Source organism: Pelotomaculum isophthalicicum JI, from assembly GCF_029478095.1.
Classification (GTDB): domain Bacteria; phylum Bacillota; class Desulfotomaculia; order Desulfotomaculales; family Pelotomaculaceae; genus Pelotomaculum_D; species Pelotomaculum_D isophthalicicum.
Map to the genome: position 1 here is coordinate 1 of NZ_JAKOAV010000017.1, position 57,671 is coordinate 57,671.

The 57,671-nt window shown below is 46.3% G+C and carries 54 protein-coding genes, 1 tRNA gene, 2 pseudogenes, 3 riboswitches and 1 other annotated feature; of the genes and pseudogenes, 7 read left to right on the top strand and 50 right to left on the bottom strand.

The window, feature by feature from the left end; translation table 11 throughout:
• Window positions 1-332 precede the first annotated feature (332 nt).
• The 10 genes and pseudogenes from L7E55_RS09820 to L7E55_RS09865 form a co-directional block, all read right to left on the bottom strand.
• Entirely contained in the window at window positions 333-878 is a 546-nt protein-coding gene (locus L7E55_RS09820) for an NADH peroxidase (RefSeq protein WP_277443989.1), read from the bottom strand.
• Window positions 879-951: 73 nt separating this feature from the next.
• Window positions 952-1,371: a Fur family transcriptional regulator gene (locus L7E55_RS09825; protein WP_277443990.1), complete on the bottom strand. Its 420-nt coding sequence runs from the start codon at window positions 1,369-1,371 to the stop codon at window positions 952-954.
• A 79-nt stretch (window positions 1,372-1,450) separates the two neighbouring features.
• On the bottom strand, window positions 1,451-2,371 hold the full coding sequence (locus L7E55_RS09830; RefSeq protein ID WP_277443992.1) for a radical SAM protein: 921 nt from the start codon (window positions 2,369-2,371) through the stop codon (window positions 1,451-1,453).
• A gap of 412 nt (window positions 2,372-2,783) precedes the next feature.
• A complete protein-coding gene (locus L7E55_RS09835; protein WP_277443993.1) occupies window positions 2,784-3,131 on the bottom strand; it encodes a GerW family sporulation protein in 348 nt (115 codons plus the stop codon).
• Complete coding sequence (locus L7E55_RS09840) at window positions 3,124-3,798, bottom strand: DUF2953 domain-containing protein (RefSeq protein WP_277443994.1); 675 nt, start codon at window positions 3,796-3,798, stop codon at window positions 3,124-3,126. Before L7E55_RS09840 ends, L7E55_RS09835 begins: the two co-directional genes overlap by 8 nt.
• Window positions 3,795-4,223, bottom strand: a complete 429-nt coding sequence (locus L7E55_RS09845; RefSeq protein ID WP_277444093.1) for a zf-HC2 domain-containing protein — start codon at window positions 4,221-4,223, stop codon at window positions 3,795-3,797. Before L7E55_RS09845 ends, L7E55_RS09840 begins: the two co-directional genes overlap by 4 nt.
• A gap of 8 nt (window positions 4,224-4,231) precedes the next feature.
• Window positions 4,232-4,807: an RNA polymerase sigma factor gene (locus tag L7E55_RS09850; protein ID WP_277443995.1), complete on the bottom strand. Its 576-nt coding sequence runs from the start codon at window positions 4,805-4,807 to the stop codon at window positions 4,232-4,234.
• 94 nt (window positions 4,808-4,901) lie between these two features.
• Window positions 4,902-6,035, bottom strand: a pseudogene (locus tag L7E55_RS09855) (2-isopropylmalate synthase); the annotation flags it as partial.
• A gap of 117 nt (window positions 6,036-6,152) precedes the next feature.
• Window positions 6,153-6,412 (bottom strand) — a binding site (T-box leader).
• A gap of 167 nt (window positions 6,413-6,579) precedes the next feature.
• A complete protein-coding gene (locus tag L7E55_RS09860; RefSeq protein WP_277443996.1) occupies window positions 6,580-7,155 on the bottom strand; it encodes a DUF2238 domain-containing protein in 576 nt (191 codons plus the stop codon).
• A gap of 241 nt (window positions 7,156-7,396) precedes the next feature.
• The gene (locus L7E55_RS09865; protein ID WP_277443997.1) at window positions 7,397-7,594 is read right to left on the bottom strand and encodes an aspartyl-phosphate phosphatase Spo0E family protein; all 198 of its coding nucleotides are present in this window, start codon (window positions 7,592-7,594) and stop codon (window positions 7,397-7,399) included.
• Between the two features lie 151 nt (window positions 7,595-7,745).
• Here L7E55_RS09865 and L7E55_RS09870 point away from each other — a divergent pair, with 151 nt between their 5' ends.
• Window positions 7,746-8,123 carry a helix-turn-helix domain-containing protein gene (locus L7E55_RS09870; RefSeq protein WP_338091206.1) on the top strand — a complete coding sequence of 126 codons (378 nt, stop codon included), beginning with the start codon at window positions 7,746-7,748 and terminating at the stop codon, window positions 8,121-8,123.
• 22 nt (window positions 8,124-8,145) lie between these two features.
• Here L7E55_RS09870 and L7E55_RS09875 read toward each other — a convergent pair whose 3' ends face one another.
• On the bottom strand, window positions 8,146-8,844 hold the full coding sequence (locus L7E55_RS09875; protein WP_277443998.1) for a MerR family transcriptional regulator: 699 nt from the start codon (window positions 8,842-8,844) through the stop codon (window positions 8,146-8,148).
• Window positions 8,845-8,985: 141 nt separating this feature from the next.
• Here L7E55_RS09875 and L7E55_RS09880 point away from each other — a divergent pair, with 141 nt between their 5' ends.
• Window positions 8,986-10,164 carry an efflux RND transporter periplasmic adaptor subunit gene (locus tag L7E55_RS09880; RefSeq protein ID WP_277444000.1) on the top strand — a complete coding sequence of 393 codons (1,179 nt, stop codon included), beginning with the start codon at window positions 8,986-8,988 and terminating at the stop codon, window positions 10,162-10,164.
• Between the two features lie 18 nt (window positions 10,165-10,182).
• Window positions 10,183-13,311, top strand: coding sequence for an efflux RND transporter permease subunit (locus tag L7E55_RS09885; protein ID WP_277444002.1), 3,129 nt, complete (start codon window positions 10,183-10,185; stop codon window positions 13,309-13,311).
• On the opposite strand, the gene L7E55_RS09890 is transcribed toward L7E55_RS09885, so the two are convergent.
• From L7E55_RS09890 to L7E55_RS09915, 6 genes are all read right to left on the bottom strand, one after another.
• Window positions 13,282-14,457: a phosphoribosylaminoimidazolecarboxamide formyltransferase gene (locus L7E55_RS09890; protein ID WP_277444004.1), complete on the bottom strand. Its 1,176-nt coding sequence runs from the start codon at window positions 14,455-14,457 to the stop codon at window positions 13,282-13,284. The two genes, L7E55_RS09885 and L7E55_RS09890, sit on opposite strands and share 30 nt — an antisense overlap.
• 38 nt (window positions 14,458-14,495) lie before the next feature.
• Window positions 14,496-14,578: riboswitch (ZMP/ZTP riboswitch) on the bottom strand.
• A gap of 96 nt (window positions 14,579-14,674) precedes the next feature.
• A complete protein-coding gene (locus L7E55_RS09895; RefSeq protein WP_277444006.1) occupies window positions 14,675-14,926 on the bottom strand; it encodes a DUF1540 domain-containing protein in 252 nt (83 codons plus the stop codon).
• A gap of 133 nt (window positions 14,927-15,059) precedes the next feature.
• On the bottom strand, window positions 15,060-16,046 hold the full coding sequence (gene msrB / locus L7E55_RS09900) for a peptide-methionine (R)-S-oxide reductase MsrB (protein WP_277444007.1): 987 nt from the start codon (window positions 16,044-16,046) through the stop codon (window positions 15,060-15,062).
• A 138-nt stretch (window positions 16,047-16,184) separates the two neighbouring features.
• On the bottom strand, window positions 16,185-16,820 hold the full coding sequence (locus L7E55_RS09905) for an MBL fold metallo-hydrolase (protein WP_277444009.1): 636 nt from the start codon (window positions 16,818-16,820) through the stop codon (window positions 16,185-16,187).
• 46 nt (window positions 16,821-16,866) lie between these two features.
• Window positions 16,867-17,532, bottom strand: a complete 666-nt coding sequence (locus tag L7E55_RS09910; RefSeq protein ID WP_277444011.1) for an HAD family hydrolase — start codon at window positions 17,530-17,532, stop codon at window positions 16,867-16,869.
• A 57-nt stretch (window positions 17,533-17,589) separates the two neighbouring features.
• Window positions 17,590-18,165: a flavodoxin family protein gene (locus tag L7E55_RS09915; protein ID WP_277444013.1), complete on the bottom strand. Its 576-nt coding sequence runs from the start codon at window positions 18,163-18,165 to the stop codon at window positions 17,590-17,592.
• Window positions 18,166-18,280: 115 nt separating this feature from the next.
• On the opposite strand from L7E55_RS09915, the gene L7E55_RS09920 reads away from it, so the two are divergent.
• A complete protein-coding gene (locus tag L7E55_RS09920) occupies window positions 18,281-18,457 on the top strand; it encodes a hypothetical protein (protein ID WP_277444015.1) in 177 nt (58 codons plus the stop codon).
• Between the two features lie 15 nt (window positions 18,458-18,472).
• Here the strand turns inward: L7E55_RS09920 and L7E55_RS09925 are convergent, their stop codons facing one another.
• The 15 genes from L7E55_RS09925 to L7E55_RS09995 all read right to left on the bottom strand — a co-directional run bounded on the left by L7E55_RS09925 (window position 18,473) and on the right by L7E55_RS09995 (window position 37,540).
• Window positions 18,473-19,504, bottom strand: coding sequence for an S-layer homology domain-containing protein (locus L7E55_RS09925; RefSeq protein WP_277444016.1), 1,032 nt, complete (start codon window positions 19,502-19,504; stop codon window positions 18,473-18,475).
• Window positions 19,505-19,780: 276 nt separating this feature from the next.
• Window positions 19,781-21,151 (bottom strand): ArsB/NhaD family transporter, encoded by a 1,371-nt coding sequence (locus L7E55_RS09930; RefSeq protein ID WP_277444017.1) that lies wholly within the window; start codon window positions 21,149-21,151, stop codon window positions 19,781-19,783.
• 187 nt (window positions 21,152-21,338) lie between these two features.
• Window positions 21,339-21,428, bottom strand: a riboswitch (cyclic di-GMP riboswitch).
• Between the two features lie 102 nt (window positions 21,429-21,530).
• Window positions 21,531-23,429, bottom strand: coding sequence for an NADH-dependent [FeFe] hydrogenase, group A6 (locus L7E55_RS09935; RefSeq protein ID WP_277444020.1), 1,899 nt, complete (start codon window positions 23,427-23,429; stop codon window positions 21,531-21,533).
• Window positions 23,371-25,323: an NADH-quinone oxidoreductase subunit NuoF gene (locus L7E55_RS09940; protein ID WP_277444021.1), complete on the bottom strand. Its 1,953-nt coding sequence runs from the start codon at window positions 25,321-25,323 to the stop codon at window positions 23,371-23,373. Before L7E55_RS09940 ends, L7E55_RS09935 begins: the two co-directional genes overlap by 59 nt.
• Entirely contained in the window at window positions 25,313-25,873 is a 561-nt protein-coding gene (locus tag L7E55_RS09945; protein WP_277444022.1) for an NADH-quinone oxidoreductase subunit NuoE family protein, read from the bottom strand. The genes L7E55_RS09940 and L7E55_RS09945 overlap by 11 nt, the downstream gene beginning before the upstream one ends.
• Before the next feature lie 168 nt (window positions 25,874-26,041).
• Window positions 26,042-27,157 carry an AAA family ATPase gene (locus L7E55_RS09950; RefSeq protein ID WP_277444023.1) on the bottom strand — a complete coding sequence of 372 codons (1,116 nt, stop codon included), beginning with the start codon at window positions 27,155-27,157 and terminating at the stop codon, window positions 26,042-26,044.
• Window positions 27,158-27,193: 36 nt separating this feature from the next.
• Entirely contained in the window at window positions 27,194-28,300 is a 1,107-nt protein-coding gene (locus L7E55_RS09955; RefSeq protein ID WP_277444024.1) for a DegT/DnrJ/EryC1/StrS family aminotransferase, read from the bottom strand.
• Window positions 28,301-28,334: 34 nt separating this feature from the next.
• Window positions 28,335-29,486 carry a glycosyltransferase family 4 protein gene (locus tag L7E55_RS09960; protein WP_277444026.1) on the bottom strand — a complete coding sequence of 384 codons (1,152 nt, stop codon included), beginning with the start codon at window positions 29,484-29,486 and terminating at the stop codon, window positions 28,335-28,337.
• Window positions 29,487-29,654: 168 nt separating this feature from the next.
• Complete coding sequence (locus tag L7E55_RS09965) at window positions 29,655-30,530, bottom strand: radical SAM protein (protein ID WP_277444028.1); 876 nt, start codon at window positions 30,528-30,530, stop codon at window positions 29,655-29,657.
• A 231-nt stretch (window positions 30,531-30,761) separates the two neighbouring features.
• Window positions 30,762-31,865, bottom strand: coding sequence for a 6-phosphofructokinase (locus L7E55_RS09970; protein ID WP_420852034.1), 1,104 nt, complete (start codon window positions 31,863-31,865; stop codon window positions 30,762-30,764).
• Between the two features lie 44 nt (window positions 31,866-31,909).
• Window positions 31,910-32,677 carry an alpha/beta fold hydrolase gene (locus L7E55_RS09975; RefSeq protein WP_277444031.1) on the bottom strand — a complete coding sequence of 256 codons (768 nt, stop codon included), beginning with the start codon at window positions 32,675-32,677 and terminating at the stop codon, window positions 31,910-31,912.
• Between the two features lie 111 nt (window positions 32,678-32,788).
• On the bottom strand, window positions 32,789-35,533 hold the full coding sequence (locus L7E55_RS09980; protein WP_277444032.1) for a UPF0182 family membrane protein: 2,745 nt from the start codon (window positions 35,531-35,533) through the stop codon (window positions 32,789-32,791).
• Between the two features lie 41 nt (window positions 35,534-35,574).
• Window positions 35,575-35,760 (bottom strand): hypothetical protein, encoded by a 186-nt coding sequence (locus L7E55_RS09985; protein ID WP_277444034.1) that lies wholly within the window; start codon window positions 35,758-35,760, stop codon window positions 35,575-35,577.
• 146 nt (window positions 35,761-35,906) lie between these two features.
• The gene (gene deoC / locus L7E55_RS09990) at window positions 35,907-36,581 is read right to left on the bottom strand and encodes a deoxyribose-phosphate aldolase (RefSeq protein ID WP_277444035.1); all 675 of its coding nucleotides are present in this window, start codon (window positions 36,579-36,581) and stop codon (window positions 35,907-35,909) included.
• Window positions 36,581-37,540, bottom strand: a complete 960-nt coding sequence (locus L7E55_RS09995) for a D-alanine--D-alanine ligase (RefSeq protein ID WP_277444036.1) — start codon at window positions 37,538-37,540, stop codon at window positions 36,581-36,583. The genes deoC and L7E55_RS09995 overlap by 1 nt, the downstream gene beginning before the upstream one ends.
• A 137-nt stretch (window positions 37,541-37,677) precedes the next feature.
• On the opposite strand from L7E55_RS09995, the gene L7E55_RS10000 reads away from it, so the two are divergent.
• A tRNA-Trp gene (locus L7E55_RS10000) sits at window positions 37,678-37,753 on the top strand.
• Window positions 37,754-37,885: 132 nt separating this feature from the next.
• On the opposite strand, the gene L7E55_RS10005 is transcribed toward L7E55_RS10000, so the two are convergent.
• The 11 genes from L7E55_RS10005 to L7E55_RS10055 form a co-directional block, all read right to left on the bottom strand.
• A complete protein-coding gene (locus L7E55_RS10005; protein WP_277444037.1) occupies window positions 37,886-38,206 on the bottom strand; it encodes an MT-A70 family methyltransferase in 321 nt (106 codons plus the stop codon).
• Between the two features lie 412 nt (window positions 38,207-38,618).
• Window positions 38,619-39,515 (bottom strand): protein translocase subunit SecF, encoded by an 897-nt coding sequence (secF, locus tag L7E55_RS10010; RefSeq protein ID WP_277444038.1) that lies wholly within the window; start codon window positions 39,513-39,515, stop codon window positions 38,619-38,621.
• Between the two features lie 15 nt (window positions 39,516-39,530).
• A complete protein-coding gene (gene secD / locus L7E55_RS10015; protein ID WP_277444040.1) occupies window positions 39,531-40,766 on the bottom strand; it encodes a protein translocase subunit SecD in 1,236 nt (411 codons plus the stop codon).
• A gap of 46 nt (window positions 40,767-40,812) precedes the next feature.
• Window positions 40,813-41,472, bottom strand: a complete 660-nt coding sequence (locus L7E55_RS10020; RefSeq protein ID WP_277444041.1) for an HD domain-containing protein — start codon at window positions 41,470-41,472, stop codon at window positions 40,813-40,815.
• Between the two features lie 107 nt (window positions 41,473-41,579).
• Window positions 41,580-41,867 carry a preprotein translocase subunit YajC gene (gene yajC, locus L7E55_RS10025; RefSeq protein ID WP_277444043.1) on the bottom strand — a complete coding sequence of 96 codons (288 nt, stop codon included), beginning with the start codon at window positions 41,865-41,867 and terminating at the stop codon, window positions 41,580-41,582.
• A gap of 88 nt (window positions 41,868-41,955) precedes the next feature.
• A complete protein-coding gene (gene tgt, locus L7E55_RS10030; protein WP_277444045.1) occupies window positions 41,956-43,068 on the bottom strand; it encodes a tRNA guanosine(34) transglycosylase Tgt in 1,113 nt (370 codons plus the stop codon).
• A 15-nt stretch (window positions 43,069-43,083) separates the two neighbouring features.
• Window positions 43,084-44,109, bottom strand: coding sequence for a tRNA preQ1(34) S-adenosylmethionine ribosyltransferase-isomerase QueA (queA, locus tag L7E55_RS10035; RefSeq protein WP_277444046.1), 1,026 nt, complete (start codon window positions 44,107-44,109; stop codon window positions 43,084-43,086).
• A gap of 64 nt (window positions 44,110-44,173) precedes the next feature.
• A complete protein-coding gene (locus L7E55_RS10040; protein ID WP_277444047.1) occupies window positions 44,174-45,547 on the bottom strand; it encodes a SpoIID/LytB domain-containing protein in 1,374 nt (457 codons plus the stop codon).
• A gap of 94 nt (window positions 45,548-45,641) precedes the next feature.
• Window positions 45,642-45,860, bottom strand: a complete 219-nt coding sequence (locus L7E55_RS10045) for a DUF2905 domain-containing protein (protein ID WP_277444049.1) — start codon at window positions 45,858-45,860, stop codon at window positions 45,642-45,644.
• Between the two features lie 58 nt (window positions 45,861-45,918).
• Window positions 45,919-46,488 carry an epoxyqueuosine reductase QueH gene (locus tag L7E55_RS10050; RefSeq protein WP_277444051.1) on the bottom strand — a complete coding sequence of 190 codons (570 nt, stop codon included), beginning with the start codon at window positions 46,486-46,488 and terminating at the stop codon, window positions 45,919-45,921.
• 51 nt (window positions 46,489-46,539) lie between these two features.
• Window positions 46,540-47,286, bottom strand: a complete 747-nt coding sequence (locus tag L7E55_RS10055) for a YebC/PmpR family DNA-binding transcriptional regulator (protein ID WP_277444052.1) — start codon at window positions 47,284-47,286, stop codon at window positions 46,540-46,542.
• A gap of 330 nt (window positions 47,287-47,616) precedes the next feature.
• A riboswitch (molybdenum cofactor riboswitch) is annotated at window positions 47,617-47,732 on the top strand.
• A 237-nt stretch (window positions 47,733-47,969) separates the two neighbouring features.
• Between L7E55_RS10055 and L7E55_RS10060 the strand changes: the two genes are divergently transcribed.
• On the top strand, window positions 47,970-49,796 hold the full coding sequence (locus L7E55_RS10060; RefSeq protein WP_277444054.1) for a heterodisulfide reductase-related iron-sulfur binding cluster: 1,827 nt from the start codon (window positions 47,970-47,972) through the stop codon (window positions 49,794-49,796).
• A 152-nt stretch (window positions 49,797-49,948) separates the two neighbouring features.
• A complete protein-coding gene (locus L7E55_RS10065; RefSeq protein ID WP_277444056.1) occupies window positions 49,949-50,683 on the top strand; it encodes a globin-coupled sensor protein in 735 nt (244 codons plus the stop codon).
• Window positions 50,684-50,730: 47 nt separating this feature from the next.
• Here the strand turns inward: L7E55_RS10065 and L7E55_RS10070 are convergent, their stop codons facing one another.
• The 7 genes and pseudogenes from L7E55_RS10070 to L7E55_RS10095 form a co-directional block, all read right to left on the bottom strand.
• Complete coding sequence (locus L7E55_RS10070) at window positions 50,731-51,270, bottom strand: TM1266 family iron-only hydrogenase system putative regulator (protein ID WP_277444058.1); 540 nt, start codon at window positions 51,268-51,270, stop codon at window positions 50,731-50,733.
• Between the two features lie 34 nt (window positions 51,271-51,304).
• Window positions 51,305-51,439, bottom strand: a pseudogene (locus L7E55_RS17590) (rubredoxin-like domain-containing protein); the annotation flags it as partial.
• A 96-nt stretch (window positions 51,440-51,535) separates the two neighbouring features.
• Window positions 51,536-52,567 (bottom strand): cytochrome d ubiquinol oxidase subunit II, encoded by a 1,032-nt coding sequence (cydB, locus tag L7E55_RS10075; protein WP_277444060.1) that lies wholly within the window; start codon window positions 52,565-52,567, stop codon window positions 51,536-51,538.
• Between the two features lie 12 nt (window positions 52,568-52,579).
• Window positions 52,580-53,932, bottom strand: coding sequence for a cytochrome ubiquinol oxidase subunit I (locus L7E55_RS10080; protein WP_277444061.1), 1,353 nt, complete (start codon window positions 53,930-53,932; stop codon window positions 52,580-52,582).
• 55 nt (window positions 53,933-53,987) lie between these two features.
• On the bottom strand, window positions 53,988-55,094 hold the full coding sequence (locus L7E55_RS10085) for a methyl-accepting chemotaxis protein (RefSeq protein WP_277444062.1): 1,107 nt from the start codon (window positions 55,092-55,094) through the stop codon (window positions 53,988-53,990).
• Window positions 55,095-55,410: 316 nt separating this feature from the next.
• Window positions 55,411-56,979: a PAS domain S-box protein gene (locus tag L7E55_RS10090; RefSeq protein ID WP_277444063.1), complete on the bottom strand. Its 1,569-nt coding sequence runs from the start codon at window positions 56,977-56,979 to the stop codon at window positions 55,411-55,413.
• 16 nt (window positions 56,980-56,995) lie between these two features.
• The gene (locus tag L7E55_RS10095; RefSeq protein WP_277444064.1) at window positions 56,996-57,517 is read right to left on the bottom strand and encodes a V4R domain-containing protein; all 522 of its coding nucleotides are present in this window, start codon (window positions 57,515-57,517) and stop codon (window positions 56,996-56,998) included.
• Window positions 57,518-57,671: the final 154 nt, after the last annotated feature.

A 57,671-nucleotide genomic window follows, 5' to 3' on the forward strand; every position in this document is an offset into this window, starting at 1 on the left:
TCCGACGGTACCTCCCAGGTTTGTCTGCGAAAAATGCGGAGGAGAAATGCGTCCTAAAGAGCCATGGCAAAACAGCTTAGAAGATATCTTCTAGAAAAGGAAGAACCGCCCGATAGGGCGGCTTTTTTATTTAATAAGTATTAATTTCTATTCGAATTAATTAATTCCTTCTTATTACCATAAAAAATTACAAAATATACAACTTATAATCATGGAGTTAAAGTAACATCTGCCTTCATCTCCGCTGCGACCTGCAGTATACATGCTATTTTCCGGTGTGCAACACTAAACCGGGACGTATTTTACGCCCCGGTTAGTTTAGTCTAAACATTCTACGCTTTTGGGAAATACCTTTTTAAGAGGCCGTAGAAGGCCAGGCAATGTCTGGCTTCGTCTTTGCACGCTTCATGAATGGCATCGTGGATTGCGTCCTGTCCTTCCTGCTTGGAACGGGCGGCGATTTCCTTTTTCCCGCGGTTGGCGCCGGCCTCGCCATCCACTAATTTTTTCAGGTTTACTTCCGTGCTTTCACTGATTACTTCCCCCAGGAGTTCGGCAAATCGAGCCGCGTGGTGAGCCTCTTCCCAGGCTATGCGTTTCATAGTCTCGGCTATTTCCGGATAGCCCTCCCGCTCAGCCTGGCGGGCCATGGCGATATACATTCCCACCTCCATGCACTCTCCCCGGAACTGCATGTTCAAGTCATCTTCAAAACCGGAGCCTTTTGCCACGCCAATTTTGTTCCAGTCCACCAGATCCGGACCGGACGTGGTCAATAATTCGAATTTCTCCTTGGGAGCCCCGCAATTAGGACACTTTTCCGGCGGCGTTTCCCCTTCGTGGACATAACCGCAAACTGTGCAGCGCCATTTTTTCATAGCATTAGACCTCCTCAATTAATTTATGTTAGTAATTTTTCCCTCGTTATTCCGAGGGTCAACCCGCAATCGCTTACCGGTTCCCGCCTCTATCCTTTTCCAGGCATCCCGGGCAAACTCCGTGAAAATAAAGTGTAAATCCTTCCACCAGATAGCCGTTAATATTAATTGGAGCTTGTATTTCCAAAAGACCGGCATCCAGATCATGAACTGATTCGCAAATCCTACATAAAAAATGACTATGTGGATTTGGGTTCGGATCAAAATGTCTCTTATCCGCCTTGATCCTGATCTCTTGCAATTCCCCCGCCCTGGCTAACATTTCAAGGGTATTATATACTGTGGCAAGGGACAAAGACGGGTACTGGGGCTTTAATTGTTTGTATATCTCCTCCGCTGACGGGTGTTTTGTATTACCTTCGAGCAGGTTCAATATGGCCAGTCTCTGGGGTGTCAATTTCAACCCCATCTTCTTTAATTTTTTTATTACCATTATTAATTTATAACTCCTACTATTTTATAATAATTATAATTTGGTAATTCATACTTGTCAACCTGTTCAAACAGTTTCGTTAAAAAATTTTATTAAAACCGGTATAAATTCTCCTCAGCCCCGCCCGCCTGGCTGCGTCAACAGCTTCCCGGAACTCCTTACGGGTGATCCGCCTGTCCAGTTCCGGGTAGTTAACAGCATTAAAGGCGGGATAATACTGGTCCATAATGTTTATGAAAGTATCTTTAGAAACCTCATCGGCCAGAAACTCGAAAACTTTTTCCGAACGGGCCAGGTTGTCCGGCAGGACCAGGTGCCGCACCAGCAGGCCGCGGTAGGCGATGCCCCGCCCGTCCACGGCCAGGTCGTCCACCTGTCCGTGCATTTTCTTCACCGCCTTTTTGGCAACAGTGAAGTATTCCACCGCGCCGGAGTATTTACGGCCGGCATCGTCGTCGGCAAATTTGATGTCAGGCATGTAAATGTCCACGATTCCGTCCAGCAAGTCCAAAGTTTCCGGTGCGTCATACCCCCCGGTGTTGTAAACCACCGGCAGGGTAAGCCCTTTTTCCGCCGCCACGTTGAGGGCCTCCAGAAACTGCGGGACGAAGTGGCTCGGAGACACCAGGTTGATGTTGTGGCAACCCCTCTTCTGGAGATCAAGCATCATCCCGGCCAGTTCTCCGGCGGGCACCTCGTCACCTTCACCAAGCTGGCTGATTTCGCAGTTCTGGCAGAACTCACAGCTTAAATTGCAGTATGTAAAGAAGATCGTTCCCGACCCGCCTGTCCCCACCAGCACATCCTCTTCACCGAAATGCGGCCCGTAGCTGTTTACCGCCGCCAGACGCCCGCCCCTGCATATGCCCAACTCCCCCTCCAGGCGGTTGACGCGGCATTCCTGTGCGCAAACGGTACAATCCCCCAGCATGGCCACAGCTTTTTTTGCCCGCTTGGCCAGTTCACCGGGAGGAAGTTTCAGATAACTGCCTTTAACCATAAAACCCACCTTTGCCATAAAATTTTTCTGTCAAGGCGCATTGGCCAATAAATGATCAAATGTGCGGCAATGGCCGACATATTTCCAAGATAGCCTTATTTTTTGACATTTTCAAGAAGGATTATCCCCAATTTCTGTCCTTTGCCACTGCGATAAGCTTAATTGTTCCATCCCTCAAAAAATCGAGTGGAGTAATCTGTATATTACCTTTATTTCCCTGGGACATGACAATCATTTTTGGGTAAAGCTAAAAGATCCCGGTGACATGAGCCTTGAGGAAATTTTCCACAACCAGGTTAGAAACGATAAAAATGATTAAGAAAGATAAAAAATGACCACACCGCCAAAAGGTATGGCCACCTGTCACTCCAATTAATGGAGATTCATTTGATAAAACTCATGCGGGAGATTGCTATTCAACCTTCTCCTGGGGCTTAAACTTGCTTATCACGTCAGGTATCACTTCCGCCAGCTTGGACAGACTGCCTTTCTTTGCCAGGGAATACACCTGAACGTTGTCTCCCTGCAAGATGAGCAGCGCTGAAGGACTGAGTTTCATGCCCGCGCCTCCGCCGGTGCCTTTGCCTCCCTGGTTCTTTTCATCCTGTCCTTCACCGCTGCCTATGCCGAAACCAACGGAAGCCGTCACGATAGGAATAATAGTTGTATTACCGCTGATAATAGGCTCGCCGACGATAGTCTTGGTCGAAATCAGATTTTCCAGACGGGACACTAAGGACTCAATGTCTTCTTTAAACATATTGCGCACCCTCCTTAAGTTTTCTTCCGACGAATTTTGATTTAAGCTGAGTCCACCAAAGATTGCGGACAGGTCCGGCAAAAAGAAACCGTATGGTTAAATACAAGATCACGACAGGTACGATCCGGCCCGATGTTTCTCCCGCTATGTCAAGAACCGGCCCGCTGAAGTCAGCATCCAGGTCAAGGTTGACATGCCCGGCGTTTAGCGTACCCATTAACCCGGCGAGCAGTCCGGTCAGGGCCGGGTCGCCGGTGCCATAGATACCGGCCAACCGCAACCGTAGTCCTAAGGAACGAAAAACCTTTTTTATAAAACCCAAAACAGCCGCGAGAAACTTCCTGCTAAGTACCTTACTGATTGTTAAGAAATTGAATCCATGCCTCTCCTTCTTCCGCCTGGTTGTTTTCCGTTTCTCTTTTGCCTTGACTGTTCCAGGATTTTTCCGGTTAACTGGAATGGTTGCCCCGGCGAGGCGCAACGCAAATGACATCTTCCCCCTGTTCATTCCAATGGTGGCAACAAGGAGCCTCCACCCCCAAGCGATTCTCACATCCAACTGCTGCTCCTCAATACACAACCGCCCTCCGGCTTTGAAGGTCAGCGGTAAACTTAAAAGTCCCACAATCAACAGCAAAATTAGGATTAAAATCATCAATCCGCTCAACGCTGGTCACGCCTTTTGCTTATTATCTTACTCGCTATAGATGAAACACCCTTGATAACACCGGGCAGCCCGCGTCCCGCGGTCCTGGCCAACTGCCCCAACTGCCGCGTACCGGGAATCTGGGATACACCGGCAAGGAGCGGCTGCCAGGCCAGCTTTTGGGCGGCCCAGAGACTGACACTTGACGTTCTTTGCATGTCCTGCCTGGCCGCCCTGGCCTTAGTGACAGCTTGCTGGCGAATGAAAGGAAGCCCTGCCGGCACCTCAACTTCATCTTCCTGTTCCAGTTCCAGCCAGAGCAGCCTCAGCCTGGACAGTTCCCGCCGGCAAGCAGGGCAGCAAGCGAGGTGGTTGCGAACAGCTTCTGTTTCAGCCAATTCCAGCTCGCCGTCCAGAAAAGCTTGCAGGATTTCCGAACTGCACATCAATGCCATCACTCCCATCCGTAAACGCTTGCCAGTTTGCGCTTCAACTGCTGCCTGGCCCGAAAGAGACACGTTTTCACGGTGCCCGGCGGCAAGCCGGTAGCCGCCGCTATTTCTTCGTAGCTGAGTCCTTCCTGGTGCCGCATCATAAGCACTGCCCGCTGCTGGTATGACAGCTCGCTCATCGCCTGCTGGAGCACCTCACGGGCATCACGCCATTCCGCGGCATGTTCCGGGTCGCCTGTGTTTCCGGCGATGGTGTCTCCAAGCACGATGTCTTCGGCAACAGGCTGCTCCAGGGAAACAGTATCCGGCACACGCCGCCTGAGGTAGTTCAAGCAGGCGTTTACCGTAACCTTACGAAGCCAGGGTTTAAACGGCCTGCCAGGCTGAAAACTGTCCAGTCCGGTCAGCACTTTCACAAGCGCTTCCTGGGTGAGATCCAGAGCGTCTTCACTTGAACCGCCGATCCGGTAGCACAACCGGTATACGTAGGCTTCGTAGCGGGCTAATAATAACCGCCAGGCTCCTTCATCACCTTCACGGCAGCGGATGATCAAGTTATGATCGGTGTTGGCGTCCACCGTTGATCCCCCTTTAAGCCCTTCAATTATTTATTAACCCGTTTTTCTCAAAAAGTTTCATCCAAAACAAATATTTTTATTTGCCGGTTTATTCCATCAAATCATGCAGGTCGCATTCGAATATTTCCTTTTTCCGGTCAGCCAGTTGCAAAAATCTCTGGTATGTGTCTTCCAGTTTATCCCGGTTCAATTGATAGCCCAGTTCTCCCAAACAGTGTCTGAGCGCATGCCTGCCCGACCTGGCGCTCAAATTAATCGAGCTTCTGGAAACACCAACAATCTCCGGCTGGATAATCTCATATGTCGTTTTATCTTTTAAAACACCGTCCTGGTGAATACCGGAAGCGTGCATGAACGCTCCCGACCCGACAATAGCTTTATGGGCGGGAACCGGAACCCCGGTAACCCTTGATACCAGCATGCTGGTGGCGTATATTTCCCTGGTGTTCACGCTCATCTCCAGCCCATATTGCACGCGCCTGGTATACACGGCCATAATGACTTCCTCCAGCGAGGTATTGCCGGCCCTTTCACCAATGCCGTTTACGGCGCCCTCGACCTGGTTCGCCCCGGCCATTATCCCGGCGAGCGCATTGGCGGTAGCCATGCCCAGGTCATTATGACAGTGCACGCTCACCACGACTCTTTCAATCCCCCTGACATTATTCATCAGAAAGGAGATAAGCTCCTCATATTCAGAAGGGGTGGCATAGCCTACCGTATCAGGCACATTGATTATATTAGCGCCGGCCTTTATAACTTTTTCTAAAACTGTAACGAGAAAAGCGCGATCGCCGCGGAAAGCGTCTTCGGCATAAAACTCAACGTCACCGACGTATTTCCTGGCGTGCTTTACCGCGGCCACAGCCAGTTCAATTACCTGTTCAGGTGACAGTTTAAGCTTCTTCTCCATGTGTATCGGGGATACCCCTATCCCGGTGTGAATTCTCGGGTGTTCGGCCGCCCGCAAGGCTTCGGCGCAACAGTCGATATCACTCTCAACAGCGCGCGTAAGCCCGCAAACGGAGACTCCTTTTATTTCCCTGGCAATCGTGCTTACCGAGTCAGCGTCTCCAGGCGATGAGGCCGGAAAACCCGCTTCAATCACATCCACACCGAGTTTGACAAGCTGCCTCGCTATCTCCAGTTTTTCCGCAACGTTTAAAGTTATCCCCAATGACTGCTCTCCATCCCTCAAGGTAGTGTCGAAGATAAACAGCCTTCGCATCATTATTTTCCCCCTTGTTATATTTATTGGTTACGTACCATTTTAACCGTCTAAGGTCGCTAAGGTCTGATTCCATCAAACACCACCTCCCGGATAAATATTTAAACCCTCCGCCTCTTTTGAGACGAAGGGTTCACTTCGTGGTACCACTCAAATTAACGACGCCTAAACGCCGTTCACTCAAAAGGATACGGGACAACAAGTCCGATATCCCCTTCCTTTTAACGGCGGAAGCTCCGTCCGGACCTAATCTCACAATGGATTTCGACCGGCTGCTCCAGGGAGAGTTCTGCGTTAAGCCTTCGACCGCCTCGCACCATCCGGCGGCTCTCTGAACCTGATACTAAACACTTACTATTCCCTTTCATCGTCTTTACATATTATATGAATCTTACCAGCTAAGAAGCTCCGCTGTCAATAACTATTGGCGCATTCTTTTATATTATCCGGACATTAACATAAATTTTGCAAACAGGACGATCAGGAAGATATAGTTCGCTTTTGTACTCCTCATGGATGCGGATAATACTATTATAAAGCAAGCTTACGATTTTTTAATATTAAATCCGTATGGCTTATTAATATGAAATGCCGCAATTATTGCCCCAATCACATCGCACACAAGATCTAAGTCTGTATCAACCAGATCCGTCTGATACTGCACTTCTGGCTTTAACATAATATCTGTTAAGAATTCCACAATTTCAAAAAGTGTACCTAAACTGATTCCCAATAAAACCACATAGATAAATATACCGGACTTTTGAGGAAGTGGTTTGATGTTCATCTTGTACAGCAACGAATAAATGAAAAGGACAAAGGCATATGTACCAAAAATATGTAAACCGCGATCAAAAATGGGTGACGTTATATATAAATCCAAATATTCTCCAAAGAAATTATGACCTATAATTGTTAAAATCACAGTACCTCTGATATAGTTACTCAAGTGATATTTGAATTTAACTTCGAATACAGTATAAATTATCAGAAAAACAGTGGTAACACCTACATCGTACACATACTCATATTTCATGCTTCTGATTAATTCGATAAAAGTCAATAACTGCACAATTAAAAATGCAAGCGTTAAAATCATTCTTGTTCCCTGCTTTTGCATCTTGAAACCTTCTTTTTCAAATAAAGCTTAATATAACCCAATTGACAATTTGTTATTAAAGCACGCATATGCCCAGATCCTCTCCTAAGCCAAAATGAAAGCTGACTAAAAAAATAAATATATTAAATTCACCTGATCGGGTGATTTTATTTTTCCGCCAAAATGTAGTTGATTACTATTTCACAATAGCGCTGTAATAAAAACCGGCAAACAGGTACAATAAAAACACACCGGAACGCATTCAACGCTCCGGTATGTTTTTACAATCACCACAGTTTTTTTTATTTATCTGATATTGAACACCACATTTCATATAATATTCAACAACATACTTATCAATTTTCCTACTTATCTTAAGTAGGACTTCTTCGCTAGCGTTCATTTTGGATGCGTTAATAAGAATGTTTCGCGCTATCTCTATTCTATTTTTTATATCCACGTCCACTCCCCCTTCTCCTAAAAATAACCGCAAACATAATTCTATATTAAACATTTGCACATTGCAAATACTAATTATATGCCTCCAGCAGATTTAGTTGCAATTCAAAGTTAGATAAAGTATTTTAAGTTGGAGTAATAAGGAGAATAAAGTGGAGATAGATAACAAGGCCATTGGTCTAAGAATAAGGGAAGAAAGAGAAAAGCTCAAACTTTCACGTGATGAATTCGCTGAAATCATCGAGCTTTCGGAATACTACGTCGGGCAACTGGAACGCGGAGAGCGACAAATGAGCTTGCCCACCCTGGTTAATATTGCCAATACATTACATATATCTTTAGACTACCTTGTTCTAGGAAAAACTGAACACAATAATTATTATGTTCATTATGAAAATAATATTTATGAAACAAGTGCCTGCGATATTGACAAAGAAATAAATAATTTGCTCAACAAATGCTCACCAAAAGAATTAGCTCTGATAAAAAAGCTTGTACAAACCATCCTCCCTTATATAAAAAACGAATAGAACCATTTTATTAGACAAATCATTAACCCGCTTCAACAGGTCCCGCCTTATATTTTTTCTTCAACTCACGGTACAGGAAACGACGTACCAGATAATTGGAAAACCCGATTAAATTACCCGATAGAAAACGGGTAATTTCCCACTCTTCTTCATCGTTTAGTCCCTTGATGGACATGTCACGAAATTCACTAGACCTCGCCGCCACTTGCCCCAGCAAATCAGGCAGAAAGTCAAGGCCCTCCAGGGGAATGTGATTTTTCTTAACCATCATCAGAGATTTGGCTACCACGAGATCGTCATTGTTGTACATATCATTTTCGAAAGGAACCAGCAACTGAAGTTGTTCCAGGTTTTCCAGTTCTCCGCTTTTCATGCCGGTCTCTTGTAAGAGTTCCTTGCGGCTGTATGTCCGTTCCGGGTCACCGGGTTCCGCGTATGCCATTTTATATAACAACTCGTATATATGCACAGCCCTATCAATAGTTGGGTTTTGTCCAATGAAATCTAAAATGCGCTTAATAGCGTGCAGCGGCAGGAAAAACCTGCTCTGCAGGGTACGTATGATATTGATCAACTTAATATATATCTCCGGGTAATATGCCATATTTTTGGAAGTCCTGACAGGTTCAGGAAGAAGCCCCATCCGGATGTAATGCAAGACAGTCGACTTGTTCTCACCTGTTTTTTCCACTATTTCTTTCATACGTAGATTATTGTCCATTGAATATTCCTCCGGAATAATAACTAAAAAAACCTTGACAGCCCATAGCAGTAAAATTATAGTATAAGCATAAAGTATAACTTCACACTTGTCAAATGTTTTGAGATTTGACCTTGGTATATAACGCGGGGGTAAACGACCGTGCAGAAAAAAAGATTTCTTTACATAATAATAACGCTTAGCTTTCTAGTAGCAGCAGCTTATTTTGCAATGGAAAGAAAGAAAGATTTCACCGGCGCGCCAAATCCCAGGGCCGTGGAAACAATGACCGTTCAGGCTCAAACAACGCGGTCGGGTGGCGGTTTAGCCGGGATTGTCAAACCATTCAAGGAAGCAAAACTAGGTTTTCAGGTAAGTGGCAGGATTCAGGGTCCGGTCCTGGATGAAGGAACTCTGGTGGAAGAGGGATCGGTACTGGCCTCCCTCGACCCCGCCGATTACCAGGCGCAGGTGGAAGCTGCCGGCGCTGCAACAGAAGCAGCCCGGGCTGGCATCGAGCAGGCGGCGGCAGTATTGGGACAAGCCGAGGCGGCCTACCGGAAAGCCCAGCAAGATTACGAACGGGTGAAAAGCCTGTACGAAGCCAAGGCAGTCTCCAAAGCCCAGTTCGATGACGCCGGCACCCAATTGTCAGTAGCAGCCGCCAAGTACCATGAAGCTCAATCGGGCTACAATGAAGGTCAGGGAGCCAGCGTGTCCGATTATCACAAGGCGCAGGCCCTGGCCAGCCAGTCCAGGCTGCAATTGAGCCATACCAAGCTGACAGCCCCCTTCAAAGGCACCGTGCTCAAAAAAGCAGGCGAGGTCGGAGAGATGGTCAGCGCGGGCACGCCGGTCTATGTTATTGGAGACCTTGACCGGATTAAGATAGAAGTAACTGTGGCTGCAGCCGAGCTAAACAACTGGCAAGCGAGCGACCCGGTCGATGTGACCAGTCCTGATCAGCCCGGGCGGAATTGGCCTGGCGAGGTCACTCTCGTTCATCCCGCGGCAGACAGTCAGACGGGTACTTTTTTAATAGAAGTGAGTGTGGATAATCCCGGCCATCTCCTGAAGCCGGGCATGGTAGCCCGCGTGGCGAGCCGCCGGCAGACCCGCGCCACGGTTTGGGTTCCGGTAGGGGCACTGGTTAAGCGAGGTTCGGAGGTCACCGTCTTTGTTATCCGTGACGATAAAAGTTTTACTAAAAAGATTACTACAGGCGATACGATCGGCAACCAGATTGAGATAACCTCGGGGCTTGACCCCGGGGAAGAACTCGTTGTCCGGGGAGCGCTTTACCTGCATGACGGCGACCCCGTTTTAAGGCAAAAGTCCTGAAGGGGGGTAGGTAGGCCGGTGCTGCGCAAGATTCTCGAATACAACAAAATTATCCTGGTCTTCTTTGTCGCGGCAGCGCTTTGGGGTCTGCTGAGCTTCTATACCATACCACGGCAGGAAGACCCGGACATCACCCTGCTGAACGCCAGAGTAGTTACCACCTACCCCGGAGCAAGCCCTGAAAAAGTGGAAAAACTGGTTACCAAACCTCTGGAGGAAGGTTTTGAGGCAATCAAGGGAGTCAAAAAAATCGAGTCCACCTCTTCGGAAAGCCTTTCCGTGATCATTATTGAGGTTTATCCCGGCACGGACACAAAAAAAGCCTGGGACGACGTTCGCTATAAGATTGAAGAGGTGCGCGGGAATCTGCCTGACGAGGCCTCGGAACCTCAGATCAACACAGAACTGATCCGCACCTGTATGATGGTCTTGCACCTGGACGCCCCGAACATGGACTACCTTGAGCTAGAAGCTGTCAGTCGTAAAGTTAAGGACGAGCTAAAGGGGCTGCCCGGCGTGGCGGAGGTCCAGAGGGAAGGGCTTCCCGACCGGGAGATCCAGGTGGTCCTTGATTTGGAGCGAATGGCCCGTTTCAATCTGACCTGGAGCCAGGTGGCTGACGCTATTAAAGCGCGCAACGTCACCATACCGGGCGGCAAAATCAAAGAGCAGCCTTATGGCCTGGCCATCCAGACCACCGGTGAGTACCTTGACCCCCAGGTCATTAGCGGAACTATTTTGAAGGTTACCCCGGAAGGAAATTCGGTCTACCTCCGCGATATAGCCTCTGTAAGTCTTGGTACCGCCGACCCCACTGTGCTGGTCCGTTCCAATGGGACGCCCGCCGTTTCCCTGGTGCTCTTTCCCAAAGAAAATATCGACCGGGTCAAAGTTGCCGCCAATATCCAAGCCTATATTGAACAGAGTATAGCGCCCGCGCTTCCCACCGGGGTCACCCCGCGTATCGTCTTCAACCAGGCCGTCAACACCAGCGCCCAGTTCAGCCATCTTTACAAGGAACTTTTCATCGGCATGGGCATTGTTTTCTTGGTGTGCCTGCTGGCCTTGCCGCCCTTTGGCGCGCTGCTGGTGGCTGTCGCGATACCTCTCTCGGTGCTGCTCGGCATGGGGCCGCTGGGGATGATGGGCCTCAAATTGCACCAGATTTCCGTAGCCGCCCTGGTAATAGTGCTGGGAATCCTGGTTGATGATTCCATCGTCACCAACGACAACATTCAACGCCACCTGGAACTAGGCGATAATCCGATGCAAGCCGCCACCCTGGGCATCCGCGAGGTGGCCTACTCCATCACCAACGCCACCGTTGCCACTATCGCCGCATTCGCCCCCCTTTTCCTGCTTAAAGGCAACATCGGTGAATTTATTTACGCCATTCCCCAGGTTGTCACAGTAACCCTTCTGGCCTCCCTGGTGGTATCCCTCTTTCTGACGCCAATTGTACGACTCCACCTCGCTTCCCGTCCGGCTGGTCCGGCGGGGGGCGTCATTGCGGCTTTTTTCCACAGGGACGGCGGACTGGCTGAGGGAACTTACCGGCGGCTGCTGACCTTTTACCGGCACTCAATTGAACTGGCTCTAAGCCGGCCCTGGCGGACCGTAGTTATGGCTGTCATCTTCATGATCGTCAGCCTGTCCCTTTTTCCTTTAACCGGTAAAACCTTTTTCCCGCCAGCCGACCGCAGCGAGTTTTTAATCGACATTACGACCCCGGCCACTTCAACGCTGGAAGAAACCCTAAGCCAAATCATGGGGGTCGAATCAATCTTGGCTGAACAGCCGGAAGTAAATATTATCGCCAGCTATGTTGGAAAATCGTTTCCACAGTTTTATTACAATGAAACCAAGTATGTAAGCGGATCCAACAAGGGGTGCATTTATGTTAATACCCGCACGGGCAGGGGCATGAGGAAACCCGCCCAACTGGTTGAGTACCTGCGCGGCCGGCTCCGGGAGGAAATTCCCGGCGCCAACATCCTGGTCCGCAATCTGGAGCAGGGGACTCCCGTGGGCGCTCCGGTTGCTGTCCGCATCAAGGGGGAGGACATGGAAACACTGCGCACCCTGGCCGGTGACATCAGCGCCAGGCTGCGGGATATACCCGGCGCAATCAATGTTGATGACACCATGGGTCCGGATATCTTCCAGTTCAAGGTAATAGTTGACGAGGAGCGGGCCAACCGTCTCGGGGTGACCAACCTGGACATCGCCTCGACCATATTGCTAATGACCAACGGCATGGCGGTATCCACCTACCAACTGCCTGACGAACAAATCAATATAGTTTTAAAAGCCGCCAAAAACCAATCTATACCACTGGATCAGCTTAAAAACCTACCCGTCCCTTCCCGTGTCAACGGCGCGGGCATTCCTCTCAACCAATTGGCTGAAATCACCCCAACCTGGGCGGTGAGCCAGATCAACCGCAACCAGTTGGTGCGAACTGTCACAGTGAGCAGCTACACCCAAGGCCGTCTCCCCTCGGAGGTGGTCAAAGACTTGCAAAACAGCCTGCAGTCCTACCCGCTGCCGCAGGGTTATAAAATCGAATACGGCGGTGAACAAGAGGAAGGCAACAAGTCTTTTGCAGACTTGGCCCGGCTGTCCCTGATGGTAATGGTGATCATTTACCTGCTGCTGGCCACACAGTTCAATTCCCTGCTCAAGCCTTTAATTATTATGGTTACAGTCTTCTTGGGAGTTTGCGGGGCGCTGATTGGTATTTTCGTGACGGGGAACCCAATCGGCTTTATGGCTGCCCTGGGTGTCTTCAGCCTGGCAGGTGTCGTTGTACGGAACGGCATAGTGCTAATCGAGTTCGTGGAACTAGCCGTCAAGGAAGGCAAACCGCTGAAGGAAGCCCTGGCGCAAGCCGGGCAGGCCCGCCTGCGCCCGATCCTCCTGACCATGTTTTCCGCCGTCGGAGGTTTGACCCCCATGGTTGTAGCGGGCGGCGCTTTGTGGCAGCCAATGGCCATCGCGATCATCTCAGGTCTGATTATCTCGACAGTCCTCACCCTCTACGTCGTCCCGACTCTTTACCTGTTGCTGGAAAATTACCTCTCTCGAAGGGACCGGCAGAAACAGGCATCCCGAAAATTAATGATGGAACAGCCTCAAACCCGTTAATGCCATTATCATGCCATATTCATCACACGCGCGGATCACAAGATCATCCCTGATCGAGCCGCCGGGCTGCACAATATATTTAACACCGCTTCTAAATGCCCGGTCGATATTGTCTCTGAATGGGAAGAACGCGTCAGAGCCCAATGTGACATTATTCAATTCTTTCAACCATGCTTCCTTTTCACCCGGTGAAAGCCTGTCAGGAACCACATCAAACAGATCATTCAGCATATCAAACTCATATTCCGTGGTATCGTGCCTGACAAACAAATCGATAGCGTTGTCACGCTCCGGTCTTCCCACACCTTGTTTGAATTTTAAACTCAATACCTTGGGGTGCTTTTTGAGGTGCCAGATGTCCGCTTTTTCACCCGCAAGCCGCGTACAATGAATTCTTGACTGTTGTCCCGCGCCGCAGCCGATAACTTGACCGTCCGATACAAAACAGACTGAATTGGACTGGGTATATTTCAGGGTGATCATCGCAATGATCATATCTCTCTTCGCTTCATCAGGCAAAACTTTATTTTCCGTCACTATATTTTTTAAGTCATCAAAACCGGGAATCACATTGTTTCTTTTCTGCACAAACTCAATACCGTATACACACTTTTTATCAATTTCGCCCGGTTCATAATCACTATTGATTTCAACGATATTGTATTTTCCGCCTTTTTTCTGTTTTAAAATCTCAAGCGCTTCATCAGTATACCCCGGGGCAATAATACCATCAGATACTTCTTTTTTTAAAATCATCGCCGTGGCTTTATCCACCGTATCACTCAAAGCAGCCCAATCTCCAAAGGAGGACATCCTGTCGGCTCCCCTTGCGCGGGCATAGGCCGATGCGATTGGCGACAATTCTACATCCAGGTCGTCAACATAGTATGCTTTTTTCAGTTCGTTTGACAGCGGGAGCCCGATAGCCGCTCCGGCGGGACTGACATGTTTGAAGGAGGTCGCTGCCGGGACATTTAAAGCAGTCTTTAGATCCTTCACCAGTTGCCAGGAGTTTAACGCGTCCATGAAGTTGATATAGCCCGGATTTCCATTCAACACCCTTAACGGCAGTTCTCCCGCGGTTGCCCGTATTTCCGCCGGTTTTTGATGCGGGTTGCACCCATATTTCAATTCATAATTCTTCATTTATATCCCCCTCTCAAAAATTAAGCCGCCTGGGCCAAATATTTTACCCAGGCGGCCGGTAATCATCCCGATCATGCTCCCTGTTGTTCGTTCAACTCATCCGCCAGTCACATGATCTATGCTTTAAGTTTTCTAATCTAGTATAAGTGATTTTCCAATATGCTGTCAATAATGAGGCCCGGCAGTCCCGGCAGTATTATACCGGGCATCATTCAGATTATGACATTCTTTTTACTTTATCCGCGTTAACTTTACCGGAACCTTTAGTTACATAGGTTTTGCATGCGGTTGACGTACATACTCCCGCATTTTCGGGGGTTAGTTGACTCGCCATCGGAGCATCTACTTGATCCGGTTGGCTTTCCGCGAAGTTATTGGTGGATACGAGTATTTCATTCGCGTCGCACTTATTACCTTGTGCCCAGTAATGACAGTCGTTCACAATACAATGGATGTGTTGCTGTTGCATTTACCTTTCAATCCTTTCATTTATCATTTTACTGCTTTAATATTTTTTGCTAAGAAAATAATTTTATGTAAAGTAAAGGCAGCCAGTAATGACAAATAAAGGAGGAGGCGATTTATATTGCATGCCCTGCTTTCTAATCAAACAGACAGCTATATTTCCCATATCCTTCCCTTTCAAGGTCTTCCTTGGGAATGAACCGTAGAGCCGCGGAATTGATACAGTAGCGCAAGCCGGACGGCGCCGGTCCGTCGTTAAAAACGTGACCAAGGTGTGAATCCGCTTCCCGGCTGCGGACTTCGGTGCGAACCATGCCATGGCTTAAATCTTTCTTTTCAATAACATTTTCCTTCTGAACCGGCCTGGTAAAGCTCGGCCAGCCGCATCCCGAGTCAAATTTATCTTTAGAACTGAAAAGCGGTTCGCCAGAAACAATATCAACGTATATGCCTTCACGCTTGTCGTCCCAGTATTCGTTCCTGAAAGACGGTTCGGTGGCGTTGTTCTGCGTCACTTCATACTGAAGCTCGGTCAGTTTCTCTTTCAACTGCTCTTTCCCGGATTCTTTTTCTTTTCCCCAGTACTGTCCAATAAAAGCGTCGCGTCCTGAGCCCATGCGGTACCGGGCATAGTGGCAGGGGAATTTCTTATGGTAATCTTGATGGTACTCCTCGGCCGGATAAAACACGGAAGCCGGAAGAATCCGCGTGACAACAGGCATGTCAAACCGGCCGCTTTCAATTAGCTCTCTTTTGGATGTTTCCGCTTTTTGCCTTTGTCGCTCATTATGGTAAAAAACAGCCGTACGGTAAGACTCTCCCCTGTCGTAAAACTGGCCATCTTCATCTGTCGGATCAATTTGCCGCCAGTAAACGTCCAAAAGTTTTTCATAGGGTAAAACAGCCGGGTCGAAGCAAACTTGAACCACTTCACAGTGCCCCGTGTCACCGGAACAAACCTCTTCATAGGTGGGACGCTCCTTATGTCCCCCCATGTAACCTGACACTACGCTGATGACTCCCTCCAGCCTTTCAAAAGGCGCTACCATGCACCAGAAACACCCTCCGGCAAAGGTTGCCAGTTCATAGCGCTTCCCGCTTTCATCGCCGCAGTCACTTCCCATGCATTGCCACCCCGCTTTTTTGACGTTTCTAATAGCATGTCCTTTTTGATACTTTGCCATAGGAACATTATTTTCTGCGTCATTATAAAGACAGAAAGCAGTTTTGGTTTGGGACTTGTATTAAAAGCATCTGCCAGATTATCTGAGCTCCAACAATACTACTTCAGTTTTTCCAGGTAGTGATGATTTATCTATATCTAAAAACGATTTCTTTTCTACTCGTGGGAAAAGACCAAGAAACTCATCCACCGGCGCGATAGGCAGCGTAACCCGTTTATCCAACTTGTAGTGCATGGGCAAAACCAGAGCGGGCCGCAATTGTTGCACTACCTCGTAGGCCTGTTTGGCGTCAATGGTATAAAAGCCTCCTACCGGCACAAACAATACATCAACCTGTCCTATATCCGACACTTGCTGAGAGGTTAATAGATGACCCAGATCTCCTAAATGGCAGATGTTCAATCCGTCCAGATTGATAACAAAAACTGTGTTTTTCCCTCGCTTTTTTCCTTGCTCCGTATCGTGGCACGTGGCTACCCCTTTGATCACAATCCCGGCGGCCTCATGCTCACCGGCGCCTTCTATTATCACCGGTTTGCCCGGCAGCGAATCAACGTAATTATGATCACCGTGCTGGTGGCTGACTGTTGCCACGTCCACCTCGACATTTGGCAACGGGTAACCTACATACTGATCAAATGGATCTGTCAACACCCGTACTCCTTTGGAACTGATCAGCAAAAAGCTGGCATGCCCCTTCCATTCAATTCGCATATTATCTCTCCACCTTGTTTATTTTTGGTTTCACGCATTATGCTTATCAAAATTCAAAACAGTTAATAATGTCAATCATACTTTCATATTCGCGAAAGGCAAGCTTTCTCACTTTATCAGCCGGATACTTGATATCTTTAATCAAAACCGGAATTGTCCCCGCCCGGCTTGCCGCAAGCAAGCCATTCTCTGAATCTTCAAGAACAATACATTTTGAAGCTTCGCTGCCAAGCAAATCGACAGCTTTTAAAAATATCTCCGGTTCCGGCTTACTCTTTGCCACTTCGTTGCCACATACAATCACCTGAAAATATTTATTTAAGCCTGAAATCCCCAGATACTTTTCCGTTAAGTCACGATCGGTAGAAGTGGCGAGCGCCATGGGCACATTGTTTTCCCGCAGTTTCCTGAAAACTTCCTTCACTCCTTCTTTTATGGGCAGACCAAACTGATCGATATGAGCAAACTTTAGTTGCAAAAACTTTTCTTTTACCTTTCCGTATGGGTAATCCTCTCCATAGGTTTCTTTCATTAACTTTTCCGTTGCCACGGCATTTAAACCTATTGATTTTTCAAGAATGTCAAGACCAAGCGGTGTTCCCAACAATTGTGACGCCTCGATATATAGTTTTATAGCCAATCTTTCAGTATCAAAAATAGTCCCGTCCATATCAAAAATAACAATGTCAATGTTTTTATCAAAAAATTTCATATTTCAGCACCTTATGTCTTACAAAAGCCTATCTAACATTAAATGAAACAGGCGTTACTAACCGTTTATTTTTTTCAGCAGCCAAGCCATATTTTCACCCAAAACCCGCATGATTTGCATTCCTTCCGCATCGGCCTCAACTTCTCCTTTTTCCCGGCCGATACCCAGGTTCCAGTAATTTGAACCGGGTACGATCATCTGGCTGATGAAAAAAAGGTGGTTTATCGAATCAATAGTATGAATCGCTCCGGCCCGCCGCGCGACGGACACCGCCGCCCCCACTTTCCGTTTTAACAAATCACCGTTGGCTCTTGATACGTAACCTGCCCGGTCAATTAGCGCCTTCATTTCCGGCGTCATATCGGAAAAGTAAGTTGGTGATCCCAGGATAATCCCATCCGCATCCAACATTTTTTTAAAATACATATTAAATGAATCACTATCGTTGGAGCAACGCTTATCTTTATTTTCCAGGCATTTCATACAGGCCAGACATCCTCTGATCTTCTCGCCGGCCAACTGGATTAATTCCGTCTCGATGCCTTCCTTTTCCAGTTCTACGAAAACCCGTTTGATTAGAATAGCGGTATTCCCATCTTTTCTGGCGCTGCCGTTAATACCTACAACTTTCATCAGCTAATCACCCTTCCTGTTTTATTAATACTAAGATACCATGCCTATCACATAATGGCTACTCTCCCCAAGTTTATGATACAATTGATACCCGGGGAGAAATGGAGGGAAACACATGGACAGAAGCGAAAAAGAACTGAAGGTTATGCTCATGCTCTTAGAGCATGGCGTCAGCCGGGATGTTGCCATAGTCGCTGTAAATGAAATATGGAGCGAGCAGGATTTGGATGAGATTATTTCTTTACCACCCGAGAAAGTGGCGGAAATCGCTCAAGACATGAAGGATTTGTGAAGTTATGGAGGAAAGTTAATTTTCCTTCTTAGTCTCATAGGATTCAAGTGTTCTTTGCAACAATGTCAGCAGTTCAGATTTAGTAATAAATTGATCCGGCTTAAAGGCACCGTCAGGATATCCGATGACAATACCCTTGGCCGCGGCGGCTCTTATGCCAAGCGCCCACGCAGGCAAATCATCTGTAAAGTTAGTATTTTGTTCTGACGTTGGGAATAGTTTACCTGCCGCGTTGGCTGCCTCCGCCCTGGTTAGATAATTATCCGGCTCAAGTAAATTTTGACAGCCGACAATAACCCCGGAATCTATTAATGGCTTTATTTTATCCAGATCTTGCGGAGAAATTTTATCTGAGTCCAAGAAACGCTCTGTAAGGATTTTATCGTCATAGACTATTTTTAACGGACATGAGGGGAAAGGTACGGTCGAATCAGCCAGAATTTTCATAAACTCCAGCCGGGTAACTTTTTCATCAGGATTTTCCTTATATTCTTTCGCGACATCAATTAACCGGGATACTCTAAGCGTACTATAATTTTCTTTATCAAAAACAAAGTCCAATACCATGATCTTGCCTGCGGCATCAATATTCCCGACTTCCACAGTAATGGAACGGGGGGTACCTGATATAAATTTGATACCCGGTACATTTTTGGCGTCCTGTATCTGATTTTTTTCGCCGTCCAAAATCTTGGGCCACTCAACATAATTTTTATACGTGTCGGCGGTAGGAGCTTGCATATAGCACGCGCCCACCGGCAGAGTCACCATTACTTTGTTCCCGGGCTTTACCGGGATACTTATATCTTTCTTTCCCGTTATCCTTAAAGTACCCATTACCCTGTTATCGCCAAACGAAACATTGGGGGTCGACAGTACTGTATTAATTGTATTACCTTCGTGTACTTTTTCGCCCCCACAATCCGGATCGGAAACAGTAATGGCGATATCGCTATCAGCAAAACCTATGGACGGTATACCAAGCGAAATTAAAAACAGGGCAGTGAAAACCGTTAATATAATAATTCTTCTGGGATTAATATGCACGCAAATAATCTCCTTTTGAGTTAACAATTATTATCTAATTTTACCACACCTTTTCTCTCTTTGAAACACTTTGCGAATACATTCCAACCGCCCACCTCAGCCAAATACATATCCTGAACAGCTAATGCTTTTCCTTTAATTCCCTGCCTGTAAAATAAAAAACCACCTTATCACTAATAGTGGCAGGTGGTATGAACCTTATATTTTCAGGGATTTAGACTATATTATTATTATTTTCGTATACTTATGATGTAACCCGTTTAATGTAACCCGTTTCTATTTTGTAAGCATTTTTGAGAGCGGTTTTAAGAGTAAAAAAAGTACTATTGCGACACCTAGTGTTACAATTATGGCGGTCATAGTGTGAACCAAGTGCCAGAGTAGAAGATAACCAGTGGACACAACTATGGACATCAGCATCAGTGGAAAAGCTATCTTCATATAGTTAATAAAGCTGATAAGCAGACCCCTTTTTTCGGCTATACCTATGACGACCACATTAGCTGAGGCACCGATAGCGGTACCGTTGCCACCCAGACAGGCGCCTAAGGACAACGACCACCAGAGTAAGTTTAAGTCGGCAATACCTCCCAGGCGGCCCATGTCTTGAATTAGTGGGATCATTGTAGCGACAAAAGGTATGTTATCGACAAAGGCCGAGGCTATGGCAGACAGCCAGAGAATCAGCATAGACGTCGGCACCATGTTGCCGCCGGTCACCTCTAGCGACCACTTGGCCATTGCCTCAATAACACCAACCTCTTCCAAAGCTCCCACCACCACGAAAAGGCCGACGAAGAAGAAGATAACAGGCCACTCAACCGCATGCAGAGAATGTTCCGGATCACTCCTGGTGACAAGAAGCAATAGACTGGCCCCTGACAAGGCTATGACGGATGATTCCAGGTGTACATATTGGTGCAGGACAAAACCTAATACGGTAAGAAAAAGCACCACGAGGCATTTATGTAAAAGCTTGGCGTCCTTTATCTCATCCTTCTCATCAATTTCCATAATAACAGATTGAAGTTCCGGTCTGGCCACCAGTTGTTTCCGGTATATGATTTGTATAAAGAAAATGGTCAAAATGTATATAACAACTATGACAGGCGTCAGATTAAAGACAAAATCCATAAAGCCAAGCCCGGTGGCGCTACCGATCATGATGTTCGGCGGGTCACCGATTAAAGTAGCCGTACCGCCAATATTGGAGGAGATGATCTCAGCAATCAGGAACGGCAACGGGTTAAGTTCCAGCTGCTTGGCTATGGCAAAGGTTACCGGCACAATTAACAGCACGGTCGTAACATTATCTAAAAAAGCAGACAAGACAGCCGTGATCAAAGAAAGGGCGGCGATAATTTTGAGCGGTTCTCCCTTTGAACCCTTGGCCGCCTTGATCGCCAAGTATTCAAAAATACCGGTTTGCTTAGTGATGCCCACGATTATCATCATCCCCACCAGCAAGCCAATGGTGTTGAAATCGATGGCTTCGATAACTTGCTCCAGACCCAATATTTTTGTTAAGGCCATCAAACAAGCTCCCACCAGGGCAACCACAGTGCGATGAATTTTTTCTGAAACGATTACTGCGTATGTAATTAAGAATACCGCAGTTGCAAAAAAAACCTGAGTACTTTCTGACAAGATAGACTCCCCTTTCCATATCAATACATTTGATCAATATCTTGTTTTCAAGTTTCACCTCCTTATATTCTCGAATAATTATAAGATTTTTTGTTTTTATAAAGCTATTTAACACAATATCTTAAATAAATAAAAAAAGGGCGAGTATAGTCATATAAGACTATACCCACCCCAGTAAAGTCAGCTTCCTTGTTGCCTGGCAATCATGGCTTACTACTAAGCGTTAGACCCAAGGCTATGCGTCCCCGGCTTTCGCACGGGTTTGCCCAACACGTTGCGATAATATTTATTTAATTTAATTTTATTATATCGTAATTGGCTTTACGGTACAATAATTATATTATTCATAACTTTTGGCATGATATTTGTGCTGGTTATTTCAGCTGTCGTACACTGTCATATTCTCCTTCACATGACCTGCATGATGACCTTTCATTCCCCCAAAGTTAAAACCCGGCAACTCGCCACGCGGCGTAAAATAGGTATGCAGCAGTTTTTTAGACATGTTGCTCAGTGGGTGTCCCAGGAACTCTTCATAAATTTTTTTCACTGCCGGATTTTCGTGAGCGCGCCTTATTTTTTTCGAATAATCGATTCGTTCCAGGGCATCGGCCCGGTTATGGCGGTAATCCAACGATATCTCCTTATGTTCCCTGGTGCCGAATATCGGTTGACCGCCTCCTCCCACACAGCCGCCGGGACAAGCCATGATTTCCGCGTAGTCAAATTGCTCGCCGGCTTTCAACCTGTCCATTAAAATCCTGGCGTTCCCGGTACCATGCGCGATAGCCACTTTAATCCGTCTTCCCTTCAATTCCACCCAGGCTTCTTTCAATCCGCTAAACCCGCGTAACTCCTCATAGTCCAGCACATCCAACTCCTGGCCGGAGGTAAGATAATACGCGGTTCGCACCGCCGCCTCAATCACCCCTCCGGTAGAACCGAAGATAGCCCCGGCGCCGCTGGCAATCCCCATGGGAGTATCATAATCTTCATCCGGCAAGTCGCAGAAATTTATTCCCGCCTGCCTGATCATTCTCGCCAGCTCTCTGGTAGTTAAAACCCAGTCCACATCTTTAAAATTGCCGGTGCCCATTTCCGGCCTGCTGGCCTCAAACTTTTTCGCCGTGCAGGGCATGATTGCCACTACCACGATTTTTTCGGGATCAAGTCCCTGCTTCCCGGCAAAATAAGTTTTAGTCAGAGCTCCGAACATTTCATGAGGAGACTTGCAGGTTGACAAGTTCTCCAGAAACTCCGGGTAAAAGTGCTCGGCGAACTTAACCCAGCCGGGGCTGCAGGAGGACAGCAGGGGCAGCTTGTCACCCTGCTCCAACCTTTCCAATAATTCATGGGCTTCTTCCATGATGGTCAAGTCAGCGGTAAAGTCCGTGGAGAACACCTTGTCAAAACCCAGACGCCGCAAAGCGGCCACCAGTTTCCCGGTAACCACCGTACCCACCGGGTAGCCGAACACCTCACCCAAAGTGACCTGAATGGACGGAGCGGTTTGCACTACTACATACTTGTCCGGGTCTTCAAGCGCCTCCCATACGGAGTCAATACATTCTTTTTCCGTTAGTGAAGCGGTAGGGCAGGCAATCACACATTGTCCGCAGGTGATGCAGGCCACCTGGGAAAGGTCCTGCATGAACGCCGGAGCGATCACCGTATCATAACCCCGGTTGATCGCGGAGTAAACATTTACTTCTTGCACTTTGCTGCAAATTGCCTCACAACGGCGGCATTTGATACATTTGTTATAATCCCGGACAATGAACGAATTCTCGTTCTGAACCGGCAGTTGTTTCATTTCACCGGTGTATTTGATATTCCTTATCCCCAGGTTGTCCGCTATATTTTGCAGTTCACAATTCAAGTTGCGAATACAGGTGGTGCATTCACGGTGATGGTCGGACAGAAGCAGTTCCACCATCGTTTTCCTAACCCTTCTCACCCGCGTTGAAGAAGTATGGACCACCAAGCCTTCGGTTGCGGGAAAAGCGCAGGAAGCCTGGAGCACCCTGTTCCCTTTGATTTCCACTTCAACCAGGCAGACCCGGCAGGAGCCAATTTCATTGACATGACGCAGGTAGCACAGGCTGGGAATTTCGATGCCCGCAGCGTGAGCCGCCTCCAGGACATTCATTCCCTTGTCGGCTTCAATCTCCCTGCCGTCAATCGTAAGCCTGATTTTATCTACTTTTTTCTCCGGGTTGTCATAAAGTTGCCCTGTTCTCCTGACTACCGGTCCCGGTGAAAATTCCGGCGTTTTCAATGATCGTCGCCTCCTTTCCCCTGCCTTGAAAGATCGCCTTTTTCGGACACCTGGCCACGCATGCCGCGCACTTGACACATTTCGCCGGGTCAATCCGGTACGGCTGTTTCGGTTCCCCGGAAATCGCCCCGACCGCGCAGGCTTTGGCGCAAAGACCGCAAGCCACACATTTTTCTTCGTCTACCTGATATTCAAGCAAGGCTTTGCAAACACCGGCCGGGCAGGCTTTATTTCTTACATGGGCAATATATTCGTCCTTAAAATAACTTAGTGTGGAAAGAACCGGATTGGGCGCGGTCTGGCCCAGACCGCACAGAGAGGCGTCGCGGATATCCAGCGAGAGTCTCTCCAAAATATCCAGATCCTCCATCTCACCTTGTCCCTCAGTGATTCTTTTCAGGATTTCCAGCAACCTTTTCGTGCCGACCCGGCAGGGAGTGCACCTGCCGCACGATTCGTCCTGGGTAAACTCCAGGTAAAACCGCGCCAGGTCAACCATGCAATTGTCCTCGCTCATCACGATCATTCCGCCGGAACCCATAATCGAGCCAATTTCCTTTAGTGACTCATAGTCAATCGGCCGGTCGAGGAATTTTTCCGGGATACAGCCTCCTGACGGCCCGCCGGTCTGGACAGCCTTAAATTTTCTGCCTCCGGGTATGCCCCCGCCTATGTCAAAAATTATGGTGCGTAAAGACGTGCCCATGGGCACTTCAATCAAGCCGGTGTTATTTATTTTCCCGGCCAGGGAAAAAACTTTGGTGCCTTTAGTGGTAGCGGTGCCGTACCCTTGGTACCATTCCCAACCCCTTCGTAAAATAATTGGTATATTAGCGTAAGTTTCGACATTGTTAATCAGGGTTGGCTTGCCCCAAACCCCTTCCTGGGCCGGATAAGGAGGCCTGGGGCGGGGCTCTCCGCGCGCGCCCATGATTGAATGAAGCAGCGCGGTCTCCTCTCCGCATACGAAGGCGCCCGCCCCCAAACGCAATTCAATATCGAAGTCAAATGAAGTACCGAAAAGTCCTTTGCCCAACAAACCGGTTTCCCTGGCCTGCTTAATGGCAATTTCCAGCCTTTCAACCGCCACGGGGTATTCCGCCCGCACGTAAATATATCCTTGATTGGCGCCGATACAGCAGGCGGCTATAGCCATGGCTTCCAGCACGCTGTGCGGGTCGCCCTCGAGGATGCTGCGGTCCATAAAAGCGCCGGGGTCGCCTTCGTCAGCATTACACACAACATATTTCGGAGTGACATCCTGCGCGGCAGTCATCTCCCACTTTTTCCCTGTCGGGAAGCCGGCGCCGCCCCTCCCCCGGAGTCCCGACTTACTGATAATGTCAATTATTTCACCGGGCTGCTTATTCAAAATAACATCCGCCAGGGCAAAGTACCCGTCCCTGGCTATGTACTCTTCTATATCTTCCGGGTTAATCACTCCACAATTTTGCAGGACGACCCTTTCTTGCGCTTTAAAAAAATGGATATCATTGATGCTCGGTATCCTTCTTCCTGTTAAATCCTCCTGATAAAGCATTCTTTCCACCAGCTTGCCGTCTATCAGGTGGGTTTGCACCAGTTCCTTCACGTCCTCCGGTTTTACCTGGCAGTAAAATATCTCTCCCGGATGCACCATAACAACGGGACCGTGCTGGCAAAAACCGAGGCAGCCGGTTTTCACGACGCGGACATTTTCTTTCAAGCCGTAATCATCCAGTTCCCGCTCCAGTTCCCGCAGGATAGCCTGGCTTTCGGAAGAGATACAAGAACTGCCTGAACAGACCATTATCTGGGTCAGGCCCAGTCCGTTCCGGTGGCCAAGTCTTTGTTTGATCAGCGGATAATGTTTTTCTTTCAGCGCTTTTAGATCTTCAATATTTTCAACTTTCAATTTTGTCACCTTTCTGATAGTCACGGATTATATTCATAACATCTTTCGCCGCAATTTCTCCGTACACATCGTCATTTGCCAGCAGGACGGGCGCAAGCCCGCAAGAGCCGATGCAGCGCGTGCTTTGTAAAGTAAAAAGCTTGTCTTGCGTAGTTTCCCCCTCGTCAATTTTCAAGTTTTCTTTAAGAGTGTTCATGATCTCCTGCGCCCCTTTGACATAACAAGCAGTGCCCAGACATACTTTTATCTCATATTTTCCCTTTGGCTCAGTTGAAAAAAGGGAATAAAAAGTAACCACCCCGTTAACCTCACTGACGGGAATCCCGGTTTTATTCGCGATATATGCCTGCACCTCTTCCGGCAAGTAGCCGAATATTTCCTGAGCTCTATGCAAAATCCCAATCAACTGGCCTGGTTTTTTTGTATATTCTTGAATAACATTATCCAATTCTCTATATTGATTCCTCTCTTTATTATCGGTAACTCTATCAGGAGCCTGTTTTTCTATTCCGGTTATGTTTTCATGCTCACCAATGATAAAATCAGGCATAATTAGATCACCTCCCGCCTTATTTCTTTATTGTTTATCTTTCCACGTCTTTTATACGATAAGAATATACGATAAGAAAAAACCTGCCTCGCGATTAAGACAGGTTTATGACATTGACAATGTTTCAGTTGCGGCGAGTCCGGTCAGACGACCGTCCAAACTCCCTTTTCAATAACTCCTCAAAACATACTCTTGCAGCATAGGCTCTACAAACCTGTATTTGCCACGACTTTCCTTTTTAATAACAGCACTGACTATAAGCTGATCAATTGCTCTTTTAATATCGTTAGGGTGTTTCTTTTCCATATAGATTGCATCCCCGACAGCCAGGCGGTGCAAAACCTCACGTACAATTGACTTTTTACCGACTTCGTCCAGTATTTCGTCAAAAACAGGAGTAAGTATAACCATCGCACGTTCGTAGGCGATCCTTACTATCTCCATAGTTAACTTCTTTTCACCGGCTTCTAACAATGTATAATACGCCTCATTGCTAATAAGCATTGTGTCTTGCGGATGCCCCCCGGACAGCCTGCCAATTTCTTTTAATGCATAATCACTACTTATCTTAACACCCTTTTCCTCAAACTTACGGCCGATATAAACTGTCCAGGATTCCTCTGAAATTCGGGGAATGGGGAGAACGGTGGCAAAGCGATAGAAAGCATGTTTCTTTCCACCGAAAAGCGACTGCATCATTCCCTCTTTTGAACCAAGAAAAAGGTATGACACATTCGTTTGCAGTTGAAAATAGGACCGCATTTTCTTATAAATATCCTGCCCCGCAACATGTCCGGCGTCTTGAAACTCGTCGAACACCATTAACATGCGCTTATTATCTTTAGAAGCAAGAACATCCGGCAGGTTGAGAGCATATTCCAGAAGCGTTTCGTCATCCATTTCCCTCTTTGGAAAACCGAGGTTTAGCTCCAAATCCTCCACCTTGACTGCAATCTTGGCGGCGCCGGCAAGTAATCTCGCTCGATCCCATACGGCATTTAACGTTTTTCTTACTCCAGTTCTGTTTTCAAGACAACTATTTATAATAGCTTCAGCAATGCTTCTATTATTTGATGTACGAAAGAAGTCAACAGAAGCCACGTAAAACCCTTTTTTCTTCAACCGGCGCGATACCTCGTTTGCAACGGAGGTTTTTCCAATCCTGCGTGGCCCCGCAAGCATTATACTCTGACCTTCGGACAACCTGGTTTCAAGAGACATGATAAAATCTTTCCTGCCTACAAGCTCACTTTCAGGCACCGGCCCACCGAGCGGGAACAGCATAAAACCACCCCTATAAACATAATCGTTTAAACCCGGCTACAGGTTGATTGCAAATTTTATCATATCCGCAATGTAATCTTGCAACTCATTCTCCATATCCGGCCAAATGGGCAGGCTGAGCACTTCGGCGGCAGCTTGCTCCACTTTGCTTAAAATAAGGCGATTCCCCCGATAAACCGGTAGCTTGTGCAAAGGCACCGGGTAATGAACTCTTGTTTCAATACCCTGCCCCGCGAGATATTTTTGCACGCTGTCACGTTTTCCGTCTGATATCCTTACAGTATACTGGTGATATACATGTTTTGCGCAAGGCGCTTCATATGGAGTTGTTATTCCAGGAATATCGTCAAGTAAATCGTTATACCGCCTGGCAACCTGCCTGCGTTTTTCGTTCGATCTTTCGAGCTCAGGCAGCTTTACCCGCAAAACAGCCGCTTGGATTTCATCCAAACGCGAATTATAGCCGATCACTTCGTGGTAATATCTTTTTGTTGAACCATGTGCCCGCAGCATTCTGGCTGTTTCAGCCATATGGTCGTCATTGGTTGCGATAAGGCCGCCATCTCCGAACGCGCCAAGAACTTTAGAGGGGAAAAACGAGTAACACCCGGCATTACCGGCAGCGCCCAATTTTTTACCTTTAAATTCCGCGCCGAAGGCTTGGGCCACGTCTTCTACAACAACTAGTCGGTATTTTTCCGCCTGCGCGAGAATTGTCTTCATATCCGCGGCATGACCGTACAAATGCACCGGCAGGACCGCCTTGGTGCGTGTTGTGACAGCGTTTTCTATTAAACCGGGATCAAGATTAAATGTTTTAGGATCAATATCAATAAAAACCGGAATGGCGCCCACCCGGCTAATCGACTCCGCAGTGGCAAAAAAAGTGAACGGAGTGGTGATTACCTCATCCCCCGGACCGATCCCCGCGGCGCGCAAACTAATAACCAAAGCGTCGGTTCCCGAGTTAACCCCGACAGCATGTTTAACTCCCAGGTAATTAGCCGCTTCTTGCTCAAAAGCTTTAACATTAGGCCCCAAGATAAACTGTCCGGAAAGAACAACCTCTTGGATGGCCTTATTTATTTTGTCCCACAGCAACTTAACTTCAGGCGAAAGGTCAAGCATTTGTATTTTTTTCACTTGATAATCACCGGAATTAATTTTTAGCTCTGGTTCAAACTTCACATGCTCTTCTTTCAATAACATGGCTGTAACAATTTATTAATTTTGCCGTACAGTTGGCGGTGGATAGATTTTCGGCGTTATTCCTCGCGTTACGGCTCATTTTTTCGTAAAGATCATCGTTTTTAAGAAGAAGGGTTATTTTTTCAATAAATTGCAACGGTTCCAACTCCGTTAAAAACCCGTCGATTCCATCATCCACCATCTCAGAAACTCCAAAAGCGGCTACAGCTACCACCGGAAGCCCGGCGGCTTTGGCTTCGCCGATAACAATTCCCTGGGTTTCAGTAACTGAGGAAAACACAAAAATATCAGCCCCGGCGTAGCAATTCACCACATCGGAAGGTGGCAGAACCCCGGTGAATGTTACCTGTCCCGCAATCCCCAGCTCTTTTGCTTTATTTTTCAACTCCTCTTCCTCAGGGCCGCCCCCAACCAGCACAAGCCTGGTATTTTTCATTTCCCGGTTAATTCTTGCGAAGCATTCCATTAGAAAATTGATATTTTTTTCTTGCCCCAACCTTCCCACGAATAAAAGTACTTTCTCACCCTCGGGTAAGCCGAACCGGCACCTCAGCCAGTCCCGATCGCCACTCTGATAATTCATCACTTTGATTCCGGTCGGCACTACGCGAATTGACGCTTTTACGCCTATTTCATGCAAATACTTTTCAACTGCGGCTGTAGGGACAATAACAAGGTCGCAATGGTTGCAAAAGCCCCTGCTTATTCTCTGCGCCAAATCTTTCGTTAAAGATTGCGCAAACGGTACGTAATGCACGTATTGATCATATAAAGTGTGAAAAGTAAAAACCAGTGGTATGCCCAGCCTTCTGGCATACCGGGCGCCGAGACGCCCTAACAGGAAAGGGGAGTGAACATGAATCAAATCAAGGTTAAGCTTCTTTATGGTAGGTCTTAATCTGATTGAAAAAGGCATCGCTAAAGTGAAGTCGCGGTTGGTCGGCGACGGTATTGACGAAAACCGGAACACCCTGTTTTCCTTGCGGCAGTCACGGTAACTGGGCGCAAAAATAAAAACTTCGTGCCCGTTGCTGGTCAGCTCTTCACTAAATGTTTGAATTGAACGGACTACTCCACTGGTATATGGTAGATAACTGTCGGTAAAAATACCGATTTTCAATTGACCGGACCTCCCGGTAAAGAAGTTATGCGACTTTCGTCATTACAGTTATTATGAACAATATAACATGTAACATGCAAGATTCTAACACAATCCCCAGTAAATAGCAAGGGCACCCGTTTGATTCCTTTCATAGTACGGTGTGCCCGGCATACTTTTTATTTACCTCTACAAAGCTCGCATAAATTCAGGTCTGAGCAGCTCCGGATGCGCCAACGCTCTTTGGATGAGGGCAAGGAGCTTCTCCCTGTCCTGGTTTAGCACACCTTTCAGCGGCAGGTAATTTGAAGCGTGATTGCTCCTGAACACACAGTTGGTCAGTGTCATATTTTCCAACATAACTCTTAGCTCTTGAAGGGTTTGCTCAGGTGTAAGCAGTTTGAACTCGCCCTTTTTCACTTTTCTGTCCATAAATGAATTTTCCGGAATCAACATGGTAAGCGCCGACAAATAAGCCGGGTTGATGGCGCTTGCGGCCTTGGCGGTTGCGATAGCGTGTTCTTCGGACAATTCCGGACCGCCCACCCCGATAATAACGGTAACTGACAGCGGCAACCCGGCTTCCTGGGCTTTACGGCCGCCGTCAATTATCTCGGCGACGGTCGATCCCTTGTGAATCATTTTAAGAATGCGGTCGTCGCCGCTTTCCAGGCCCAAGTAAGCGAGAGTGATACCCGCTTCACTCAGTTTCTTTAAATCCTCCGGCTTTTTGCTCAGAAAATCACTTGCCCTGGCGTAGATGCCCACTCTCTCCAGGTAAGGAAAGTCATGATACAGTTTCTCCAGTACTTTAAGAAGCAGTCCGGTTTCCGCCACCATGGCGTTTCCATCAGCTAAAAAGACTCTGGTGATATTATGATAGTATACTTTAGCCGCGTTGATATCAGCTTCGATTTCTTCCCATGTTTTAACCCTGAATCTCTTGCCTTTGTACGATACACAGAAACTGCAAGCGTTATGTGAGCAGCCCAGGGTAACCTGGAAGATCAGGCTGGCGGCTTCGCTAGGTGGCCGGTAGACAGGCGGAACAAGATAATAACCCATCTTTTTACCCCTTTCTTAATTCCAAAATATAGCCCTTCTTAATACTAATATAACAAATATACATTATTGTTACTATTCCGGTATTCAAAATTCAGAGGGCATAATTCAGGAATAATTCAAGACTATAAATAGTTCTCTGATTCTGCCCTAAAAATAAACCTCAACCATTTCTTCCGTCTGATGGTGAAGCGAAGCTTCATGGCCGTCCGACTCCTGACTTCTGAGCAGTTATCAATCTCCAAATGAGATGCCAATCTGCTTTGCCGCGCGAATCAAGTCACCATCCACAGGGACCAGGCGTTGTTCACCGACCGCGTCCGCCAGAGGCACCGATTCAATATTCGGGGTGCGCAGGCATACCATTTCTCCAAATTTGCCCGCCATAACCAGGTTGACAGCGCCGGTGCCGTAACGGGTTGCCAGGATGCGGTCAAAAGCCGTGGGGGTTCCTCCCCGCTGCAAGTGTCCCAATACCGTGGTCCTTGATTCCATGCCGGTTTCTTCTTCTATCTGATAAGAAACAACATTGCCGATGCCTCCGAGGCGAACCGGGTCAAAGCTGTCCTCCACCCTGCGCTGGACCACCATCTCACCCCCGACCGGCTTTGCCCCTTCCGCCACAACCACGATGCTGAACTTCTTCCCCTGTTCCTGCCTGTCAGTAATTTTCTTAATTACATTTTCCATTGAAAAAGGTATTTCCGGAATCAAAATAACGTCGGCTCCGCCCGCAAGGCCGGCTTCAAGCGCGATCCAACCGGCATAGCGTCCCATTACTTCCAATACGATAATCCGGTGATGTGATTCAGCGGTTGTATGCAACTTGTCAATTGCTTCGGTGGCTGTGTTTAAAGCTGTATCAAAACCGAATGTCTGGTCGGTGGCAGATAAGTCGTTGTCTATGGTTTTAGGTACGCCAACTACCGGCAAGCCCTTTTCTTCAAAGAGTTCTTTGCCGATGCTGAGACTGCCGTCACCGCCAATAATGATCATCGCGTCGATGTTATGTATGTTAATATTTTCAACCACACGGTCCGACACATCTTTAAACACTTTTTGCCCGTTAATGATCATCGGATAATGAAAAGGGTTGTCACGGTTGGTAGTACCCAGGATAGTACCTCCGCGGGGCAGAATACCGACTACATCCTTCTCGGTCAAATCACGCGCCCGGTTTTGGATCAGCCCGCCAAAACCATTTTCAAAACCGACCACAGTAAGCCGGTATTCTCTAATAGCGGTTTTAACCACTGCGCGAATTACAGCGTTAAGTCCCGGACAGTCACCACCGCCGGTCAGCACTCCGATCCGCCTGATTGTTTTATTTACCGCCACATTTATTCCCTCCATTCATTGGCAAATATCATAAGTCTACGATATCATTTTGAGGATATGAAATCAATGATATGTTTATTGACAATCCCCGGTTTCTCCAACATCAGCATATGGCCCGCCCCTTCAATCTCGACTAACCTGGCGCAGGGCAGTCCGCATTCCAGCAAACGGGCGTATTGCAATGGTGTAAGCAAGTCGCCGGTCCCGGTCATAATTAGCGCCGGCAATTGAATTTCTGATAGCCGGGAGGTTACGTCAAAATATTTACACGCGGAGAAGTCCCTAAACCATACCACCGGGCTGACGGAGTTAATTTCCCTTAAGGCAAGCTCTCTAAATTGTGGCAGAGCGTTTTTGCTGTAAACGAGATCAACCAACTCGTGATTGTGCCGCCCGTTTTTCAACATCTCTAGAATCGCGTTTATTGCACTAAATTTAGCGCTGGTTGCGATTAAAATAACACCTGCCAACATTTCCGGGTGATTGAGGGAAAAGTCCAATACAACCGCTCCTCCCATGGAATGACCGGCCAGGTAAAAGCCGCCGTCGATCACCTTGGCGGCAAATTTGTTGAGAAACTCCCGGTAAGCTTTTATACTGTCACATGAAGTCCCCGCCGATTTCCCGTGACCTGGCAAGTCCGGCGCAATAACACGGAAGTTGCTTCCTAATCCAGTTAATTGTTTTGTCCAATAGCTGCCGTTGCCACCGGCTCCATGTACAAAAACGATTGTTTTACCCACACCGCCCGTTTTTTCCGGATTACGTTCATAATAAAAGTACTGAACGTTATCCAGTTCGCAGTAAGGCATTTCATTCACCTACCAAAAATAAAAGCTATCGCTTAAGCCGATAGCGATCGGTAACTTATTATTTTTACGTTCATGGAAGGGGAGTTCCCTTCCATGAACACGTTTTATTATTTATTGACCGGTTTTATTCACTAAATCCGTCAAGGTCTGTTTCAATTTGGACAGCGATTCGCCATACCCGGACCAATCCCCTGATTTAAGCTTGTTTTGCGCCTCATCATAAAGCTGGTTGGCCTTTTGAGCAAGGTCAGCCACACTTGCAGGAGACAGAGGCTGAGCACTGGGTTCAGACAAAGCTGTTGGTTTCTGCGCGCCCCCGCTGGGACTGAATATTTTTTCCAATGCTCTATCCAAAGTTGGTTCCATCACCACCATATCGCCATGGGCTACGATCACCCGGCGCAATTCAGGCATCTTGCTTTGCTCAGCCTGCAGGTAAAGCGGTTCAACATAGAGCAAGGCGTCCTTAATCGGGATGACCAGCAGGTTGCCCCGGATCACCCTGGAGCCGCGTTGATCCCATAGAGACAACTGTTGAGATATCGTTGTATCCTGATTAACCCTGGCTTCGATCTGCATTGGCCCATAAACCAGTTCCTGCTTGGGAAAACCGTACGCCAGCAGCTTTCCATAATCCGCACCATCAGACCTGGCCGCCAGCCAGGCAATCATGTTCTTCTTGTTCTGCGGTGTAAACGGCATTATTAGCACAAACTCCGGTTTGCTTTCACCGGGCAACTTGATAATCGTATAGTAAGGTTGCATTGCTTTCTCTTCGTTGCCGAAAAGTTCAGTCGGCAAATTCCATTTGTCTTCCTTATTGTAAAAAACCTGCGGATCTTCCATATGATACACGGCATACATATTCGCCTGAATATTGAAAAGGTCCGCGGGATAGCGTATATGCTGTTTAAGGTCGTCGGGCATTTCATCGAGCGATTTGAACAACCCGGGGAAAATCTTGCTGTAGGTTAAAACCACCGGGTCTCCCGGATCACTGATATAAAAAACAACATTGCCCGTATAGGCGTCTATCACTACCTTCACAGCGTTACGAATATAGTTGTTGACTTTATTATATGGTTCGGAGTAAGGATACTTGTCCGTAGTGGTATAGGCGTCCCACATCCAATATAGTTTTCCTTCACTCAAAACCATATAAGGATCACTGTCATAATCAAGAAAGGGAGCAATTTTTTGCACTCTCTGTTTAATATTACGGTAGTATAGAATCCTGCTGTTGTTGTCGACATCGCTGGCAAGCAGCAATTTATAGTCCCCGAAAGAAAAAGCATACATGACCCGGCGCAGGAAACTCCCTAAATTGACGCCGCCTCCGCCCTCATATGTCGAAAAGACATTATCATCACCGCTGGGGTAGTCAAATTCCAGGGTCTTGGTATTTACGATAACATAATTGTCGGTCAGTTCACCGTAATAGATTTCCGGCCGGGTGACTTTTAGGTCGGTTGTGGTTGCCGGCGGGATATCTTTCAATAAGAAAGCCGGCAAACCTTCCCCGGTAAGTTCATTTACAGGACTCATGGCGATACCGTAGCCATGGGTGTATTTAAGCCGCTGGTTCATCCAGGTCTTGGCCTGAGTAGGCAGGTGCTCCTGATTCAATTCCCTGGCCGCCAGCATAACTTGACGGTAACGGCCGTCCACCAGGTAGCGGTCAACGTCAATATCTTTAAATTGATAATAAAGTCTCATTTCCTGGAGCTGGCTGTAAGTCTGCTGGAGAGGCTCCCAGTCCCAGAGGCGGATGTTGCCGACTGTATCCTTGTTAGCCTGGATGTCTTCCAGCGACAATACTTTTCCGGCTGGAAAACTTCTTTTTTCAATAGCGTCAAGGTTATATGCCTTCCTGGTAAACTGGATGTTCCTCTCAAGGTACGGAGTCTCCATGGAAATTTCATTTGGCGTAACCATAAATCTTTGCACAAATATCGGATATATCCCGCCCAGCAATACTGAAGCAAGCAAGAGAAATCCGATGCTGTACACGATAAGTTTAAACCGGCGCAAGAACAGGTTCACCAAAATAGCGAGAGCGCAAATAAGAGCGATATAGGTCAGCACCTTATAGGCAAATAGCGTGGTATGGATAGCGGTATAACCAGGTCCCCATACGGCGCCGTGATGAGTGAACAGCAGGGCGTATTGATCAAGCTGGTATCCCACGGCTTTTAAAGAGAAGAAAAGGACGGCCAGAATAGACAAATGATAACGGGCCGCCATAGACTGCAGGAGCTTGCCGGGCGCACCCTGGACGACGCTAACGAGAAAGTAGATTACGCACACCCAAAAAGCAATAATCAGGATGGTCCAGCTTGCCACGTTGTATAAAAACTGATAGAAAGGAAGCTGGAAGACGTAAAATCCGATATCACGCTGAAAAACTGGATCTAATCCGCCAAAAGAAGTCGGGTGAAGAAATTTTTGCAGGGTAACCCAGTCCCCCGCGACAGTAAAGCTGAACAAGAAAGCCATAATCAGGCTTAAGACCGTATAAGCGGCTAATAAATACCCTGGATTAAAAAACCTGCTTAAAGGTGACGCCTGAATTGTTACCAGATTGTCTTCCCTAAAAACCGCCGCTTTCTGCGAAGCCTTGATTAACGGACCGCGTGTCAGGAGGAGGTTAAGAAACAGCAGAATGAAAAAGGCGGCGCTGGCGGCAAAACGCAGGCCCAAATCCGAAACAATGATCGTCATAAATACCCGCTGGTAGCTGAGAGATTGGAACCACAACCAGTCGGTGTAAAGTTGCGCGCTTTTTACGGATATTGCCAGCAAAATAAGGGTTAGTCCTAAAAACGTGATAAAGGACCATCGCAATTTGTTATACAAACAATTAACCTCCTGTAAGCAATATTATCCATTAGAGTCATTCACATCGGCTTGGGATTTTTCTGGCCTTTATCAGCTTCATTTTTCAGCTTGGCCTGGCACATTACACAAAATACGGATGACTTCTTTCTGATAATTTCATCATCGTCATCGTCGTCATCATATTTATCAGCTATTACCACTTCTTCCTCGATCAATTTACCGCATAACATACAACGTGTTTTCATACCCTACACCTCCGCATTTTAATTGAGCAACATTAAATATTCGCTGTCGCCCTTCTTAAATCCTGCCCGTAATATAACGGAGTTCTATAGGATACGCAAAATGTTTTCTTTTTCCATAGTTTAACCCAATTAATAAAAAATAGTTTTTATTTTAATTCATTGACAATAGCCACTCCGGCACTGGTGCCAATTCTGTCAGCCCCGGCCTCCAACATGGACAACGCTTTTGCCAGATCCCGGATCCCTCCCGATGCTTTGACGCCAATCCGTGGCCCGACTGATTGTCTAAGCAATTTAATATCAGCAGCCAGAGCGCCTTCCTTGTTAAAACCAGTTGATGTTTTTACAAAATCGGCACCCGCTGCTACGGCAACCCGGCAAGCTCGAACTTTTTCCTCGTTTGTTAAAAGGCATGTTTCCAGAATTACCTTGACAACTGCCTCAGGTTTTTCAGACTTGGCCGCGCTAACCACACCAGTAAGATCTGCCTGAGTTTTTCCAAGCAACCCGCTTTTAAAAAACCCGATGTTCATTACAACATCCACTTCTGAAGCGCCAGCTCTGACTGCCGCAGCCGCCTCAGCCGCTTTTACGGCCGGATCGCTCGCGCCCAGAGGAAAACCAATTACCGCGCAAATGCCGACCGGGGCATTTTCCAACTCCCGGTGCGCCAAATCAATGTAGCTTGGGTTAATGCATACCGACTTGAAACCGAAATCAACAGCCTCCCGGCAAAGGCCGACGATATCCTGACAAGTAGCTTCAGGTTTGAGAAGGGTGTGGTCGATCATCCCGGCCAGTACTGCTCGTGATATTTCCATTATATTCCCTCAGACGCCGGATTTTTATTTAATGCCAGATTAATGATTTTCTCGACCAGTTCCGGGAATTCAATGCCCGCGGCGCGGGCGGCGTCCGGCGAGAGACTTGTGGCAGTCATGCCGGGAATCGTATTCAACTCCAGGATATACGGCTTTCCTTGGCGATCAACAATAAAATCCACCCGTGCCAGGCCCCGGCAACCTAAAGCTTTAAACGCGCGCACAGCCAAATCCTTAACCAGATCCTGCCGTTCCTCCGGGATGCGCGGCGGGATAATATGACTACTCATACCGGTGGTATACTTGGCCTCATAGTCGTAAACACCAGTGACGGAAACAATTTCAATCAAAGGAAGAGCGATTGGTTCGTCATTTCCCAGCACCGAAGCAGTTACTTCCACTCCTTCGACAAATTGTTCAACCAGGGCGACCGGATCATGCTGAAAAGCCAGTTCCAAGGCTGGAATCAGTTCCCGCTCTTGATGCACAAAAGTTATGCCTATTGTGGAACCTTGTGTGGGCGCTTTAACTACCAGAGGCAATCCCATTTCGCCGGCAATTCGCCCTGCTATGGACGGCATGCCGTCAAGTCCTTTTTCTTCTTTGCCGACCAGGATGAACAAAGGCGTTGGAAGACCTTCAAAGAGCAACATTTTTTTGGTAGTAATCTTATCCATTGCCATGGCGCTAGCTAAAACACCCGAACCGGTATATGGGATACCGAGAATTTCCAACAGCCCTTGAATTGCTCCATCTTCACCGAACTTGCCATGCAGCGCCAGAAAAGCGAGATCTATTTTTTCTTCATTGATTCTGCTCACAATGTTATTGTCCACATCTATTTTTACACATGGATAACCTTTCTGCCTCAAGGCGTTGTAAACAGCCTCGCCTGTACGCAGGGACACTTCCCGCTCAGCTGATTTGCCACCCATTAACACACCAATCTTTAAAGACAAATTCCATTACCTCACTTTTTGATTTTATAGTTATTCTAAAATTATATTCGCCCAATAACAAGAAAAACTTACAAAAGAGTTTTTCTTGACGTGATAATATGGTTATTATATAATAACGAACGGAGGATAAGCGACATAGGGGAGTAGCTCAATTGGTAGAGCATCGGTCTCCAAAACCGAGGGTTGCGGGTTCGATCCCTGTCTCCCCTGCCACTTTTCTCAAGGGTTTCAGCCTTTGAGAATTTTTTTATGGAGGGTTTGGACAGATTAATCGTCTCGTAAGTAATAGCTATGGCCAAGTTGCTTTTCCCAACCCCCGGCGGGCCTAGAATCCTCTGCCGAACTTCATCGGGGTTTCTTACTATGCTTCGTCCTCTCAGCGACGACGAACTGCTTAATATTCCGCTCGATCCGCTGCGGTCGTCCCTTGGTTGCCAGGAGACATGGCTCGGTATTACTTATTACCCATTGTCCGCCGGCCAAGGTTACAGGCCATTTCCCGGTCCTTGTCTGATTGACCCAGACGAAAGCGACAGTTTTATATTTGAACCCCCAGGCCGTAATGACCTCATCTCTGGCTGCAAGGTCTTGTACCGGCAGGGACCTAATCCATGTGTGGGACTGCGTTTCGTAATGAGTTTCAGCACCTTGCCTGTGGCCTCTCATTTTGTCGTTATAGCTCCAGGGAGGGCCTGCGTAAATATCTGACATTGCTTGTCCGGGAACAATATAATATCAGCCATTTACCTGCCCCTTAAAATCCATAAAGGATAAAATTGTTTTACAGCCCCTCGCAATAGAACAAAATAGAACAAAATCATAACCACCGGTATGATGAAACTCGGTGGTTATAAACGCAATCTTTAATTTAGGTTTTTACAGTTTAAATACAGCCGCCAAAGCATCCCACGCCAAAAATGATCAGGATGAAGATCAAGAAAATAATAAACCCTATATTACCAAAACCTGCTGTGCCAACAGCACCATCTACTGCATATCAAAACTTCTTACTTAAATAAGCTTTTAGACAATTTGCCTTTTAACCCTATAGTTGAATATCTAGAATATTGTTTATCATTTATGCCCGTGCTCCCCTGGGTTTACTGCGCTCTTCCACCTTTTTGAAATCATACCAGAGCGGGCTGGCATTAAAGATTGACGAATAAGCGCCACTTGACACACCGATCAACAAAGCCAGGACCATATTGTGAATCGTTGCGCCACCCAGTAAGAACAAGGCCACCAGGACAAGTATAACTGTCAGCACCGTGTTGATCGAGCGGGCCAGGGTTTGCCACAGGCTGTTGTTGATAATATCCTCCAAGACCTCGCCCTTTTTCCTGTTATGCATATTTTCACGAATCCGGTCAAAAATTACGATGGTGTCATTTATCGAATAACCGATAATTGTCAGGACCGCTGCCACGAAGGTGCTGTCCACTTCGATCTGAAATATTGAGAAAATTCCGAGTATCACCAGAGTATCGTGCAGTAAGGCGATAATGGCCGCGATACCCTGCTTGAACTCAAACCGCCAGGCGATGTAGACGACCATCAGGATCGAGGCCACACCCAGCGCCAGCAAGGCCTTTCTGAGCAACTCCTGGCCGATTACGGGACCGACCCGCTCATTGCGCTGCACTGTGACGCCACCCAGTTTCTGGTCCAGATTCTGTACTATTGTTAAGTTTTCATCCTCGGTAAGTTCTCTGGTTCTAATAAGAAAATCGGTTTCACCGCTGCGCTGGATAGAAGCGCCCTCCAAGCCAAAATCCGCCAGCACTCCCCTGACCTGCTCAACCTCAGTGGGCTGGTTGAATCTCAAATCCAACAGGCTGCCGCCCCGGAAGTCAATGCCCAGATTGAGTCCCTGACTGAAAAGTGATATGATTCCAGGCACGATCACCAAAATAGAAATTACGTACCATATTTTTCTTAATTTAATAAAGTGGAACGGTTTTTTGTCTCTTAACATCAACTTTGTCTCCCCCTATGCCCCGTACATTTTGGCGTTGCGCACCAAGTTGCTGCCTGCCACCAGATGCAACAGGTATCTGGTCATGGTGATGGCGGTGAACATGCTTGCCAGGATACCGATGGACAGCGTCACGGCAAAGCCTTTAATCGGTCCTGTCCCAAAATAATACAGAACAGCCGCAGCAATCAAGGTAGTAACGTTCGAGTCGAATATAGCTACAAAAGCCCGCTTGAAACCGGCGTCTATCGCTGAGCGCAGGGTCTTGCCGGCCCACATCTCTTCCCTGAAACGCTCGAATATAATCACGTTAGCGTCTACCGCCATACCCAGGGATAAGAGGAAGCCGGCGATGCCGGGCAGGGTCATGGTCACATGGAGGGCGGCAAATATCAACAACACGATCAAGGCGTAGGTTATTAGTGCAAAGTCGGCGACCAGTCCGGGCAGGCGGTAATATAAAACCATAAAAACAAGAATGGCAATAAGGCCGGCAATACCTGCCTTAATTGACTTATCCAGAGAATCCGCCCCCAGGGTCGGCCCGACCGTTCGCTTCTCCATTACATCCAACTTTACCGGCAACGCGCCGGAGCGGAGCAGGATGGCAACATTGTGCGCCGCTTCAAGGGACTCATAAGGAGAAATCTGCGCCTTGCCGTTGGGAATAGGCTCTTTTACATTTGGGGCTTGAAGAACCTGATTGTCCAGCAGAATGTAAATGGGCTTGCCTACATTGGCCGCGGTGACATCGGCAAAAATCTTGGCGCCGTCAGGCTCAAATTCCAGGTTTACCTCCGCCACTCCGCTTTGCGGATTTTTTCCCTCCGTGGCGGTCTTCAATTGACGGCCGGTAAGCACGGTCGTTCCGTCCTCTGTTTTAAACTCCAGATAAGCGGTTTTAATCATGTTGCGCACCGCCTCATCCGGATCTTTGATTCCGGCCAGTTCAACAATAATTCTCCGGTCGCCCTGCTGCTGGATAATAGGCTCAGCAACCCCAAAAGCGTTGACCCGGTTTTCAATAACGGCCATGGCCCGCTTAACACTATCCGGTGTCACCGGCGAATCGGGAGTATCCTGGGCTTCAAGCACCACGTGCACGCCGCCTTGAATATCTAGGCCCTGCTTTATTAATTTAGTGAACGGAAGCCACTTGACATCCGGGATAACTGGCTTTACCGCTAATATTGCCACAACAGCCACAACTGCTATTATGACTATCAGTTTTAGAAGCTTGTCCCACTTCATGTCGTTCAATTTCCTCCTCTATGGTCAAATAAATCAATAGAAACCATCACAATAACTTCGCTCCGTTAATTACCAGTTCAAAATTGCACTTCAAGAAGTTCGCGGCCCTGCGGCACATAATCATCCTGCTTAAAAATATTTCAAAATACTCCATCACGGGACAAATGTCAATGTCAATGGTCAACTCCATGGTAATAGCCCGTTTATCGTCTGCCACCCATAAAAAAGAGTGCTCTACCGCATAGTTCACCCGGTCGTGGATATCAAAAGTGGCAAAATCCGGGTTCCTCACCCTGGAGCGGTGCACATCGGACTTGTCCGCCACAATCAGGGCCGCTGCGACACTGTTTACGGCGTTTCCGTATTGTTCCTCGTGGTTGGCGATAGCCGAAATCACTGTGGCTATTTCATCAGGGTGCATCCCCATTTGCATTAAAATCGGGTACGCGATTACCGCCCCGGAAATACCGTGTTCGGTGCGGTTGACAACGTTACCGAGGTCATGCATATACCCCGCTATTGCGGCCAATTCAGCTTGTCGTTGCGGAAACCCCAACCTCTCCAAAACATTCCTGGCAATACTGGAAACCAGATTCACATGACGGTAGCTATGCTCTGTATAACCGATCACACCAAGGTATTTATTGCCTTTCCGGATAAAGGAGTCAACAACTGGGTCCTTCTTGATATCCTCCAGGGTGATCATAAACAAATAAACCCCCTCAGCAGGGAAAAGGAGCGTGTATTCTCAAAGCTCAAGGTAAATGATATGGCTCGCATGCTAAATTCCCGCAATACCCACGCCTTTTCCGCTCACTCCTTCTCTGCCGCTTCGCTGTCGACAACCTGGCCGACAGCATTTTTCTGGAACTCTATCCGGACGTTATCGGATACTCTTATGATGAAGGAGTTATCCTTTATCTTATCTATTGTGCCGTACATTCCGCCAACAGTAACCACCCGGTCGCCAACCTTCAGATTGTTGATCATCTCCTGAAGTCTTTTTTGACGCTGCTGCTGGGGCCGGATCATCAAGAAGTATAAAATCGCAAAGAGAGCGACAATATACAGCAATGAACCATATTGAGAAGTGATACCCACTCTCGGACCTCCTTTCACATTATAGTGCAATAATTTAATTCGTTCATTGTGTCTAAAATCCCTTTTTTAAAGAAAACTTTTTATACAGTTAACCGCTATGGTATTTTTCCATAAATTTATCTCTATATTCCACTATTTTCCCCTCGCGTACCGCTTCCCTGAGTTCTTTCATCAGTCCTAGAATAAAGTATAGGTTATGAATGGTCGTCAAACGGATGCCCAACACTTCACCGGCTTTGATCAAGTGGCGAACATACGCGCGGCTATAGTTCCGGCAGACATAACAACTGCATTCCGGGTCAAGCGGGGTTAAATCTCTCGCGTTTCCGGCGTTGCGCACCACAAGCTTGCCGCGGCGGGTGAAAACTGTTCCGTTCCGGGCAAGCCTGGTTGGCAGAACACAGTCAAACATATCAATTCCTCTCAGCACACCTTCCACAAGGCAATCAGGCGAGCCGACACCCATCAGGTAGCGCGGCTTTTCTTCCGGCAAAAATGGAACGGTATAATCCAGCATCTCATACATCAATTCTTTTGGCTCACCGACACTCAAACCACCGATGGCATAACCTGAAAAATTGAGACTGACTATCTCGCTGGCGCTTTTTTTACGCAAATCCGGAAACACCCCGCCTTGTACTATCCCGAATACTCCTTGCTCCTCCAGCCGATGCACGGCCAGGCAGCGTTCAGCCCAGCGGCTGGTACGATCGAGGGCTTCCAGCGCATATTCATAACTGCACGGGTACGGGGCACACTCGTCAAAAGCCATGGCAATGTCCGAACCTAGAGCCATTTGTATTTCCATAGCTTTTTCAGGACTGAAAAAGTGCTCGGAACCGTCAATATGGGAACGAAAAGTGACTCCTTCCTCAGATACTTTGCGCAGCGGACCCAGACTAAAAACCTGAAAACCGCCACTGTCGGTAAGAATAGGGCCGGACCAGTTCATAAACCGGTGCAGCCCGCCTGACTCACGCACCAGCTCCTGTCCGGGCCGCAGATAAAGGTGATAAGTGTTGCTTAAGATTAGCCTGCCTCCCACATTCCAGACTTCCTCGGGGGTCATGGTCTTTACTGTAGCCTGGGTGCCTACGGGCATAAAAACAGGAGTTTCAACCGTTCCATGCGGAGTATGCAGCAACCCGAGACGGGCACGTCCATTTTTAAGTTTGTTTGTGACGGTAAAACTGATGGCCATTCAGTTCCTCCGGTTTTATATTATTAACATCGCGTCGCCGAAACTAAAAAACCGGTATTTTAACCGTACAGCCTCGTTATATGCCGCCATTATCTTATCTTTTCCGGCGAGGGCGGATACCATCATCAGCAGAGTGGACTTAGGCAAATGAAAATTGGTGACCAGACTTTCCACTAGTTTAAAACGATATCCCGGGTATATAAAAATATCAGTCCAGCCTGAGCCTGGGCAAATCTTGCCATTTTCACCGGCAGCGCTTTCCAGACAACGGGTCGTAGTGGTGCCAACGGCAACCAATCGTCCTTTCCTTCGCTTAGTTTCGTTAATGGCACTGGCTGCCTCTTCTGAGATCTCATAATACTCCGCGTGCATATGATGCTCCCGGATATCATTCACCTGCACAGGGCGGAAGGTACCTAACCCCACATGCAGCAACACGGGAACGATTATCACACCCATATTCAAAATCCGTTCCAGCAGCTCCCGTGAAAAATGAAGCCCGGCAGTGGGAGCCGCCGCCGACCCCGCCTGACGGGCGTAAATTGTTTGATAACGTTGCTTATCTGATAGCGGCTTTTTAATATATGGGGGAATTGGCATCGTACCAACCCGATCCAGGATTTCTTCGAAAAGACCGTTATAACTGAACTCCAGCACCCGGCCACCGAAATCTGTGTGGTCCAAAACCAGAGCTTCCAGCAGACCGTCACCGAATATAATCTTCGTGCCTGCCGACAGCCTTTTTCCCGGACGCACCAGCGCCTCCCAACGGTTCTTTTCCAGTTGTTTTAAGATCAGCACTTCCACCCTCGCTCCGGTGGTATCTTTTATGCCAAAGAGGCGGGCGGGTATAACTTTTGTCTCATTTATAACCAGAGTATCTCCCGGCCTGAGATAATCAACCAAATCCGTAAACCGGCGGTGCTCCAGAGGCGCATTGTCAAGATGCAGGACCATTAACTTGGAAGAGTCCCTCCGGCTTACCGGTTCCTGGGCAATCATCTCCTCAGGGAGGAAATAATCAAAATCAGTCAAATTCACCCGTCGCTGTTCAACTCCTCATTATCGCGAAAAGCGTAATTCCATCGACTGCAAATAGAACTTATTACTTGCCGTAATTCTCAACAATATTAATTTCCGAATAATAGTATTTCAAAATATCCTGGTACTTATAACCTTGTTTGGCCATACCGTTGGCTCCCCATTGTGATAGACCCAAACCATGCCCCCAACCGCTGCCGGTTATATTCACTCCGGTAAGATTTTTATCCTTATCGTACACTTTTTTCAAAGTAAATAAAGCGCTTTTCAGGCCAAGAGCAATTCTTACGTTGTCCGCGTTCGCAATCTCAGCCCGCAAAGGCTTGCCGTCGGTTCCCACACCGCTAACCGTCAGTTTTTTCACCCTGGCGCCGGAAGCGGTATAGGCCGTATCAATACCGGTAATATTCTTGAATTTATAACCGGCGCTCTTGAACACTTCCAACAACTGAGCAGCTGTATAATTGACCTGCCAGTTATAATGCAAATTGTTCTTATCATACGGGTCTACCTTGTATTTTATATACGGCAAGGCATTATACCAGACATCCTCGCTATTCTCGGTATAACCGCCGCTGCTCGAGTGGAAAAAAGCGGAAATTAAGTTGCCCCGGTTGAGCATAACCACCCCGCGGGTTTCCTCAATTGCTTTGTCGGTGGCGGATACCTCCGCGTCATAGCCTGAATAGACTTGACTGAACTGGTCATTTGTCAAATTATAGCTGGAGCCGCTGGTAGCTTCAACTTTCTGGAGGGCATAGTTGCGCGCCACGACAGCCTGGGCTTTCAGCGCTTCAGCCGGCCAGGAAGACGGCATTTCCGCCGGGACCACTCCACGCAGGTAATCCTCAATGTTCAATTCATTTATTGCCACAAGACCGCCACTTTCCACACGGAATTCAATATTGCCGCGGTAGCGCTTGTATTCCGCTCCCTCCAGCAATGAAATCAAGTTTAATCCGCTGCTTGAGGCCAATTCCTTCTGAGCCCGGTCGTTTCTAACATATAGACTGGTGTTTTCACCAAGGTTTACAGATTCCTCCGAGGCATTCAACGCCACTAGATCATTCATCGATATTCTTTCCACAACATTTTTGTTCGCAGCAATAACACTAATACGCGTATTATTTTCTTGAACCACGACTGGTCCGCTAAAAGGCCCGAATTTTTTTCCGGAACTCTGGAACATTATTTGACCGGCCTGTAAATCCACTTGCCAGCTTTCCTTGCGTCCTATTTTAGTTATTACCTTATTATTTGATAAATCAATTAATTGATAATCACCATTTGCTATAAAGCTCAAAGATTTAGCTTGTCTTTCAAGAGCCACCCGCACCGTTTCAGACTTCTGCGCCCCCTCCGCTACAACCGGAAGCAAAAGCGAGAAAATAACCGACAGAAAAACCGGGAACTGCCTTGTCGTTACTTTTAATTTCACCTTTTCTTCTCCCGATACTTAAATATTAACTCATTAAGTAAATTCGATAAAAATTGCCAATATCCTTTAACAACTGAAAATATATGAATTATATCTACCGGCGCATGAACAAGTTAACAATTATCGTAAGCAGAATACTTAGAACAACACAAGTTACCACGGGAAAATAAAAGCTAAAGTTTTGCTTCTGAACGAATATATCCCCAGGCAGGTGCCCCAGTCCGAACAATTTGCCACCGATCAGGAGCAGCCCGCCAATTATAATCAGAAACAGACCTAAGAGAAGGATCATCTTGCCGAATGATTCTAACATATCATGCACCCACCTCTAAATACATGATCCAGCCATCAGACTGTCAGATGTATGGCAATTATATACCCAAGTTAGCTTTTTTCCCGCCGGACGTCTTAGCGCCGCGGCAATAACGTTCTTTTTCACTATATATGCAGCCGCAATATTGCTGCCTGTACATACCCAGTTTCTTTGATAAACCAACAGCCTCACGGTAGCCATTTCTAAAATCGGCGTAGTAAAACGGGACCCCATATCTATCCCCTATCGCTTCACCGGTTTCCCTGATCAAATCGTGTTTCTGGTAAGGACTTACCAGCAAAGTTGTGCTAAAGTAGTCAAACTCTCCTTTTCTAGCCACCCTGGCCGCTTGGCTTAGGCGCATTGAATAACAAAACTGGCAACGTTTTGACTCTCTATGGACAATACCTTGTAAGAATTCCTCCAGTTGATAATTATTATCAAAAATAACATTGAGGCCTATATCCGCGGCATACTTCTCCAGAGTTTCCTTGCGCCTTTCAAATTCGGTATATGGGTGAATGTTTGGATTATAGAAATACCCGTAAATATCCATTCCTGTTTCTCTCAATTGCTGAACAGGGTATATTGAGCAAGGACCGCAGCAAATATGCAACAATATTTTCATTATAAAACCTCCAAACGTCTTGTCTCCTGCTCCAGTTCATTTAGTTGTTTTCTACATATCCGCCAACATATCCGTCTCGAAGTTAGTATAAACATTTTGCACGTCATCGTGTTCCTCAAGCGCATCTATTAATTTTACCATCTGTTCCGCTTCTTGTCCTTCCAGTTTGACAGTGTTTAATGGAAGCTTAGTAACCTCCGCATAGGCTATCTCGACACCGGACTTTTCCAGGGATTCTTTTACCGTCATCATGTCACCGGGCTCAGTTGTAATCTCATAGGATTCATCATCACTTACCTTAAAATCCTCCGCGCCCGTTTCAATACTCAACAACATCAAATCATCTTCGCTATATTTGCAGTTTGCTTTCTCAACCACAATCAATCCTTTTTCCTGGAACATCCAGGCGACACATCCGGATTCACCCAGACTGCCGCCGTTTCTTGAAAACAGATATCTTATTTCACTTGCCGTACGGTTACGGTTATCGGTCATTATCTCAATCATTACCGCAACTCCGCCGGGTCCATAACCTTCATAGTTAAACTCCTCATAATTTTCACCGCCTAGTTCACCCGCTCCCTTTTGTATAGCGCGCATAATATTCTCATTCGGGATATTTGCTTCCTTGGCTCTTTGAATAGCGGTTTTAAGTTGCATATTGCCATCCGGGTCTTTACCCCCTCGTCTCGCGGCAACCATAATTTCTCTGGCCAAGCGTGTAAACAGTTTACCCCGTTGAGCATCTACTTTAGCTTTTTTGCGTTTGATAGTAGCCCACTTAGAATGTCCGGACATCAAAACTCCCCCTTCATGACAGGCATACAATGCGTTATATAACTAGTATGAATATGTTTAAACTAAAAAAGCGCAAAGCGCTTAACTATTCCCAAAATATTTTAGCATATAGATTATCCTCACGCAAACGATATGTTTTATAATACCAAGCACCTGTGAAATACCGGGTGTTATAATCAAAACCCGCGAAGAAATCGCCGTGACTTCGTTCATGCCATTGGAATACAGTAAATTTGGAATACAGTAAATTGTCTGCGATAAATTTTACTCAACTTGATTAAACCAAGTTGACTTAAACGGTAAACGTTATTAATATATTTAGTTAATAAATTTAATAACGCGCTCCGAGTTAAAACACCTAAAGCGAGAGCTATGGCTTTTAACCACTGGGTGCAAATGGAAACATCTGTGCCTCCCGTCTGGAAAGGAGATTTTCTTTCTGAGTCTTTTATTAAAAGACATGAAAGAATTGCTAGAAGTTAAGGCAGTTTCCAGACGGAAATTGCCTTTTTATATGATTTTTTAAACACAAATTGTCGTGTGTCGAGGTTAATATGCGCGTAATAATATTTTTTTCTTTATTAATTATTTCCTCTAGTTATTTTTTCTTCCAAATATATAGGCGTATTTGTTATATTCGCTTGGGAAAACCGGAAAATTGTAGTAATCACCGTCTGGAAAGGTTGCAATATTTCTGTCAGGCTGTTTTCCTGCAAAAAAAGATTGCGGAATATCCTCTTTCCGGCATTTTCCACGGTTTTATCATGTGGGGTTTTATTGTTTTAATATTTAGCAGTTTGGACATGGCGGCCATAGTTCTTTTTAAAGCGGAAATAACATTCTTGGAGCATCCATGGTTCTTGTTTTTAAGAGATCTTTTTATTTTATTGGTATCAATAGGGATTATTGGTTTTACTTTTCGCCGCTTATTTTTAAAACTTTTTAAACAAAACTGGTTTCATAGTTCATTTAGGAATTATGCTATTCCTATTTTAATTTTTTTCATTTTCCTTAGCGAACTCCTTTACTTATCCATTCATTCCATATTAATGGAAAGAGCATTGCCTGGCGCCTGGCTGGTTGTTGCTTTTTCTGACAGGCTTTCTTTCCTTGGCGCGCCTGCCTTGCTCATTCTCATGGAAATAAGTTGGTGGTTTCACTATTTAACGATTTTTTCTCTTCTATTTATTATTCCAAACTCTAAACATCTTCACCTTGTCTTTGCCCCTTTTAATATCTATTGGCGTTCTTTGCGTACGAAAGGATCCCTTCAGCCGGCTTCACTGGCGGAAACAAGTAAACAAGTACGCGGTGTAAACACAGTTGATGATTTTACCTGGAAGCAGTTGCTTGATACCTTTAGCTGTGTGCTTTGCGGGCGCTGCCATCGGGAGTGCCCGTCGGAACGTAGTAAAGAATGGTTAAAGCCCAAAAGACTAAACGGTTTTATCCGCACATATCTGGAAGAAGAGGGTTCTGAGCTTTTAAAAAACAAACCTTCAATAAAAATGGCAGGCGACCTTTTCCACTATGATTTTATTTGGAGTTGCACTACCTGTGGCGGGTGTAACGAAGCTTGCCCCGTATCTATTGACCATCTCTCCAAAATTATTGATATGCGACGCGGTATCGTATCGGAGGGAAAACATATCCCCCCTGCCATGAAAGAGTTTTTTAATAATCTTGAGCAATCGGATAATCCTTACGGTAAACCACGAAAACCCGGTCACGACTATATTTGGGCCGGTGAATTAGGGATTCCAAGCATTTCTGAAAAGCCCGATGCCGATTATTTGTTTTTTGTCGGCTGTCAGGGAACTTTTGACAAACCAACCCAAAAAGCGGCTGCGGCTTTTGCCAAAATACTGCAATCAGCCAAAGTGGACTTCGCAATTCTCGGAAAGGAAGAGCGGTGTTGCGGTGAAACGGCCAGAAGGATGGGTAATGAACCTCTTTTTCAAAAAATAGCCCAGGGGAATATTTCCAGTTGGGCGAAGTACGGTATCAATAAGATTATTACCTTCTGTCCCCACTGCTTTAATACCTTTAAAAATGAATATCCTCAATTTGGCGGGAATTATGACATCATTTCACACGCGGCTTTTTTGGCCGACCTTCTGCGGCAGGGCAGACTCCAGATTACCCACCCGCGGAATACTGCCGTTAACTATCATGATGCTTGTTATCTGGGGCGATTTAATGATATTTATGAGCAGCCCAGGTATGTATTGAGATCAGTACCTGGCGTGCGTTTAATAGAAATGCCCAGGAACAAAAAGGGATCATTTTGCTGCGGTGCCGGCGGCGGACGTTTCTGGACCAGGTCGGAAAGAGAAAACCCGATAAGTGTTAATCGAGTTAAAGAGGCCTTGGCTACAGAGGCTTCAATGGTTATTACCGCCTGCCCCTATTGTCGTACTATTTTTAAGGAAAAAACAGAGCGGCAGGAACCAGGTGACATTATGGTTCTGGATATAGCAGAATTATTGCTCTCAGCCCTTTCCGACTAATCAACCCCACATTTAGTATTTTCCAGGTGAGTCTGTTCGCTTGATATAATTTCTTGGAAAGCTTGGTTGATTAGGTCTGATTCTTTAAAGGAAAATAAATATTTTTATCGAATATATAGCCAATTTAACGTTTTGGGAGGTGGTGGCATATAATGGTAAATAATATTTCCCGTAATGATCAGATAGACTTTTTAAATATAACTACCGAAGATTTAGCGCTAATGGGTAAATTTAAGGATATTTTTATCAAAGAAGCTGATCGGGTTGTAGATGCATTCTATAATCATATTCTGAAATATCCTGAGTTAAGAAACTTAATAGAAGCCAAAAGTACTGTTAATCGTTTAAAAGAAACTCAAAGAAAGTATTTTATTAGTTTAGCCTCGGACACTATTAATGAAGATTACGTGAAGCAACGGCTTTATATCGGCCAAAAACATCGTGAGGTGGGCCTTTTTCCTAAGTGGTACATAGGTGCCTATCAAATATATTACAAGGAAATATTTAAAATATTACAAAAAACTTGTAACAATGAAAATAATACCGAATTTATTCAGGCAAATATTGCTTTTCAAAAACGTTTAAATTTTGATATGCAACTAGCAATAGAAAATTATATTATCGATCAGCTACGGCAGTTAGTAGCTTTTAATGGTGATATTGAGTCAGCGGCTGCTATTATTGGAGAAATAGCAGAACAAACCAATATGGTTTCATTAAATGCTTCAATAGAGGCAGCAAGGGCTGGGGATAACGGACGAACTTTTGCTGTTGTTGCCGCAGAAGTAAGAAAACTTGCCGATCTTTCAGCAAAATCTGCTAAAGACATTACTAGTCTGGCACAGAAAAATAGAAAAACAATTGAACAAATGGGTAGTGGTAAATAAATACACCTCCCCTTGCAAAATAATGGTATAGTAATCCAAATCACTGTTTACAAAATAAGCTTGTCAACAGTGTTAATTAAAGTTGGATACTGCGGCTTACTTATCTGTGCATCGGCTCCTACCGCTTCACCTTTATGTAGCAGATCATCTGTTATTAGTGATGAAAAAATAACAACGGGTAATTTGGCGAGTTCCGTGTGTTCTTTAATGCGTTTCGTCAAATGGTGTCCGTCCATTTTGGGCATTTCGATGTCAGTAATCACTAACTGAACTTGTTCTGTAAAATTTGCCCCCATATCACTGAAAACCTTTTCTAGATAATTCCAGGCTTCTAACCCGTTATTAGCTAATATCATTGATTTAACGACAATATCCTCAATAATACTAAGCTCTTTATTCATACTATCCAGTTCATCAGGAGTGGCTTCTACCGTTAGGTTTATTATGCCACGATCACATTTAGAATAAGGAATTCCACTACGAAGTAAAATTAATGAGCCATATTTCGTCAATATTTGCTGTACTTTGGGTGCATTTTCTGATTTTTGATTAACTAAAATACCAATAATACAAACATGTTTTTCCATTGCCCTTCCTCCTTTTAGATCTCATTTTATTTAACTAGCCATTATAGCGTCCTTTCATTTTAGATGATGTACCATCCACAGCATAGTTTTCGAACCTGACTTCGAAATAGGCCTGTGGATGTGCGCAAGTTGGACAGACCCTTGGAGCTTCTTCACCATAATGGACATGGAAATTCCTTATACATCGAAGTCCACTCATAATTTTCTCCTTCTGCTGCTGTTTGTAGATTTAATTCCAAAATAATTCCTCCCTCAAAAAGCTTGGTTAATATGCCCCGGAATCCGGGTCACTTAAATCTTTTTCCGTAACTGGGTGTTTAAAAATGATATACGTCCAGACCTGGTAAGCGATCACAATGGGTATAAAGATGGCCACCACCAGCGTCATGATCTTCAAGGTATATTGACTGGCCGATGAATTAAAGGCCGTCAGGCTATACCTCGGGTCAAGACTTGATGGTATCAGGTTGGGAAACAGACCGATGACCCCGGTGAAAGTGACCGTCACAATCGTCACACAGGAGGAGAAAAAAGCCGCTACGGACTTTTTCCCGGATATCAACATTTTCATGCCTAACAAAGCGATTACAGCAGCGGCGGGAACCGCGAAGCAGGCCGGACTGCTCATAAAGTTAATATAAAGCTTCGTAGCAAAAGCGGTAAGAACCAGGAACCCCGCGGCTGCCAACAGCAGGAGCCACCACAGCTTTGCCGCAAGCGCCCGGGCTCTGGCTTCTAATTCACCTTCCGTCTTGACAGAAACCCAAATGGCTGCGTGCTCCAGGAAAAGCAGCAAAAAGAGCGATCCGGCCAGTAGGCCGTAAGGGTTCAACAGAGTCAGGAGACTCCCGTGGTAACCCTGGGCGTCCATTGGTAAGCCCTGAAAGATGTTGCCAAAGGCTACACCAAAGAGCAGGGCTGGTACAAGGCTACCCAGGAAGAGTGCGATGTCCCACGTCTTCCGCCAGGAATCCGAATCGACCTTGCCCCGGAACTCAAAGGATACGCCACGTCCGATCAGGGCGAACAAAATGATTAAAAGCGGCGCGTAAAGATAGCTAAACATGTAGGCATACGTTGTTGGAAAGGCGGCAAACGTCACGCCGCCGGCGGCAAGGAGCCAAACTTCGTTGCCGTCCCAGACCGGGCCGACAGTGTTGATCAATATCCTTTTCTCCATCTCGCTTTTCCCAATAAAAGGGGCCAATATTCCCACTCCCAGGTCAAATCCGTCGAGCATGAAATAGACCGCCCAGAGCAGGCCCCACAGGCCAAACCAGAGCATCTGCAATTCCATCACCGCACCTCCCTATAACGGTATTGTCCGGCCGGACGGCATGCTGTGCCCCATCTCTTCGGCCGGGCCATTTTTTGAGAATTTCACCAACAGATAAATGTCTGCCACTGCCAACAGGCCGTAAAATATTGCGAACCCCGCCAGAGATGCAGCCGCCTGTCCTGCCGTGATATTCTTAGACACCGCGTCGGACGTTTTCATCAAGCCGTAAACAATCCACGGCTGCCGCCCTACTTCCGCCACCAGCCAGCCCAACTGACAGGCTAGGTAGGGAAGAGGCATGGAAAAAACCATGATTTTTAAAAACCACGTTTTTTTCTCCAACGTTTCCTTTCTGGAAAAAACATATCCGGATACTGACAGGAGTATAAACAGGGTGGTCAGCCCCACCATTAACCTGAAACTGACAAAGGTTAAGGTTACGGGCGGGCGTTCGCTGACCGGAAAATCTTTTAAGCCCTGCACCGTGGCGTGCGGGTCATGCTCGGCCAGAATGCTCAGCATGTTGGGTACAGGCAGAATTTCCATTGTGTTTCGTTCTGTTGCCTCGTCCGGTATGGCAAATATGTAAATTGGCGCGCCTTGGCGGGTTTCCCAGATAGTCTCCATAGCAGCAAACTTGGTAGGCTGGGTTCTAGCCACCTCCCGGGCGTGCCAATCCCCGACGGCTACTTCCGCCAGGCAGGACATTAAGGCAAAGGCAGCGGCAATTCGAAACGATTTTTTAAAAAAATCAAGGAAATTATTCTTCAAAATGTGGTACGCGGACACTCCCATTACGAAGAAAGCTCCTACCAGGTAGCCGCCCAGCACGGTGTGCAGGAATTTTGACCAGGCGTAGCCGGATAGCGCCACCGCGGCGAAATCCACCAGTTCCGCCCGGCCGTTGTTGATGACATAACCCACCGGATGCTGCATCCAGGCATTGGCGGTGAGGATCCACAGCGCCGAAAGGCTGGTGCCGGCAGCTACCATCCAGACAGCAACGGCGTGAGCCTTTTTCGATATTCTTTTCCAGCCAAAAATCCAGATGCCCATGAATGTAGACTCCAAGAAGAAAGCTACTGAAGCCTCAATGGCCAGGGGGGCGCCGAATATATCCCCAACGTAGCGGGCATACTCAGCCCAGTTAGTGCCGAACTGGAACTCCAGAGTAATCCCGGTGACCACTCCCAAGGCGAAGTTGATCAGGAACAATTTGCCCCAGAATTTGGTCATCTTAAGGTATTGTACGTTTCCGGTCTTGACGTAAAGGGTTTCCATCACAGCGACAATGATAGAAATACCCAAAGTTAACGGCACGAAAAGAAAGTGAAACATGGCAGTAATCGCAAATTGTAACCTCGCCAGTAGAAGCGCATCCATGTTTTTTGTCTCCCCCTTTTCTCAATAACATATTTCATGACGTTAGTTGAGTGTATTAAACTTGCAAAGCAGACGACAGCTTAATAAAAGCCTCAAGGATTTTTAACGACGTGTCAACCACAGCTTCCGCGTTTTTTGAACTGCAATCAATTGAAAGAGCATTAGCGGCTTCATGGAATTTTTTATGCGGCTCTTCAATTGCCAAGTAAGCGGCAATATTTTGATATTGGACACGTTCTTTCTCGTACCATTTACCAAAGGCGCAGTCGCGATGTGTTGCAAGTCTTACTCCTTTACCGGCGCTTTTTATTACATTGCGCAAAAAGTTAGCGTGGTCAACTAGCCTGGCCGCCAGCACAGTTAATATATGTTCCTTTTCGGCAACATTCAAATATGGTTTTATTATTTTGCTCAATCGCTCAACATCTAGATTTAAAACGTCGCCAAAATCCGTCACAGAAGCTAACTCTCCAGAGAGCCTGGCAAGGTTTTCAGTGGTTAAAGCCTGTTGTTGCGCAGCTTTTGCAATATTGTCAATAGCACCGGCAGCTTCTCTAACTTGCCGCCTGTTTTCGCTCATAATATTGGTAACCTTTTCCGTATTATTCAAATATCGCTCGAAAACATCTTTTACGTTCGTTACAGCGTTATTGGTATTCATGGCTTTACCATTCATATCATCTGAAATGTTTTTGACTTCCTTAACCGCTTGCTTAGTTTGATCTGCCAGCTTTCGAACCTGCTCCGCCACGACAGAAAAGCCTCTACCATGTTCACCTGCGCGAGCGGCTTCTATAGCGGCGTTTAACGAGAGTAGATTTGTTTGATCAGCTATATCCGATACGTTTTGACTGATGCCGTCGATAGTTTTAATCTTTTCCAATAACTCTGTAGCGTTACTAACCATGTTATTAAGCATTTCACTTGAACTTTTTGTAAGCGACGACAATTCATTAATATCATTAAAGCTTTCCATTTCTTTTGCATCAACCATCTGCATTACCGCACTAATTTGCTGGGTGGAAGCTGATGTTTCCTCTGCTGTGGCTGACATTTCTTCAGTGACGGCAGCCAGATCCGCCGATTTCTCCGAAATTTCCCGAACTTTAATTGATGTACTGAAAGCCATCATCTCACTATGCGCTAGTGAAAAATCAAACACAAAGCGGATAAGAAATCCATTTCCGCTTGGTTGGCAATGGATACGCATGCTAGTTGTTTTTCCTTAGGAAAAAAGAACATTATATTAGTCAGCTCCTTTTCGAATCTTTTTTATGTTATCTCAGAGAATATGAATTATCATTTTTTATGTTAATTATCTATTGTAAATATGACTTTTCCTTTGCGGAATTGATATACAGATTATAAAACCTATTTAGTGATTCTTACTATTCTCCACAAGACCAAATTTTTTCAATAAAAAAAGACAGCTTATTATCGTCTGAAGATAATAAGCTGTCTAGCAATGCCCAATATATCTAATTATTAACCAGATTGCTTAATTTATGTAATTTAATTGCTGCCGCTAAAGCGAGCTTAGTTTCAAAATGGTCAATAGATACTCCTAAAATTTTTTCAATGCGCTGTTTTCTAAAGACCAAAGTTTTATGATGCAAAAATATTTTTTGGGCTGCTTCTTTCAAGTTATTACTTTGTAAAATTATTTCGAGAGTAAGTAAAAGGCTGGCTCCTTTATCACGGTCGTATTTTATAAGTGGGCCGATCAATTTTTGAATATACTCTGCGGCACGCTCTTTTCCATCATAGGTTGCAAGAAGTTGAAAGAGGCCGATATCCCGGTAACAATAAATTCCTCCACTATATTCCAATTGACATTTAGCCGAAACGATGGCACTCCGCGCTTCCTGATAACTTTTTTCTAAGCTGTCAGGCCCGTTATGCATGTCGCTCACACCAATTGTTACTATGAGATCAGGGGCATAGCGGCTTATTTTTTCCTTAATTTGTGTAGCAGCCTGTATACCCGCGTCCAATATGTCAAGTGTGTGACAGGTCTGTAACAAAACTCCTATGTTATCTCGAATATCCCATACAACATATTCCGGGTTTTTGCTCAAAAGATTGTTAATATATCTTTTTTTCTGTTGAGTGTCAATAGGATTATGAATATCAATCAAGCAGCAGAAAAAAGGAATCGTAAAATCTATTCCCCATTTTTTAGCAGTTGCTATAGCATCTTTATCTATAGAGACATTACCATTAATGATATCGTTAAAAAAATCGCTTTTGCGTTGTAAATCATAGGCTATCTGCAACATTCTTTCGGCTTTACGCCTTTCTGAGATATCCCGAACCACACTCACAATTCCTGCCATCTTACCTTTATCATCGCGTAAAATATTTACGGAAACCTCTATCCACAAGACTTGCCTATTTTTATTAAAATGCTCCAATTCGAAAACATGTCCCTGGCTGACGACCTCCTCATCGGCTAATAACTGCCTTAGCTTTACACATAATGCTTGAAATGAATCGAATGACAAAACTTCTTCTATGGTGCGGCCGATTATCTCTTCTTGTGTACGACCCAAAAGCCGGACAATCGACGGACTGACGTATGTAAATCGCTCTGCAAGGTCTATGACCATAATGACATCTAACACGTTTTCCGCCAGCAGGCGATACCGAGCTTCACTTTCCTTCAGTTCTGCCGTAGCCTTTGCCAGTACCTTTGTCAGCGAATTAAAAGCAACTGAAAAATCCCCCATAAAGTCGACCCTTTGGGTAAAATCTCCGCTGGCAATCATCTGGGTCTGCCACGTTAAATGTCGCAGATTTGCCTGAAGAGTTCGCAGCCCGCCGGAAAGAAATCCTTTCACTCGCATACCTTGTGATAAATCCCCGTTAGCCAAGGCTGAAATAAAACCTCTAATGGCTGCGAGTTTTTCATATAAATTAACGAACTCCGGATGTGATTTTAAATCAGCCGGCAATGTATTTACCGACACCTTATTTGATATAATATCTTCCAATGCCTGTACAGCAAGGTTAAGTAGCACTTCCTGCTGGTCACCTTGCGTAGCCATAACGGTTCCCTCCAAACTAGACTACTACTTCGGCAGTAAATCGGCAGGTACGGTCGCCAGTGCACCAACAGTCTACTTCTTTTACACAAAATTGCCGGTCGGCGAAGAAAGACTCCATTAAAGCCGCGATAAAACCCTCGTCGTACTTACATATCTCCTGATCAGACTCCGGCAGCCCGGAGCAGTCAAGATCCTCATCGACGGTAAAAACGAAAGAACCTTGATCAATATCAGCCTTTTCCACTCGGAGAATTCCGAGCCGCAACTCTCGAAGCAACTCCTGCAGCTTACGGATAAATTCATGAAAGTCGTTTATTTTACCGATCATATTTTTAAAAAACTCAAGGCCAGCCAATCTGCCTGACTCGTAAAAAATTTCGTCTGCCTTTTCTGTACCGAACTTTGCCTCTATTACATCACGAAAAGTATATTGCATGAGCCGGTACAACTCGATCCTAGTTATTGGTCCGAGGTTTGGCCGTCCAACAGCGATGTCTCCAAGCAAATCCCATGAAAAAGGATATTTTCTGTTATCCATAATCCATCCCTCCTCCACTTTTTCATAATATTTCTACACAACAAACAAGATTCCTGTTAGAGCAGACCGAGAAGTAACTGTTTTCAGGAACTAACCATACCGGTTATATGATTTTGCCCATAGGTTAAATACCGGAAGCGATATTTGCAAGTAC

Excerpts from the sequence above, each read along its gene's own strand:
- L7E55_RS09820 (WP_277443989.1), bottom strand. The coding sequence starts at position 878 with ATGAAAAAATGGCGCTGCACAGTTTGCGGTTATGTCCACGAAGGGGAA.
- L7E55_RS09825 (WP_277443990.1), bottom strand. The coding sequence starts at position 1,371 with ATGGTAATAAAAAAATTAAAGAAGATGGGGTTGAAATTGACACCCCAG.
- L7E55_RS09830 (WP_277443992.1), bottom strand. The coding sequence starts at position 2,371 with ATGGTTAAAGGCAGTTATCTGAAACTTCCTCCCGGTGAACTGGCCAAG.
- L7E55_RS09835 (WP_277443993.1), bottom strand. The coding sequence starts at position 3,131 with ATGTTTAAAGAAGACATTGAGTCCTTAGTGTCCCGTCTGGAAAATCTG.
- L7E55_RS09845 (WP_277444093.1), bottom strand. The coding sequence starts at position 4,223 with ATGTGCAGTTCGGAAATCCTGCAAGCTTTTCTGGACGGCGAGCTGGAA.
- L7E55_RS09860 (WP_277443996.1), bottom strand. The coding sequence starts at position 7,155 with ATGCAAAAGCAGGGAACAAGAATGATTTTAACGCTTGCATTTTTAATT.
- L7E55_RS09875 (WP_277443998.1), bottom strand. The coding sequence starts at position 8,844 with ATGGACAATAATCTACGTATGAAAGAAATAGTGGAAAAAACAGGTGAG.
- L7E55_RS09890 (WP_277444004.1), bottom strand. The coding sequence starts at position 14,457 with ATGAAGAATTATGAATTGAAATATGGGTGCAACCCGCATCAAAAACCG.
- L7E55_RS09895 (WP_277444006.1), bottom strand. The coding sequence starts at position 14,926 with ATGCAACAGCAACACATCCATTGTATTGTGAACGACTGTCATTACTGG.
- msrB (WP_277444007.1), bottom strand. The coding sequence starts at position 16,046 with ATGGGAAGTGACTGCGGCGATGAAAGCGGGAAGCGCTATGAACTGGCA.
- L7E55_RS09905 (WP_277444009.1), bottom strand. The coding sequence starts at position 16,820 with ATGCGAATTGAATGGAAGGGGCATGCCAGCTTTTTGCTGATCAGTTCC.
- L7E55_RS09910 (WP_277444011.1), bottom strand. The coding sequence starts at position 17,532 with ATGAAATTTTTTGATAAAAACATTGACATTGTTATTTTTGATATGGAC.
- L7E55_RS09915 (WP_277444013.1), bottom strand. The coding sequence starts at position 18,165 with ATGAAAGTTGTAGGTATTAACGGCAGCGCCAGAAAAGATGGGAATACC.
- L7E55_RS09920 (WP_277444015.1), top strand. The coding sequence starts at position 18,281 with ATGGACAGAAGCGAAAAAGAACTGAAGGTTATGCTCATGCTCTTAGAG.
- L7E55_RS09945 (WP_277444022.1), bottom strand. The coding sequence starts at position 25,873 with ATGCCTGATTTTATCATTGGTGAGCATGAAAACATAACCGGAATAGAA.
- L7E55_RS09950 (WP_277444023.1), bottom strand. The coding sequence starts at position 27,157 with ATGCTGTTCCCGCTCGGTGGGCCGGTGCCTGAAAGTGAGCTTGTAGGC.
- L7E55_RS09965 (WP_277444028.1), bottom strand. The coding sequence starts at position 30,530 with ATGGGTTATTATCTTGTTCCGCCTGTCTACCGGCCACCTAGCGAAGCC.
- L7E55_RS09975 (WP_277444031.1), bottom strand. The coding sequence starts at position 32,677 with ATGCCTTACTGCGAACTGGATAACGTTCAGTACTTTTATTATGAACGT.
- L7E55_RS09985 (WP_277444034.1), bottom strand. The coding sequence starts at position 35,760 with ATGAAAACACGTTGTATGTTATGCGGTAAATTGATCGAGGAAGAAGTG.
- deoC (WP_277444035.1), bottom strand. The coding sequence starts at position 36,581 with ATGGAAATATCACGAGCAGTACTGGCCGGGATGATCGACCACACCCTT.
- L7E55_RS10005 (WP_277444037.1), bottom strand. The coding sequence starts at position 38,206 with ATGAGAGGCCACAGGCAAGGTGCTGAAACTCATTACGAAACGCAGTCC.
- secF (WP_277444038.1), bottom strand. The coding sequence starts at position 39,515 with ATGTTAAGAGACAAAAAACCGTTCCACTTTATTAAATTAAGAAAAATA.
- secD (WP_277444040.1), bottom strand. The coding sequence starts at position 40,766 with ATGAAGTGGGACAAGCTTCTAAAACTGATAGTCATAATAGCAGTTGTG.
- L7E55_RS10020 (WP_277444041.1), bottom strand. The coding sequence starts at position 41,472 with ATGATCACCCTGGAGGATATCAAGAAGGACCCAGTTGTTGACTCCTTT.
- tgt (WP_277444045.1), bottom strand. The coding sequence starts at position 43,068 with ATGGCCATCAGTTTTACCGTCACAAACAAACTTAAAAATGGACGTGCC.
- L7E55_RS10045 (WP_277444049.1), bottom strand. The coding sequence starts at position 45,860 with ATGTTAGAATCATTCGGCAAGATGATCCTTCTCTTAGGTCTGTTTCTG.
- L7E55_RS10050 (WP_277444051.1), bottom strand. The coding sequence starts at position 46,488 with ATGAAAATATTGTTGCATATTTGCTGCGGTCCTTGCTCAATATACCCT.
- L7E55_RS10055 (WP_277444052.1), bottom strand. The coding sequence starts at position 47,286 with ATGTCCGGACATTCTAAGTGGGCTACTATCAAACGCAAAAAAGCTAAA.
- L7E55_RS10065 (WP_277444056.1), top strand. The coding sequence starts at position 49,949 with ATGGTAAATAATATTTCCCGTAATGATCAGATAGACTTTTTAAATATA.
- L7E55_RS10070 (WP_277444058.1), bottom strand. The coding sequence starts at position 51,270 with ATGGAAAAACATGTTTGTATTATTGGTATTTTAGTTAATCAAAAATCA.
- cydB (WP_277444060.1), bottom strand. The coding sequence starts at position 52,567 with ATGGAATTGCAGATGCTCTGGTTTGGCCTGTGGGGCCTGCTCTGGGCG.
- L7E55_RS10080 (WP_277444061.1), bottom strand. The coding sequence starts at position 53,932 with ATGGATGCGCTTCTACTGGCGAGGTTACAATTTGCGATTACTGCCATG.
- L7E55_RS10090 (WP_277444063.1), bottom strand. The coding sequence starts at position 56,979 with ATGGCTACGCAAGGTGACCAGCAGGAAGTGCTACTTAACCTTGCTGTA.
- L7E55_RS10095 (WP_277444064.1), bottom strand. The coding sequence starts at position 57,517 with ATGGATAACAGAAAATATCCTTTTTCATGGGATTTGCTTGGAGACATC.